Raw genomic sequence first — 56346 nt, 5'->3', positions numbered from 1 at the left:
CAAACCAGAACTGAATCGCACTACAAAACCACTGTGGGAGCGAGCCTGCTCGCGAAGATGGTCTGTCAGTCGACATCTTTACCGACTGACCCGGCCCCTTCGCGAGCAGGCTCGCTCCCACAGGTTTATCGGCGCGCCTGATTTACTCGGCGCGCAGGGTCTTCACGCCTTCGCTTGTACCCAGCAGCAACAGATCCGCCGGGCGCGCCGCGAACAAACCATTGGTGACCACGCCGACGATCGCGTTGATCTGCGTCTCCAGCTCCACCGGGTTGGTGATCTGCATGTTGAACACATCGAGGATGATGTTGCCGTTGTCGGTGATCACGCCTTCACGGTAGACCGGGTCGCCACCGAGCTTTACCAGCTCACGGGCCACATGGCTGCGGGCCATCGGGATCACTTCCACCGGCAGCGGGAAGTTGCCGAGCACCGGCACCAGTTTGCTGGCATCGGCGATGCAGATGAACGTCTTGGCCACGGCCGCGACAATCTTCTCGCGGGTCAGGGCAGCGCCGCCGCCCTTGATCAGGTTCAGGTGCTCGTCGCTTTCATCGGCACCGTCGACATAGAACTCCAGGTCGCTGACGGTGTTCAGTTCGTACACCGGAATCCCGTGGCCCTTGAGGCGCGCGGCGGTGGCTTCGGAACTGGCGACGGCGCCATCGAATGCACCCTTGTGTCGGGCCAGGGCATCGATGAAGCAGTTGGCGGTGGAGCCGGTGCCGACCCCGAGGATGCTCTTGTCGTCGAGTTTCGGAAGGATGAAGTCGACGGCGGCCTGAGCCACTGCCTGTTTGAGTTGATCCTGGTTCATGCGGGCTCCGAAGTGCCGAAGAGAGAACGAAAGGCCGGCATTATAGGCTTCGGGGCGGGGAAGGTCATTGCCCGATTGGCGGTTCGTGACGGTTCCCTGTAGGAGCGAGCTCGCTCGCGATGGACGTGAACGATAACGCGTAAAACCAGGCACCCCGCAGCGCCTTTGGATTTCTCGCGAGCAAGCTCGCTCCTACAACAGGTGGTTCTGCGGACAAAAGCCGGGTTAGACTCCGTGGTCCTGCCCAACCCGCTCAGTGATGCTTTCCGATGCTTGAACAGTACGTCAAAAAGATCCTCACCTCGCGCGTTTATGACGTTGCCGTGGAAACCCCTTTGCAGACTGCCCGCCAGCTCTCCGAGCGGCTGGGCAACAGCATTTGGCTCAAGCGCGAAGACTTGCAGCCGGTGTTCTCGTTCAAGATTCGCGGCGCCTACAACAAGCTGACCCAGTTGAGCGACGAAGAGCGCGCCCGCGGCGTGGTCACCGCGTCGGCGGGCAACCATGCGCAGGGCCTGGCCCTGGCGGCGAAGGTGCTGGGTGTGAAAGCGACCATCGTCATGCCCAAGACCACCCCGGAGATCAAGGTCGAAGGCGTGCGTTCGCGCGGCGGCAAAGTGGTGCTGCACGGTGATTCTTTCCCGGAAGCCCTGGCTTACTCGCTGAAACTGGTCGATGAAAAAGGCTACGTCTACATTCACCCCTACGACGATCCCCACACCATTGCCGGGCAGGGCACCGTGGCGATGGAAATTCTGCGCCAGCACCCGCAACCATTGGATGCGATTTTCGTCCCGGTGGGCGGCGGCGGCCTGATCGCCGGCATCGCCGCGTACGTGAAGTACCTGCGTCCGGACATCAAGATCATCGGCGTCGAGCCGGATGACTCCAATTGCCTGCAAGCTGCCATGGCGGCGGGCGAGCGTGTGGTGTTGCCGACTGTGGGCATCTTTGCCGACGGTGTTGCAGTGGCCCAGATCGGTCAGCACACCTTTGACATCTGTAAAGATCATGTCGATGAGGTTATCACCGTCAGCACTGACGAAATCTGTGCCGCCATCAAGGATATCTACGACGATACCCGTTCGATCACCGAGCCTGCCGGCGCCTTGGGCGTGGCCGGGATCAAGAAGTATGTCGAGCAGCATGGTGTCAGCGGCCAGACCTTCGTGGCCATCGACTCCGGTGCCAACGTCAACTTCGATCGCCTGCGCCATGTCGCCGAGCGTGCGGAGCTGGGCGAGGGCCGCGAAGCCATCATCGCCGTGACCATTCCCGAGAAACCGGGCAGCTTCAAGGCGTTCTGCGAGGCGATCGGCAAGCGCCAGATCACCGAATTCAACTACCGCTACAACACCGGCAGCGAAGCGCACATCTTTGTCGGCGTACAGACCCACCCGGAAAACGACCCGCGCAGCGCACTGATCGCCAGCCTGAGCGAGCAAGGTTTCCCGGTACTGGATCTGACCGACAACGAACTGGCAAAGCTGCACATCCGCCACATGGTGGGCGGACGGGCGGCGCATGTGGTCGATGAAGTGATCCTGCGTTTCGAATTCCCGGAACGTCCGGGCGCGCTGTTCAACTTCCTCAACAAGCTCGGCGGGCGCTGGAACATCTCGATGTTCCACTACCGCAACCATGGCGCGGCGGATGGTCGGGTCGTCGCGGGCCTGCAAGTGCCCCACGACGAGCGCCACCTGGTGCCGGCGGCGCTGGAAGAAATCGGCTACCCGTACTGGGACGAAAGCGACAACCCGGCCTATCAGCTGTTTCTTGGCTGAAGGGCTACGCTGATGGGCAGGTCATAAGGAAATCGGACAATGGAAACGTTAACTGCCCTGAAAACGGCACACATGGTGGCGACTGTTGTACTGCTGGCTTGTGCGCTGGGCCTGGGAGTCTGGGTCTTGCTTGCGCGGCGCAAGGGTGATGCGACGGCGGGAAGCCGCACCCTGCAACGGCCACGTGTATTTGTCTGGCTGTTGATGGGCCTGGCGCTGCTGAGCATGCCGTTTACCGGCTGGTGGATGGTGCATCTGGTGGGCTGGCCGCTGGGGCAGACCTGGTTACTGGCCTCCAGCGTGCTTTACACGGTGGCGGCACTGGCGTGGTTCTGGTTGCTGGTGCGCCTGAACAAGCTGCGCAAGGCGCCGGGGGGGGTGGGTAAATTCACCTTTGCCCTGGCGTTGCTCAGCTTTGTCTGCATTGTCGCCATTGCGGGGTTGATGGGCGCGAAGCCTGTGTAGGAGCGAGCTTGCTCGCGAAAAACTCAAGATCGCTGCGGGGCATCAGGTGCCCCGCGTTATCGTTAACGTCCATCGCGAGCAAGCTCGCTCCTACAGTAAGGCGATATCAGCCGCGCAGGCTGATCACCGGCCAGCCACGTTTCTCGGCCTCGGCCCGCAGGTTCGGATCCGGATCAACCGCCACCGGATGGGTCACCTGCTCCAGCAACGGAAAATCATTCATCGAGTCGCTATAGAAGTAGCTGTCTTCCAGCGTAAACCCGGTTTCCTCCAGCCAACGATTCAGCCTTGTCACCTTGCCTTCACGGAAACACGGCACATCGGTGCTGCGTCCGGTGTAGCGGCCGTCGACCATTTCGCACTCGGTGGCGATCAGGGTGTCGACGCCCAGACGCTCGGCAATGGGACCTGTGACGAAGCGGTTGGTCGCCGTGATGATCACCAGTTTGTCGCCGGCATCGCGGTGCTTCTTCAGCAGTTCAAGGCCCTTGGGCAGCACGATCGGCTCGATGCAGTCGCGCATGTAATCGCGGTGCCACTGATCCAGCGTGGCCATTTCGGTGCGGCCGAGGACTTCAAGGCAGAAGTTCAGGTACGCGTCGTTATCCAGCTTGCCGGCCAGGTAATCCTGATAGAACTCGTCGTTGCGAGTCTTGTAGGCAACGGCGTCGAGAAAACCGCGCTCGCACAGGTAATCGCCCCAGGCGTGATCGCTGTCACCGCCCAGAAGGGTGTTGTCCAAATCGAATAAAGCCAGGCGCATTGCAGTTACCCGCTGAAAAGTCAGTAAAAAGGCGACAAGAATACGGTCTTTTCACAAGAGTGCACATAAGGTAGGAACCTTCGTTGCCGCCTTCACGACCTTTGTGGAACAATGCGGCGACATGCGTTTGCGAGGTTGTTGCCGTGATCGACCCCGATGGTTTTCGCCCCAATGTCGGGATCATTCTGACGAATGACGCCGGCCAGGTGCTATGGGCTCGCCGAATCAATCAAGATGCCTGGCAGTTTCCGCAGGGGGGAATCAACCCCGAAGAGACGCCGGAAGACGCCTTGTACCGCGAGCTGAACGAAGAAGTGGGCCTGGAGCGCGAAGATGTTGAAATTCTCGCCTGCACCCGGGGCTGGTTGCGCTATCGTTTGCCGCAACGTCTGGTACGTACCCACAGCCAACCGCTGTGCATCGGCCAGAAACAGAAATGGTTTCTCCTGCGCCTGATCTCCAACGAGCAGCGGGTGCGGATGGATTTGACCGGTAAACCGGAGTTCGATGGCTGGCGCTGGGTCAGCTATTGGTATCCGTTGGGCCAGGTGGTGACATTCAAGCGCGAGGTGTATCGACGCGCTCTCAAAGAGCTTGCCCCGCGCCTTTTAGCGCGCGACTGACGACGGAGTTCGACCCCGAGCCATGCTCAATACGCTGCGCAAGATCGTCCAGGAAGTTAACTCCGCCAAGGATCTCAAGGCGGCGTTGGGGATTATTGTGTTGCGCGTCAAAGAGGCCATGGGCAGCCAGGTCTGCTCGGTCTACCTGCTTGACCCCGAGACCAACCGTTTCGTGCTGATGGCCACCGAGGGCTTGAACAAGCGCTCGATCGGCAAGGTCAGCATGGCCCCCAATGAAGGTCTGGTCGGCCTGGTCGGCACGCGTGAAGAACCCCTGAACCTCGAAAACGCCGCGGATCACCCGCGCTACCGCTACTTTGCCGAGACCGGCGAGGAGCGCTACGCCTCGTTCCTCGGTGCGCCGATCATTCACCACCGCCGCGTCGTCGGCGTGTTGGTCATTCAGCAAAAAGAACGTCGCCAGTTCGATGAAGGTGAAGAAGCCTTCCTCGTGACCATGAGCGCACAGCTCGCCGGCGTTATCGCCCACGCCGAAGCCACCGGTTCGATCCGTGGCCTCGGTCGTCAGGGCAAAGGCATACAGGAAGCCAAGTTCATCGGCGTGCCGGGTTCGCCGGGTGCGGCGGTCGGTACGGCGGTGGTCATGCTGCCCCCGGCCGATCTGGACGTGGTGCCCGACAAGAGCATCACCGACATCGAAGCCGAACTGGGGCTGTTCAAGACCGCTATCGAAGGCGTGCGCGCCGACATGCGCGCGCTGTCCGCCAAGCTTGCCACGCAGTTGCGCCCGGAAGAGCGGGCCTTGTTCGACGTCTACCTGATGATGCTCGACGATGCCGCGTTGGGCAGCGAAGTCACCACCGTGATCAAGACCGGCCAGTGGGCCCAGGGCGCGTTGCGCCAGGTGGTCACCGATCACGTCAACCGTTTCGAATTGATGGACGACGCCTACCTGCGCGAGCGTGCCTCGGACGTCAAGGATCTTGGTCGGCGCCTGCTGGCTTATTTGCAGGAAGAGCGCCAGCAGACCCTGGTCTACCCCGACAACACCATTCTGGTCAGCGAGGAACTGACGCCGGCAATGCTCGGCGAGGTTCCGGAAAGCAAGCTGGTGGGCCTGGTTTCGGTACTCGGTTCCGGCAACTCCCACGTGGCGATCCTGGCACGCGCCATGGGTATTCCGACGGTCATGGGCCTGGTCGATCTGCCGTATTCCAAAGTCGATGGCATCGACATGATCGTCGATGGGCACCGTGGCGAGGTCTATACAAACCCCAGCGACGTGCTGCGCAAGCAGTTCGCCGAAGTGGTCGAGGAAGAGAAGCAACTGGCCCTGGGGCTGGATGCGTTGCGCGACCTGCCGTGTATCACGGTCGATGGCTACCGCATGCCGCTGTGGGTCAACACCGGCTTGCTGGCCGACGTGGCGCGAGCGCAGAAGCGTGGTGCCGAGGGTGTCGGGCTGTACCGCACCGAAGTGCCGTTCATGATCAACCAGCGCTTCCCGAGCGAAAAGGAGCAACTGGCGATCTACCGCGAGCAACTCGCCGCGTTCCACCCGCAACCGGTGACCATGCGCACCCTGGATATCGGCGGTGACAAGTCGCTGTCGTACTTCCCGATCAAGGAAGACAACCCGTTCCTCGGCTGGCGCGGTATTCGCGTCACCCTCGACCACCCGGAAATTTTCCTGGTGCAGACCCGGGCCATGCTCAAGGCCAGTGAAGGCCTGAACAACCTGCGTATTCTGCTGCCGATGATCTCCGGCACCCATGAGCTGGAAGAAGCCCTGCACCTGATCCACCGGGCCTGGGGCGAAGTGCGCGACGAAGGCTGCGACGTACCGATGCCGCCGGTTGGCGTGATGATCGAGATTCCGGCGGCGGTGTATCAGACCAAGGAACTGGCGCGACAAGTGGACTTCCTTTCGGTCGGTTCCAACGACCTGACCCAGTACCTGTTGGCCGTGGACCGCAACAACCCGCGGGTGGCCGATCTTTACGACTACCTGCACCCGGCGGTGCTGCAAGCCTTGCAAACCGTAGTGCGCGACGCCCATGCCGAAGGCAAGCCGGTGAGCATCTGCGGTGAAATGGCCGGTGACCCGGCGGCGGCCGTGCTGTTGATGGCAATGGGTTTCGACAGCCTGTCGATGAACGCCACCAACTTGCCGAAAGTGAAGTGGATGCTGCGTCAGATCAACCTGAGCAAGGCCAAGGAATTGCTGGCGCAACTGATGACCATCGACAACCCGCAAGTGATTCACAGCTCGTTGCAGCTGGCGCTGAAGAACCTCGGGCTGGCGCGGATGATCAACCCGGCTTCGGTCAAGCCCCTCTAAATTTGCGGCGCGCACTTCGCGAGCAGGCTCGCTCCCACAGTGGATTGTGCAGGCTCCCACCACCTGTGGGAGCGAGCCTGCTCGCGAAGGCGTCAGTGCCGGCCACACAAAACTAAAGCCTGATCTCCACTTCCCCCAGATGCCCGCCATACGGTCCGAAACTGCGCTCGACCATATGCCGCGCCCCATCCGCCTGCACAATCAACGCCGTACTCGCCCGCGTTCCATAACTCTGGCTGGCAATGAACACGCTCGACAGCAAGGTCTCGGTAGCCAGGCCCACTCCGGTATCCGGCAGCTCGGCAAACGGCGCGGTCTGCGCATCGCTCAATAACGCCAACAGCGCCTGAGGCTGCGGATCATCCAGCACTTCGCGCAATGCGGCCTTGGCCTTGAGCAACTTCGGCCAGGGCGTATCCAGCCCGGCATTGGATAAGCCGTAGACCCCGGGCGCCAGATTCACCGCGTTCGACTCCCGGGCGTTGAAGTGCCAGAGCTCATGGGGGTTGCCGATCAGCAGGTTAAAACCACCGTATTCCGGCGAATGGTCGACAACCTCGGCTAAATAGTCGTCAACTGGTATTTCCCCAGTGAGAAATCGCGCGACCAGCTCCCCACGAGACTTGCGCCCTGGCGGTCGATGGGGATCGCGGATGTTGGTCAGCGCCGCAAAACGCCCGTTGGCACCGACACCGAGCCAGGTGCCACCGGCCTCGAGGTCGCGCCCCGCATGTACGTGCGGCGCTTCAGGCCATGGCGCCAGAGGCAGGCTGGGGCGGGCGTAGAACTCATCGCGATTGGCCGCCACGACCAGCGGCTGGGCATGGCCCGGACGCCAGGCAAAAACAATCAGGCACATAAGGGAGTCCGTGTGTGTTTTTGCCCACTCTACGCAGACATCGCTCATCGATCCATCGCCTTGCACAGTGGAGCTCGGTGCCATGCATCCGTTACCATGCCGCTCCGGTTTTGGGGATACGGGCGGGACGACCATGGAATTTCTGCTCTATCTGGCGCTCGGCGCCTGTGCAGGTGTACTCGCCGGGCTGTTTGGCGTGGGCGGCGGGATCATCATCGTCCCGGTGCTGGTGTTCAGCTTCAAGGCCCAAGGGTTCGATCCGTCGATCCTCACGCACCTGGCAGTGGGTACTTCCCTGGCGACGATCATCTTTACCTCGGTCAACGCGGTACGTGAGCATCACCGCCGTCGCGCGGTGCTTTGGCCGATCTTCATGTGGATGACCGTCGGCATTCTGATCGGTGCCGGGTTCGGCGCCCTGACAGCGCAAGCGATTTCCGGCCCCAACCTGCAGAAGCTCATTGGTGTATTCGCCCTGGTGATCGCCGCTCAGCTGGCGCTGGACGTCAAGCCCAAGGCCAGCCGAACCGTGCCGGGAAAACTCGGTCTGACCCTGGCCGGCAGCGTGATTGGCTGGGCCTCGGCGATTTTCGGCATTGGCGGCGGTTCGTTGACCGTGCCATTCCTGACCTGGCGCAGTGTGCCGATGCAGCAAGCCGTGGCCACTTCATCGGCCTGCGGTCTGCCGATTGCCCTGGCCAGTGCATTAAGCTTCATGATTCTGGGCTGGCACGATCCGTTGCTCCCGGCCCATAGTCTGGGTTTCATTTATTTGCCGGCATTGCTGGGCATTGCCCTGACCAGCATGGTGTTCGCCCGATTGGGTGCGCGACTGGCCCACAGGTTGTCGCCGAAGTTGCTGAAAAGACTGTTTGCCGCTTTGCTGTTCTGCGTTGGCCTGAACTTTCTAGTCTGAAGCATCTGCTCTGACGGGCGGCGCAATCCTGGCTTAATCCCGAGGTGGCAGCGTCGCCCGGGAATTTTTAAGATTTGAACTCTAACGAGGAGTCGCAATGCTGCCTTACCCGCAGATTGACCCGGTGGCCCTGGCCATCGGTCCGCTGAAAATCCACTGGTACGGTCTGATGTACCTGATCGGCATCGGCGGCGCCTGGCTGCTGGCGTCCCGCCGCTTGAACCGCTTCGACCCGACCTGGACCAAGGAGAAGCTCTCCGACATGGTGTTCTGGATGTCGATGGGGGTGATCGTCGGCGGGCGATTGGGTTATGTGCTGTTCTACGATCTGCATGCCTACCTCGCCAACCCGACACTGATTTTCGAAGTGTGGAAGGGCGGCATGTCGTTCCACGGTGGTTTCATCGGCGTGATGCTGGCGGCGTTGTGGTTCGGCAGGAAGAACAACAAGTCGTTCTTCCAGCTGATGGATTTCGTCGCGCCGATGGTGCCGATTGGCCTGGGTGCCGGGCGTATCGGCAACTTCATCAATGCCGAGCTGTGGGGCAAGCCGACCGACGTGCCGTGGGCGATGATCTTCCCGCCGTTCAGCGACCCGGCGCAGCTGCCGCGTCACCCCTCGCAGCTGTACCAGTTCGCCCTCGAAGGCGTGGCGCTGTTCCTGATCCTCTGGCTGTTCTCACGCAAACCGCGGCCGACCATGGCAGTCTCAGGGATGTTCGCGCTGTTCTATGGCATCTTCCGTTTCATCGTCGAGTTCGTCCGCGTACCGGACGCGCAACTGGGCTATCTGGCCTGGAACTGGCTGACCATGGGCCAGGTGCTGTGCGTGCCGATGATCGTCGGTGGTCTGTTGCTGATCTGGCTGGCGTATCACCGCGCCCCGGCATCTCCAGCGGCCGCCGTATAAATTCGAATCCCGCAGCGATGGCTGCGGGTTCAAGGACACAGGTAACTCATGAAGCAATATCTCGAACTGGTCGCCCACGTCATCAAGAACGGCACCAAACAGGCCAACCGTACCGGCGTGAACACCATCAGTTTCCCCGGCGCGATGCTGCGTTATGACCTGCAGGAAGGCTTTCCGGCGATCACCACACGCAAAATGGCGTTCAAATCGGCCATCGGCGAAATGTGCGGGTTCCTGCGTGGCGTGAACAACGCTGCCGAATTCCGGGCCCTGGGCTGCAAGGTCTGGGACCAGAACGCCAACGAAAACGCCCAGTGGCTGGCCAACCCGTTCCGTCAGGGCGAAGACGACCTCGGCGAAATCTACGGCGTGCAATGGCGCAAATGGCCGGCGTACAAGCAGATCCCGGTGAGCAACCCGGCCGCCATCGAGCAGACCCTGAAGCAAGGCTACCGCCAGATCGCCGAAGGCGAGGAAGACGGCCAGGCCTACGTGGTGCTGTACAAGGCCATCGACCAGGTCCGCCAGTGCGTCGATACCATCATCAAGGACCCGGGCAGCCGTCGCATCCTGTTCCACGGCTGGAACTGCGCCCAGCTTGATGAAATGGCCCTGCCGCCGTGCCACCTGCTGTACCAGTTCCACCCGAATGTCGAGACCAAAGAGATCTCTTTGACCCTCTACATCCGTTCCAACGACCTGGGCCTTGGCACGCCGTTCAACCTCACCGAAGGCGCTGCGCTGCTGAGCCTGATCGGTCGCCTGACGGGCTACACGCCGCGCTGGTTCACCTATTTCATCGGTGATGCCCACGTCTACGAAAACCACCTGGACATGCTCAACGAACAGCTCAAGCGCGAGCCGTTCCCGATGCCGAAACTGGTGATTTCCGAGCGTGTGCCGGAGTTTGCCAAGACGGGTGTGTATCAGCCGGAGTGGCTGGAGTTGGTGGAGCCGAGCGATTTTTCGCTGGAAGGCTACGAACACCACGCGCCGATGACCGCGCCGATGGCGGTCTGAGATACAGCACCGAGCCAATGTGGGAGCGAGCCTGCTCGCGAATACGGTCTGTCAGTGACATTTCTATCAACTGACACGACCCCTTCGCGAGCAGGCTCGCTCCCACAGTTGCTTTTCGGTGTTCTTAGTGGCCGTGACTGCGGCCTACATGGGAATGCTCCACCTCCGTCGCCACAACCCCGCCGCTTACTTCCAGCCGCTGCAAAATCCCGCATTGATCGACCCCCGGCCGCTCGCCGCAGCGTTGGCGCAGGTCGAGCAGTTGTGTCTGCAAGGCCAGCAAGCCGTCGATCCGCGCCTTGACGTGGTGGATGTGCTCGTCGATCAGTGCGTTGACGCTTTCGCACTGGTCCTGCGGACTGTCGCGAAACGCCAGCAGGCTGCGGATTTCCTCGAGCGTCATGTCGAGGGTGCGACAGTTGCGGATGAACGTCAGGCGTTCGGCGTGGGCCTGGGTGTAGACGCGATAATTGCCGTCACTGCGGGCCGGTTCCGGCAGCAGGTTCTCGCGCTCGTAATAGCGGATCGTTTCCACGGCGCAGTCCGTGAGTTTCGCCAACTCTCCAATTTTCATGACGCCAATCTCCAAAACTCCAGAAAGGGTGCTTGACCCTATAGTGGCTACAGGGTCTTTACTTGGCAACAGGCACTCTTATGGACGCAACCAATGAGCGATTCCCTGCATTCCCACAAACCCGGGGCTGAGCACGAGCACAGCCATAAGCTCAAACCTGTGCAAAAGCATGGCCACGGCGGTCACGGCGACTCCTGCTGCTCATCTAAAGCGGCAGCGCCTGCTCTGGTAAAACTGAGCGAAACGCCGACGCCCGGGGCCCGATTGAGCAGTTTTCGCATCGAGGCCATGGACTGCCCAACCGAACAGACGCTGATTCAGAACAAGCTAAGCAAACTGACCGGGGTGCAGCAGCTGGAGTTCAATCTGATTAATCGGGTGCTCGGCGTGACCCACGATTTGCCCGGTGTCGAGCCGATCGTCGAGGCCATCAAGTCCTTGGGCATGCATGCCGAGCCGATGGATCAGGGGGCTGAAACCCCGGCGCCTGCGCCGCGGAAAAAGCCGTGGTGGCCTCTGGCGCTGTCCGGTGCTGGTGCATTGCTGGCGGAAGTTATCCACTTCACCGGTTTCGCGCCGAACTGGGTGGTGGCGGTTATCGCTCTGGTCTCGATCCTCAGTGGTGGCCTGGGTACCTACAAAAAAGGCTGGATCGCCCTCAAGAACCGCAACCTGAACATCAACGCGCTGATGAGCATTGCCGTGACCGGCGCAGTGATGATCGGCCAGTGGCCGGAAGCGGCCATGGTGATGTTCCTGTTCACCGTGGCCGAGTTGATCGAAGCCAGATCCCTGGACCGCGCGCGCAATGCCATCGGCGGCCTGATGCAGATGACCCCGGACACGGCAACGGTGTTGCAGGCTGACGGGATCTGGCTTGAGCAGGATGTCAAAACCATCGGGCTCGGCGCGCGGGTACGGGTGCGTCCCGGTGAGCGTATCGGTCTGGATGGCGAAGTGCTGTCCGGTCGCTCGACCGTCGATCAGGCGCCCATCACCGGTGAAAGCCTGCCGGTGGAGAAAACCGTCGGCGACAAAGTATTCGCCGGCACCATCAATCAGGCCGGCTCCCTGGAGTACGCGGTAACTGCGGCGGCGGATAACTCGACCCTGGCCCGCATCATCCATGCCGTCGAACAGGCTCAGGGCGCGCGGGCTCCGACCCAGCGTTTCGTCGACAGCTTCTCGAAAATCTACACCCCGGCGGTGTTCGTCCTGGCCCTGGCCGTGGCGGTGATCCCGCCCATGTTCATGGGCGCGTTGTGGTTCGACTGGATCTATCGGGCGCTGGTGCTGCTGGTGGTGGCCTGCCCTTGTGCGCTGGTGATTTCCACGCCGGTGACCATCGTCAGTGGTCTTGCGGCAGCGGCGCGCAAAGGCATTCTGGTCAAGGGCGGCGTCTATCTGGAGGGCGGTTACAAGCTCGATTACCTGGCCCTCGACAAGACCGGCACCATCACCCACGGCAAACCGGTGCAGACCGATTACCTGTCGCTGGACCCGACCGTCGATGAATCGGCACCGGCCATTGCCGCCGCGCTGGCCGGGCGCTCGGACCACCCGGTTTCCCTGGCCATTGCCAAAGCGGCTGTGGATAAACCAATCGCGCCGCTGATTGTGGATAACTTCGAAGCCTTGGGCGGGCGCGGCGTGCGCGGCGAGATCAACGGCCAGCTCTACCATTTGGGCAACCATCGTCTGGTCGAGGATCTGGGCCTGTGTTCGCCAGCACTGGAAGAAAAGCTGTTTGCCCTTGAAAAGCAGGGCAAGTCGGTGGTGCTGCTGCTTGATTCATCCGGTCCGTTGGCGTTGTTCGCCGTCGCCGATACGGTAAAGGCGAGCAGCCGCGAAGCTATCCGGCAACTGCATGACCTGGGCATCAAGACCCTGATGCTCACCGGCGATAACGTCCACACCGCGCAAGCTATCGCTGCACAAGTCGGTATCGACGAGGCCAAGGGCGACCTGCTGCCGGGTGACAAGTTACAGGCCATTGAGGCCCTTTATGCCCAAGGGCATCGGGTCGGCATGGTGGGGGACGGCATCAACGACGCCCCGGCACTGGCGCGTTCGGAGATCGGTTTCGCCATGGCCGCCGCCGGCACCGATACTGCGATCGAAACCGCCGATGTTGCTCTGATGGACGACGATCTGCGCAAGATTCCGGCATTCATCCGCCTGTCACGCCAGACATCGAGCATTCTCAAGCAGAACATTGCCCTGGCTTTGGTCATCAAGGCGATCTTTCTTGGGGTAACCTTCGCCGGGGTCGCTACCATGTGGATGGCCGTGTTCGCCGACATGGGCGTGAGTTTGCTGGTGGTGTTCAACGGATTGCGCCTGCTGCGCAAGTAAAGGATGAGGGACGGTTGTGCTGAGTGCCGAGCTGAAGGCGTTTTATATGGTGGCCCGCCTGGGCAGCATTACCCAGGCTGCAAAAAAGCTTGGCCTGAGCCAGCCGACGGTGACGACGCAGATCCGCAACCTCGAAAGTCAGTATTCGGTCGAGTTGTTCTACCGTGGTGGCCGGCGTCTAAGCGTCAGCGAGGAGGGCGCGCGGCTGCTGCCGATGGTCAAGGTACTGATGCAACAGGAAGCCGACATCGAGTTTTTCCTGCGTAATTGCGGCCAGGTCCAGGGCACATTGCGTATTGCCGCCACGGCGCCGTATTACATTCTCGACCTGGTGAAGACCTTTCGTGAGCGACTGCCGCAGGTTGAGGTTTCGGTGGAAATCGGCAACTCCCAGCAGGTGCTCGAAGCGCTGGAGGAATACCGGGTCGATGTCGCCGCGTCGTCGCAGTTGCTCGATGACGCGCGGCTGATTCGCCGGGTGCTCGGTAGCGATCCGCTGGTGCTGGCGGTGCATCGCAATCATCCGCTGGCGGTTCACGATCACGTACCGCTCGGCGCCTTGGCCGGGCATACCCTGCTGATGCGCGAACCGGGCTCGACCACCCGTCGCCTGACCGAAGAATTGCTGGCCAGTGCCGGGGTGTGTTTCGGCCCGCTGCTGGAGATCGGCAGCCGCGAGTCGATCCGCGAAGCGGTGCTGCGCAACATCGGCATCAGCCTCATTGCCCGCCAGGAAGTGCCGCACGATCCGCAGTTGCGGGTGCTGACCATCGAGAATGCGCCGCAAATCCCGGAATACCTGTATTGCCTCAAGGAGCGTAAAAACGCGCGGCTGCCGGCGGCGTTTCTGGGGTTGGCGCAGGAAATGGCTCCGGCTTGAGGTCTGCGGTGATTCTACCGGCCCCTTCGCGAGCAGGCTCGCTTGTATGTTTAGACTTGAAGGGGTGGGCGGGACTAAAAGCTCGATTCCGACTCTAGCCAGTACGGACCGTGGGAGACTTCTCGTTCCGCCCTTTCTACCTAAAGCGCCGATAAGGAATTCATCGGTTAATACCGACGATAGAGGCAAGCCAGCGCTACGGTAGACCCCGACAAGCACTTAAACCCTAGCTCCGAGGATTCGTCATGACAATCCTTACCTCGCCAACGGTGGTTGGTGTCGATGTGGCCAAGGCAGAAATCGTCGTTTACCGCGAAGATCTGAAAATCACTCAGTTCATCAACAACGATCGCACAGCTATTGGGCGCTGGCTCAAATCCCTGCCGGCGCAAAGCTCGATTGCCTTGGAAGCCACCAGTCTCTACCACCTGGATACCGCTGAACTGGCCCATGGCATGGGGCACCGAGTTTACGTTGTGGACCCTTATCGGGTGAGCCACTACCGCGAAAGCATTGGCCAGCGAGCAAAAACCGACCCCTGTGATGCGCGTTTGCTGGCACGTTACCTGACCAGTGAGCAGGATCGGCTTCGCATCTGGAATCCACCTCCGAAGCTCTACACCGTGTTGAAAAGCCTCCTCAACAAACGTGCAGAACTGATGAAAGCCCGGGTTAGCATCATGCTGAGTTGGTCGAGTGAGCCCCTTCTCAAAGACCTTCTGGCCCAAGAGCTGGAGCACTTCAAACAGACTGATCAGGCTATTCAGAAATTGCTGCGCAAAGCCAGCCAAGAGGCCGGGATCACCGAAAACATCAGACGTTGCCAAGCGATTGAAGGGATTGGCGAGCTCACGGCCACGGGTCTGGCAGCCACTTTTATGCGTGGTCAATTCGCCAGTGCCGATGCGTTTATTGCCTTTTTGGGAATGGACCTGAGGCCGAAGGACTCAGGAAAGAAGCACAGCCCGCGCCACTTGAGCAAAAAAGGCGATGGGGAGCTGCGGCGTCTTGCGCACAATGCAGCAATGGCGGCTTGCCGGTCTCCCGTCTGGAAACCGCTCTATGAGTCTTACTTGGCAAGAGGCCTGGCCAGAACTCAGGCTCTGGTCATCCTCGCCCGCAAGCTCTGTCGGGTGGCATTCGCCCTCATGAAAAATCAGAGCGAATACCAGCCAAATTTAAAGCAACAGGGTTCCCCTGCAACATAGAATCTCCCACAGTTGACCGTATTCCAATGTGGGAGCGAGCCTGCTCGCGAAGGGGCCAGATCTAACAACACAGAGCTTGAAGGTTGAACCAAAAATCCTGAATACCACTATCGGCAGTTTTTGCCTTACTGCCACATGACGGACTCATTACAACTCTAGGATGGCCCCATCTGCTTGATGAGGTCCGTCCATGAACAACCCGATCGCAACTGCCCTGACCAACCCCGGCGCACCGATGAAAGTGCGCGGCGTACAGAAACGGTTTGGCGTCTTCACGGCGCTGGATAACGTTTCCCTCGACGTGGCGGCCGGTGAGCTGGTGTGCCTGCTGGGCCCGTCGGGCTGTGGCAAAACCACCTTGCTGCGCTGCATCGCCGGTCTGGAAAAGCAGGACAGTGGCGAGTTGTACCTGGGCGATCGTGACGTTTCCCACCTGCCACCCCAGGCACGGGACTACGGCATTCTCTTTCAGTCCTATGCGTTGTTCCCCAACCTGACAGTCGAAGCGAACATTGCCTACGGCCTCGCCGGCAATGGCCGCGACCAGATTCGCCAACGTGTCGGTCAGATGCTGGAGCTCGTCGGCCTGGGCGGCAGCGAGAAAAAGTATCCCGGTCAATTGTCCGGCGGCCAGCAGCAGCGGGTTGCACTGGCTCGCGCTCTGGCCCCGGCGCCTTCGCTGTTGCTGCTCGACGAGCCGATGTCGGCCCTCGATGCCCGGGTACGCGAGCACCTGTGTACCGAATTGCGCCAACTGCAACGCAACCTCGGCATCACCACGCTGATGGTGACCCACAATCAGGACGAGGCCATGCTGATGGCCGACCGTATTGCCGTGATGAACAACGGCAAGGTCGAGCAGTACGCCACGCCGCAGGAAATCTACAACCGCCCGGCCACGCCATTCGTGGCGGAGTTCGTCGGCCAGGGCAACTGGCTGCCGTTCCAGCGCAGCAGCGACAGCCACGCCCAGGTCGGCGGAATGAGCATGCGCCTGGCCGATGGCGGCGCCAGGACTGCGTCGGGCCGTTTGTTCTGCCGCCCGGAAGCGATCAGCATCAACCCGCTGGTGCACGAGGAAAACCTGTTCCCGGCCAAGGTTCGCGAAATCACCTTCCTCGGCAACCGCTGTCGCATGAGCTTCGAACTCGACCAACTGCCGGGCCATGCACTGTTGGCGGAACTGGCGCCGGAAGCCATGCCGCGCCTTGGCGCCCAGCAGATCATGGTCGCCTTGCCGCCGCGCAGCCTGCAGGTGTTTGCCTGATGAGCGCGAACATCGCGCTGCCGCTGCCGCAAAGGCAGGCTCGGCAGACCTCCCGCGCGGAAATCGGTGACCGGCTGTTTGTGCTCGGTGGCAAAGTCCTTCTGCTGGTGTTGCTCGGCGTTGCCGTGTTGATGCCGTTGCTGGCGATCTTCTGGCGTGGTTTCAGCGCCGAAGCCGGGCAGGGCGGTGGCTGGGTCGCAGCGAAAGAACTGGTGACCAGCGAGAACTTCCACTGGTTGCTCGGTAACAGTCTGAAGGTTTCCCTCAGCGTTGCGGCCATTGTCGTACCGTTGGCCTACCTGTTTGCCTACGCCCTGCAACGCACGTTGATTCCAGCCAAAGGCATCTGGCGCGGCATCTCGCTGCTGCCATTGATGGCGCCGTCGATGCTGCCCGGCATTGCGCTGGTTTACCTGTTCGGCAACCAGGGCATGTTGCGAGGTTTGCTTGCGGACAACATCTACGGTTTCTGGGGCATTGTGCTCGGCGAGGTGATCTACACCTTCCCGCACGCCTTGATGATTCTGCTGTCGGCGTTGTCCCTGGCGGATGCGCGCCTGTTCGATGCCGCTTCCAGCATGGGCGCGAGTCCCGCCAAAGCCTTCCGCAGCATCACCTGGCCGGCGACCCGTCAGGCCGTGTTCGCTGCGTTCTGCCTGGTGTTCACCCTGACCATCACCGATTTCGGTGTGCCCGTGGTGGTCGGTGGCGACTATCAGGTGCTGGCGTTGGAGGCTTACAAGGCGGTAGTGGGTCAGCAGCAGTTCGGCCGCGGTGCCTTGATCGGCATGGTATTGCTACTGCCGGCGCTGTTCAGCTTCGGGGTCGATGCCTGGCTGCGTCGGCGCCACGGCGACTCCATGAGCGGTCGTGCCCAGGTGTTCAAGCCGGTGCCATCGAAGCGGCGCGACGGATGCTACCTGGCCATCGTGTTGTTGATCAGCGCCGCCTTGCTGCTGGTGTTCGGCATGGCGGTGTTCTCGTCGCTGGTGAAGTTCTGGCCGTACAACCTGTCGCTGTCGCTCAACCACTACCAGTTCAATGAGACCGCCGGCGGTGGCTGGCTGGCCTACGGCAACAGCCTGAAGATGGCTTTGGGCACTGCGCTGATCGGCTCCATGCTGATCTTCACCGGCGCCTACCTCATGGAAAAAACCAAAGGTCAGCGCGGCCTGAACCTGACCTTGCGCATGCTCAGTTTCGTACCGATGGCGGTACCGGGCCTGGTGCTGGGGTTGGGTTACGTCTTCTTCTTCAACCTCACCGGCAACCCGTTGCACGTGCTCTACGGCACCATGACGCTGCTGATCGTGTGCACCATTGCGCACTATCTGACCACCGCGCAAATGACCGCCACCACCGCGCTGCGTCAACTCGATGCCGAGTTCGAAGCCGCCGCGCTGTCGCTCAAGGCGCCGCTGTACCGCCATTACCTGCGCGTCACCGTGCCGATCTGCCTGCCGGCGTTGCTGGACATCGTGCGCTATCTGTTCGTCTCGGCCATGACTACCGTCTCGGCGGCGATCTTCCTCTACAGCCCCGACACCATCCTCGCGGCGGTGGCGGTGCTGAACATGGACGACGCCGGCAACGTCGGCGGCGCGGCAGCGATGTCGACCCTGATTCTGTTCACCTCGGCGGGTGTGTCACTGCTGCTGGCCTGGGCTTCGCGCGGCTTGCTGCGCCGCTCCCAGGCCTGGCGGCAGACCGCGCCCGGTCATTGATTTGCTTCTGCTCAAACCGAAAACCCTCAACTCAAAACAGGAAAAGATCATGTTCAAGCCCCTGGCCCTGGCCGCTGCTGTCCTCACTGCTTTCAGCCTGAACGCCTTCGCGGCGAAAACCGAGTTGACGGTGTACACCGCCCTCGAAGCCGAGCAACTGAAGACCTACAAGGAAGCCTTCGAAAAGGCCAACCCGGACGTCGAGATCAAATGGGTGCGTGATTCCACCGGCATCATCACCGCCAAACTGCTGGCTGAAAAAGCCCGTCCGCAGGCCGACGCCGTGTGGGGCCTGGCGGCTTCCAGCCTGGCGATCCTCGATCAGCAGGGCATGCTGCAAAGCTACGCACCCAAGGATCTGGGCAAGATCGGCGCCAACTACCGCGACGCCGCCAACCCGCCAGCCTGGGTCGGCATGGACGTCTGGGCCGCGACCATTTGCTTCAATACCGTTGAAGCCGAGAAGCAGGGCCTGACCAAGCCAGTGAGCTGGCAAGACCTGACCAAGCCTGAGTACAAAGGCAAGATCGTCATGCCGAACCCGGCATCGTCCGGCACCGGTTTCCTCGACGTCAGCGCCTGGCTGCAAACCTTCGGCGAGAAGCAGGGCTGGGCGTACATGGACGGCCTGCACCAGAACATCGGCCAGTACGTTCACTCCGGTTCCAAGCCTTGCAAACTGGCCGCCGCCGGTGAGTTCCCGATCGGTATTTCCTTCGAGTACCCAGCCGTTCAGCTGAAACGTCAGGGCGCACCGCTGGACATCATCCTGCCGAAGGAAGGCCTGGGCTGGGAGATCGAAGCGACTGCCGTGATCAAGGGCACCGCCCACGAGGAAGCCGCGAAGAAACTGGCTGACTTCTCCGCCAGCCCTGAGGCAATGGAACTCTACAAGGAAAACTTCGCCGTGCTCGCCCAGCCTGGCATCGCCAAGCCGCAAACCGAACTGCCTGCCGACTACGAACAGCGCCTGATCAAGAACGACTTCGCCTGGGCCTCGAAGAACCGCGACGAGATCCTCACCGAATGGCGCAAGCGTTATGACGGCAAGTCCGAGAAAGTGGCGGCCAAGTAAGATCTTTATCGGCTGACAGGGCCTCTTCGCGAGCAAGCCCGCTCCCACAGGGAACTATGGTGGATGCAGATTTTGTGGACACCTCGAAACCTGTGGGAGCGGGCTTGCCCGCGATAGCGGTCTCTCATTCAGAGCACCTCCAGATGACACAACACAACGACATGCTGATCGTCGGCGCCGGCATCCTGGGTTTGTCCCACGCCTATGCCGCCGCCAAACGCGGTCTGAAGGTCACGGTTTTCGAGCGCAGCGAAACGCCGGTCGGCGCTTCGGTGCGTAACTTCGGCCAGGCACTGGTCACCGGCCAACCGCCGGGCCCGATGCTGGAGCTGGCCCGCGCCAGCCGCGGGATCTGGGGCGATTGGGCGCAGCTTGCCGGCCTGCAACTCAAGCGCAATGGCTCGTACCTGTTCGCCCGCACCGAAGCGGAAGAACAGTTGCTGGAAGCCTTCTGCGACGGCCGCGCGGTGGAGCACGGTTACCGTGTCGAGCTGTTGCGCGGTGCCGCATTGCGCGACTTGTACGGCGGCCAGTTCCGCCATCATCGCGCGGCGTTGCATGGCATGGACGACCAGCAACTGTATTCGCGCGAAGCGATTCCGGCGCTGATCGACTTCCTGCGCCGCGACCTGGGGGTCAAGTTTCAATTCTCCACCCTGGTCCGCGATATCGAACCGGGTCGCCTGTACAGCACCGCCGGCAGCTTCAGTGCCGAGCAGATCATCGTCTGCTCCGGCCACGATTATCAGACCTTGCTGGCCGAGCAGATCGCCGAACTCGACCCGCAAATCTGCCGCCTGCAAATGCTCCGCGCTCGTCCGCAGATCAACCTCAACCTGCAACACGCGTTGCTCACCGGTTTGAGTTGCGTGCACTACGGCGCCTTTGCCGACTTGCCGGAGGCAGCAGCGGTGCAGGCGGAAATCCTGCGGCACGCGCCGCACCTGCACGAAAACGGCATCCACCTGCTGATCAGCCCGACACCCTATGGCGAGTTGATCATTGGCGATTCGCACCATTACGGCCGCGATCCGTCGCCCTTCAATGCCGAGCAGGTCGATGACTGGATGATCGAGCTGGCCGAGCAAACCCTGGGTTGCAAGGTGCAAGTGGTCGAACGCTGGCAGGGCGTCTATGGTTCACGGGGGCCGGGACCGTTCTCGTTCCTGCGCCCGGAAAAAGGCCTGGGCGTGGCGTTGATGCACACCGGTGTCGGCATGAGCGTCGGGCCGGCAATGGCTGAACGCAACGTTGCCACTGTATTGGAGGAGATCTGATGGAGCGCAATGAACCAGTGATTGCCGAAGTGTTCGGTTTGTACGAGCGCTTTGGCGACAGCGACTACATCGGCGAGCCGGTGTCGCAGATCGAGCACATGTCCCAGGCGGCGGAGCTGGCCATGGCCGAAGGTTACGACGATGAGGTGGTGCTGGCGGCGTTCTTCCACGACATCGGGCATATCTGCGCTGAAAGCGCGGAGAACATGGGTGGCTTCGGCGTGGTCAGCCATGAACGGCTCGGCGCAGACTACCTGCGTCGCGCAGGCTTCAGCGAACGTATGGCACGGTTGGTGGAGTACCACGTTCAAGCCAAGCGCTATCTGACGCTCAAGGAACCGGGGTATTACGAACGCTTGAGCGAAGCCAGCCGGCGGACCCTGGGATATCAGGGCGGAGTGATGACGGCTGAAGAGGCTGAGGCGTTCGAGCAGGACCCGCTGTGTGCCGTGAGTTTGCGCATGCGCCAGTGGGATGAAATGGCGAAAGAGATGCATGTGCCGGTCATCGATCTGGCAATCCTGAAGCGCAAGGCCGAGCCATTGCTGCAACGGAGTCAGGAAATCCATGTTCAGTGAACAAGACAGACAAACAATAGCGAAACAGCTTACGCAGTGTGTTGGCTTGCGGTGACAGAACCGGGATCTGCGGTGGGGGTAGGTTTGACGTTCTTTTAACAGGCAAGGAATGCTCATGCGCTATTTGAAAGTCACCGCCCAGGACCGCGTCGGCAACGGTCGCGCCGATTCCGTGTTGCTGCAATTTTACGAACAGGTCGGAAAACCGTGGGAAGACCAGGAAATGAACAAGGCTTTCGCCGTGGACTTCAACGCCGACGGCAAAGTGGACTACAAGATGGGAGATGTCACCAACAATGGCAGGGAAAACACCGTTGACCAACGTTTGCTGGAGACCTTCGCCAACACCTATCTGAAGTTTCACTGGTTCAATCGTGGCGCCACCTGGAGCCGCTATCTCAAGATGTTTGCCGAAGATTTTCACCGCGACGGGACGCCAAATGTGGTTCGTCTGCAATTGCATGAAGGCACTGGCCTGGCGTCGGATCGCACACTGGTGTCCTGGAGTGCAGTGTTCGACACGGACAATGACGGCACGCTCGATTGCAGCGTCCAGGGCGATGTCAATCGCGATGGTCTGTTCGACCAGGTTGACCAGGCTCTGGTGAAACAGTTGGCAGGCACATTTCTCAAGTTCAACTGGCGCTGATCATGAGAGTGGCAGGGGGTTGGATTTTGCAAGGCTAAAGCTGCTGCGCCAACGCCTCAACCTGTTCCTGCCGCTCCGCCTGATTCAACTTTGGATGTGGATTCAACGACGACCACTGCGGATGTGCTCGTGCCTTGTTCAACGCTTCGGGCAGTTTGCCTTCGCGCCAGCTCTTGTCCTGGGGCGTGGCCACCTGAATGCTGTCCATCGCCGCATGCCCGCGGGTGTTCAGCGCTTGCAGCAATTGCCGCTGGCGTAGCGCCAACAGGCGCAGAACGTTGTCATCCACCGTCAGTTCGCGCTGGCCCTTGATCTTGCCGAGCAAGCGGCTGCCATAACTGCGTGCGGTTTGCAGGGCACCGCCAGCGATGGCCCCCGCCAGTGCCGCCGCACCCAGGGTAATCCCGCCCACCAGCAGATCGACCCCGGCTCCCGCAGCAGCACCCGCGGCGATACCGCCACCCACGCGCACGCCCAGTTGCTTGAGGGTTTCCGGGTTGAACAGGTCATCGCCCCAACGACCGTCGAGCAGCGGCAAATCACTGGCCGCGGCATCCTGTGGACGGAAGGCATAGAGCTTGAGCAGGGCCTCGACGCAACGCTGCTCACGCTGGCGTACAGCTTTGCGCAGTTCGCTGATCGCCTGTTGTTCCTGCTCGGCTTCACTGACCACGCTGCGTCGGCAAGCTGCGCAATCGATCAGTAATTCGGCTATCAATCGCTCGGCACTTTGATGGCGAGTCAGACGCTGGGCCTGCTGATCGGCGATCAGGCGTTCGAGTTGCGGCCGGGCCGTTTCCAGCAGCAGGGCGAGACTTTCATAGAGGCGCCGCTCGCCATCTTCCGGTGGCGCGACACTGTCGAAACGCACCAAGGCATGCAGGCCCAGCCGCGCCAGCGCTTCACGCCAGGCCGGTTCGCGGTGGTTGGCGCTGCTGACGAAATTCAGCACCGGCAGCAAGGGCTTGCCGCAACCGGCCAGCACTTCCAGCTCGTCGCGATACTTGGCCAGCACCGGTTCCCGGGCGTCGATCACGTAGAGCCCGACATCCGACGCCAGCAACTGGCGCAGCACCTTGGCTTCCTGTTCGAACCGTTGCCGGGCTTCGCTGCCCTCAAGGAAACGCGCCAGGCGAGCCGGGCCGTCGAGGCGTTCGCCCGGACGCTCCAGGCGTTCGAGGTAATCGAGCAGGGCGATGGCGTCTTCCAGACCCGGGGTGTCGTAGAGATCGAGCAGTGGTTCGCCGTCTACCGAAAGACGGGCGCCTTCGACGTGCCGTGTAGTGCTGGGGCGATGGGACACTTCACCGAAGCCGACGTCGCGGGTCAGGGTGCGCAGCAACGAGGTCTTGCCGACGTTGGTGTGGCCGACGACGGCGAGTTTCAGAGGCTGCTTGCGGGTGTCAGTCATGGCCCGTCTCCAGCCAGTTCATCGGTGCGCAATCGGCAAACGGCAGCTCAAGTTGTTGCAGCGCCACGTGCCAGTCGCCGAGGCGTTCGGCATCCAGTGCTTCACCGGGCGGTGCCTGCAACAACCACACGCGGGTGGCGCTGGCGCTGCGGGCCAGTTCGGCAATCAAGGCCAGGCTGCCGCGATCCGGCGAGCGTTGTGGATCGCAGGCGATGGCCAGGCGCGCCGGAGGAAAGCGACTCAGTTGTTCGAGGAGCTTGTGCCGCGATTCACGACTGTCGAGGATGCCGGCGTTACTGACGTTTTTCGGCAATTGCGGTGGCCATGGGCGTTGGTCGTCCAGTTCGATGGCGACCAACAGCGCGCCGTCGCTTTGCTGCCCGGTGACACCGTTTTCCACGCGATGCAGTTGCGCCGGTGCCGCATCGCTGACGCCAAGGCGCTCGCTGGTGGGCATCAGGCGTTCGCGCAGTTGCACGTATCCGGGCAGGTTCAAATCCAGACGCAGCGCCGTTTGCCCCGTCTTCCAGCGCCACAGGCAAAACAGCGCGAGCAGCAGGCGTGGCAAAACGCCGTAGACCAGCAGTACCCCCACCAGCCAGGCGGCCCAGGCCTGGCGGGCACTCTCTATGTTCAGTGCGGCATCGCCGCTGGCACGGATCATCTCCTCGGTCGGCACGCTGAAACCGAGCAGTGCCGGCAGCGCGCCCAGCGCCTGAGTGACGGCGATAAAGGTGTCGGCACTGAGGATAGTGGTCTCCCAGACGAAGCCGTAGCGTCGGGTCGCCATCAGCGTCAGCAAAATGACCAGGGCGCTGAGCATCGCCAGCAACCACAGGCTGTTGACCAGCACGCCGATGGCCCAGCGATTGAGTTTCTGGCGTTGCAGCAACAGGAGCAGGGCCGGTGCCAATTGTGCGGCCTTGGCGTCCCGGGCGAGCTTTTCACTCAGCCACAGCCACAGTCGCCCGAGACTGGCGCCGTGTTCGCCGGCAAACACCAGCCCCAAGGCCCAGCTCAGCAGCAGGATAAGATTCAGCCCGAGCAGGCTGCCCAAGGCCCAGAACACATTCACCGGGTGCAGGCCGTCACCCATTGCCGCGAAGGCCAGGCCGGCGCCACTGACCACGGCCAGCACCGCCAATACGATCAGCGCCAGTCGTGCACCTTGCAGCCAGTGTTGGAGGGCCGCGGCCAGGCCATCGCGTTCGGCCAGCCACAGGGCCCGGCGTTGAATGCGCGACGGCAAATCGCCGCCGGCGCTGCGGGCGATCCGGTTGGCTTCAAGGTCTTCCAGGGGACCTGCGTGTTCTTCGCGCAGGCGAATGGTTTCCGTCAGCCAGAGGGTATTGAGTTCAGTCACGCGGCATCCCGTCGCTTCATTGAGCAGAGAGCATAACCGCTGTGGCGCTTATCGGCGAAAGCGAGGCTCTGGTATCCTCGCCGACATGACTAAATCACTCCCCCTCAGCCTGATCGCAGCCCTCGGTGAAAACCGTGTGATCGGCGTCGACAACAGCATGCCCTGGCACCTGCCGGGGGACTTCAAATACTTCAAGGCCACCACCCTCGGCAAGCCGATCATCATGGGTCGCAAGACCTGGGATTCCCTCGGTCGCCCGTTGCCGGGCCGCTTGAACATCGTGGTCAGCCGTCAGGCGGATCTGCTTCTGGAGGGCGCGGAGGTTTATCCGTCGCTGGAGGCCGCCGTCGTTCGTGCTGAAGCATGGGCGAAGGAGCAGGGCGTCGATGAGTTGATGCTGATTGGTGGTGCGCAGTTGTATGCGCAAGGCCTGGCGCAGGCTGATCGGTTGTACCTGACCCGCGTGGCGCTGAGCCCGGAAGGGGATGCGTGGTTTCCGGAGTTTGATTTGAAGCAGTGGAAGCTGGTTTCCAACATCGAAAATCCAGCTATGGATGACAAACCAGCGTACAACTTCGAAGTTTGGGAAAAGGCTTAAAAGCATCGCGGGCTTGCCCGCGATGAGGCCCGCCCAGTCGCTAAAGTACTTAAGCGTGAGCCAACGCCGAATGCTCATCCGCATCCAGCAGCGCCTTATCGGTCTGCTGCATCACCTGGCTGGTAATCGCACCCGCCGTCATCGAACCACTGACGTTCAACGCGGTACGCCCCATATCAATCAATGGCTCGACCGAAATCAGCAACGCCACCAGTGACACCGGCAAGCCCATCGCCGGCAGCACGATCAATGCAGCAAAGGTCGCGCCGCCACCCACTCCGGCCACGCCGGCCGAGCTCAGCGTGACAATCGCCACCAGCGTCGCGATCCACAATGGGTCCAGCGGGTTGACGCCCACCGTCGGCGCCACCATCACTGCCAACATCGCCGGATACAGACCGGCACAGCCGTTCTGGCCGATGGTCGCGCCGAACGACGCAGCAAAACTGGCGATGGACTGCGGGATACCCAGGCGACTGGTTTGCGCTTCGATGCTCAAAGGAATCGTCGCGGCGCTGGAGCGGCTGGTGAAGGCAAACGTCAGCACCGGCCAGACCTTGCGGAAGAAGCGCAGCGGATTGATCCCGGCAACCGACACCAGCACACCATGCACCACGAACATCAGGCCCAGGCCGATATAGGACACCACCACAAAACTGCCGAGCTTGATGATGTCTTGCAGGTTGGAACCAGCGACCACCTTGGTCATCAGTGCCAGCACGCCGTACGGGGTCAGCTTCATCACCAGGCGCACCAGGCGCATCACCCAGGCTTGCAGGGTGTCGATGGCGCTGATCACTTTCTGACCTTTCTCGGCATCATCCTTGAGCAGTTGCAGCGCGGCGACACCCAGGAAAGCAGCGAAAATCACCACGCTGATGATCGACGTCGGCTTGGCCCGCGCCAGATCGGCGAACGGGTTTTGCGGAATGAACGACAGCAGCAGCTGCGGCACATTCAGGTCGGCGACCTTGCCGGCGTAATCGCTCTGGATGGTTTGCAGGCGCGCCATTTCCTGGGTGCCGGCCACCAGGCCTTCGGCGGTCAGGCCGAACAGGTTGGTCAGGCCGATGCCGATCAGCGCCGCAATGGCCGTGGTGAACAGCAGCGTGCCGATGGTCAGGAAGCTGATCTTGCCCAGCGACGAAGCGTTGTGCAGACGGGCAACGGCACTGAGGATCGAGGCGAACACCAGCGGGATCACGATCATTTGCAGCAATTGCACATAACCGTTGCCCACCAGATCGAACCAGCCGATCGAGGCTTTCAGCACCGGGTTGCCGGCACCGTAGACCGTGTGCAGTGCCACACCGAATGCCACGCCCAGTACCAGCGCGAGCAGGACTTTTTTCGCCAGGCTCCAGGTGGTGTGGCGGGTTTGCGCCAGGCCGAAGAGCAAAACGAGGAACACCAGCAGATTGAGGATCAGCGGCAGATTCATGAGAACTCCGAGTGAGACTTGTACCAGCCACCTTCCGGGGCAGCTGCGAACCGGCAAGCCTAACAGCTTGAAAACTAATGAATTAATATCAAAAACGTATGGTAGCCGTCGTTTTTGGAATAAGCGGATGTCGCTGTCAGAAATGCAACTGACGCGAAAGGGACGCGGACGGTCGCTGACAGACGAGGACTGTCACACTTATTTGTTAGCGTCGATCTCTTTCACATTCAGGGAGAAACGCCAATGAAGTTCGCACCGAAATTACTGGCTGCAGCACTTTGCCTGGGCCTTGCCGGCCAGGTTTTCGCAACGGATCTGAAACACTGGCCAGCCGATCAGGCCAAGGCACTGGACGCGATGATCGCGGCCAACGCCAACAAGGGTAACTACGCGGTGTTCGACATGGACAACACCAGTTACCGCTATGACCTGGAAGAGTCGTTGCTGCCGTTCATGGAGAACAAAGGCCTGATCACCCGCGACAAGCTCGACCCCTCCCTGAAGCTGATGCCGTTCAAGGACACCGCCGACCACAAGGAAAGCCTGTTCAGCTACTACTACCGCCTCTGTGAAGTCGACGACATGGTTTGCTATCCATGGGTCGCCCAAGTCTTCTCCGGCTTTACGCTCAAGGAACTCAAGGGCTACGTCGACGAGATGATGGCGTCCGGCAAACCGGTGCCGGCCACTTATTACGAAGGCGATGTGGTCAAGAAGCTCGACGTCAACCCGCCGAAAATCTTCACCGGCCAGCAAGAGCTGTACAACAAACTGATGGAGAACGGCATCGAGGTCTATGTGATGACCGCCGCCTCCGAAGAACTGGTGCGCATGGTCGCGGCCGATCCGAAGTACGGCTACAACGTAAAACCGCAGAACGTGATCGGCGTGTCGTTGCTGCTCAAGGACCCGAAGACGGGCGAACTGACTACTGCGCGCAAGCAGGTCACTGCCGGCAAATATGACGAGAAGGCCAACCTCGGCCTTGAACTGACCCCGTACCTGTGGACCCCGGCGACCTGGATGGCCGGCAAGCAGGCGGCAATCCTGACTTACATCGACGAGTGGAAAAAACCGGTGCTGGTCGGTGGCGACACCCCGAGCAGCGATGGCTACATGCTGTTCCACAGTGTTGACGTGGCCAAGGGCGGCATCCACCTGTGGGTCAATCGCAAAGACAAATACATGACCCAGATCAACGGCATGATGGCCAAGCACGCTGCGGCCCAGGCCAAGGAAGGGCTCACCGTGACTGCCGACAAGAACTGGGTGGTCGTGAAGCCTGAAGAAATCCAGTAAGGGTTTTGATTCCCTGTAGGAGCGAGCCTGCTCGCGATGGTCGTTAACGATGACGCGTGCTGTCTGATTTGACGCGGTGTCCTTGCGTCCATCGCGAGCAAGCTCGCTCCTACAGTTTGATCGGTGTTGTTCCCCAATCCAGTGTTCAAAGCAGATCCATTGTGGGAGCGAGCCTGCTCGCGAAGAGGCCAGCCAGTACAATGAAAGCCTCTGCTTGATCGCCATCCTCTGACAGTCGCAACCTACGCTTTCTTGCGTAAGGGACTACGACTACGCCAGAATCCGCCGGCTTGTGCGCCTTACTCCCGGACTCTACCGTCTACCTGTCACTGAACATCAGTGATCGGGTTTGGTAGCCCGGCGGTGTAGGGTGCAAAGCATCATGATTTGCAGACGCTCTTACGTCCCTGCTTTTTATGGTGGTCATGCACAGGGCGCTTTCGGGCGCGCCGGTTTCCTTACACCCCGGTCTACCAACCTGCGCATGGCCGCCACCCTTCGTTTGGTAGCGAGGGTGATGGCTCCTTGTCTTATGGTGTAAGGAGTTTTATCAATGCTAAAAATCACCCCCGATCCTCCGCGCAAACCCAGCCGAACATTCCTGATCGCACCCGGCCTCGACACCGAAACCCTGTTGGCCCACGCCTGCGAATCCCTCGCCTCGGCTAATGTCATGGCCAGCGATTTCGCCGGCCTGCTGGAAGGCTCCCAACGCAGCACGATGCTGGGGATTGCGCAGGTCATCATGTTGGGTGAGCTGGCGGTGAATCAGGCCCTCGATAATCTCGATCCACAAAATTAACTTGTAGGAGCGAGCCTGCTCGCGATGGTCGTCAACGATGACGCTGGAAGCCTGACACCCAGCGGCGTTCTCCAGTCCATCGCGAGCAGGCTCGCTCCTACAGGTGAAAGGTGACCGGCAGAAACAAAAATGCCCCGCACTTGGCGGGGCATTTTTTGTTCAACGGTTAAGCCTTACAGCCCGTCGAGCATTGCCTTGTTACGCACCGCACCCTTGTCGGCGCTGGTCGCCAGCAGGGCGTAGGCTTTCAGCGCGGTGGTCACTTTACGTGGACGCACTTCCACCGGTTTCCAGCCTTTCTTGTCCTGCTCGACACGGCGTGCCGCCAGTTCTTCGTCGCTGACCAACAGGTTGATCGAGCGGTTCGGAATGTCGATCAGAACTTTGTCGCCGTCCTGCACCAGGCCGATCGCACCGCCGGCAGCGGCTTCAGGCGAAGCGTGGCCGATGGACAGACCCGAGGTGCCGCCGGAGAAGCGGCCGTCGGTGAGCAGGGCACAGGCTTTGCCCAGGCCTTTGGACTTCAGGTACGACGTCGGGTAGAGCATTTCCTGCATGCCCGGGCCGCCTTTCGGGCCTTCGTAGCGAATGATGACGATGTCGCCTTCTTTCACTTCGTCGGCGAGGATGCCGCGTACGGCGCTGTCCTGGCTTTCGAAGATCTTCGCGTTGCCTTCGAACACGTGGATCGACTCGTCGACGCCCGCGGTTTTCACCACGCAACCGTCCAGGGCGATGTTGCCGTACAGCACGGCCAGGCCGCCTTCTTGCGAGTAGGCGTGCTCGACACTGCGGATGCAGCCGTTTTCACGGTCGTCGTCCAGGGTTTCCCAACGGGTCGACTGGCTGAACGCGGTTTGCGTCGGGATGCCCGCAGGGCCGGCCTTGAAGAAGTGATGCACGGCTTCGTCGTCGGTTTGGGTGATGTCCCACTTGGCGATGGCTTCTTCCATGCTGCGGCTGTGCACGGTCGGCAACTGTGTGTGCAGCAGACCGCCACGGGCCAGCGAGCCGAGGATGCTGAAGATGCCGCCAGCGCGGTGCACGTCTTCCATGTGGTACTTCTGGATGTTCGGTGCGACCTTGCACAGTTGCGGTACGTTGCGCGAAAGACGGTCGATGTCGCGCAGGTCGAAATCGATCTCGGCTTCCTGGGCGGCGGCCAGCAAGTGCAGGATGGTGTTGGTGGAACCGCCCATGGCGATGTCCAGGGTCATGGCGTTCTCGAACGCCTGGAAGTTGGCAATGTTGCGCGGCAGCACCGACTGATCGTTCTCGCCGTAGTAACGCTTGCACAGCTCGACGATGGTGCGGCCGGCCTGCAGGAACAGCTGCTCGCGGTCACTGTGGGTGGCCAGGGTCGAACCGTTGCCCGGCAAGGCCAGGCCCAGGGCTTCAACCAGGCAGTTCATCGAGTTGGCGGTGAACATGCCGGAGCACGAGCCACAAGTCGGGCAAGCGCTGCGCTCGTACTCAGCGACTTTCTCGTCAGAAGCGCTGGAGTCGGCGGCGATCACCATGGCGTCGACCAGGTCGAGACCGTGGCTGGCCAGTTTGGTCTTGCCGGCTTCCATCGGGCCGCCGGACACGAAGATCACCGGGATGTTCAGGCGCAGGGACGCCATCAGCATGCCGGGGGTGATCTTGTCGCAGTTGGAGATGCACACGATGGCGTCGGCGCAGTGGGCGTTGACCATGTACTCGACGGAGTCGGCGATGATCTCGCGGCTCGGCAGCGAATAGAGCATGCCGTCGTGGCCCATGGCGATGCCGTCATCGACAGCGATGGTGTTGAATTCTTTTGCCACACCGCCAGCGCGTTCGATCTCGCGGGCGACCAGTTGGCCCAGGTCCTTGAGGTGCACGTGGCCCGGTACGAACTGGGTGAACGAGTTGGCAATGGCGATGATCGGCTTCTTGAAGTCGTCATCTTTCATCCCCGTGGCGCGCCACAGTGCGCGGGCGCCGGCCATGTTGCGGCCGTGGGTGGATGTTTTCGAGCGGTAATCAGGCATGAAGCACTCCGGGCGGCTAATCAGGTATCAAAAGGGAAGTGAGCTTCTATTGACGTCTGGAACACCCGGAAATGGCCGTGTGTCCGGAAGTTGCCGATAACTTTGCGGGATCGCCGCGCGCTTCAGCTTGAGCTCATAAACCCGCCGGGGGATGACTGGCGATGAATGTTCGCGATTCTACACGGCTGGCGGCTGGAGGGAATGGCTGCAAGCGTTGATCCGGTGGTGATGGAGGTTGTGGGATGACGACTGGCAGGTATTACTCGCTACTCATTGCCTGATGCCGCCGCATGATCAGTGCATTGAGAACAAGGCCCACCGTGCTTAGCGCTAGAAAGCTCAGTGCCAGGGTCATTTGCAGTTGGCTTTGACTCAGATTGATCAGGGCGCTAATCAGACCTCCGAAGATAAAAATCAGCGTATTCCCAGCCGATGCAGAAGTGCCCGCGCTGTCCGGGAATATCTCCATGGCATTGGACGTCGCGACCGGTCGGGCGATGGTCGTGCCCGCTGTACATATGATCATCGGAATCAACACACTTAGGGTCGAAAGCTCAAACAGACTTGAGAACAAAAGCATCACCAGCCCCGAGAAAAAAATCAGCCCCAGGCCCACGATAATCTGAGTGTTGGATGCGAGCCGGCGGGCGAGAATGCGGGCGACGATACCGCCAACGATATAAGCCACACCATAGAGCAGCAGGGTTAGTGAAAACTCGTACGGCGAAAGCCGTAGTTGCTCCATGAAGATCAGCGGAGAAACAACAATGAAGGAAAAGTGGCAAGTGAATGCAATCGCTGCGATCAGCCAATAGCCGATGAAACCGGCGTCGCGACAGACCATTCGGTAGGAATGGAGAATGCCTTGACGTGGAGTTACAACGGGTTGCTGATTTTCAAGAAAGAAACAAGCCTTGAGAAACACAGCGACAGCCAGAGCAATAAAAGCAATGAAGCTCCCGGGCCAGTCCAGTGCTTGTTGCAGCAAGGAGCCCAACAGTGGCGAAACGGAAATGCAAATCCCGCTGACGGTGACCATCAAGATCCGCAGATGATCGCGTTCCTTTCCGTGGAATAAATCCTGAACCAGGGCTTGTGAGAGCACGAAACAGCCGCAGCCAATTGCCTGGATCAAACGGAACATCAGAAACCAGGCGTATTCGGTCGAGAAGACGCAACCTACGGCACCTATTATCGAGACTGCCATTCCAGCCAGCAGCAGGCCCTTGCGTCCGATGATATCCGAGAGTGGCCCGATCAATAGTTGCGACAGGGAAATGCCGACTGCAAACAGGCTGATGGAGAATGCGATGTCGGCTGGTGTGGTCCGGAAATGTCCCGCCAGCGCCGGGAAGGACGGTAGCAAGACATCAAGGGGGAAGACCCCGAGCAGCACCATGGTCATCAGCATGGTGACCGCCGCCCGACGGTTTTTGACACTGACTGCAACTGTTGCTTCAGTCATCGACTAGTCCCGCCATGGAGAAAAGTTGCCGGTTGGCTGGCAGATCGAAGAACCTGGCCTTTTTCAGTGCTTTCAGTGTGGCATCGGCACCGGATCGGGCGCGTAGAAGGCATGCATGAGGTCCCACCAGATCGAAGAGAATTTGCTCGATAGTCGTTTCGTCCAGTCCAACACTACTTAGGCTTTCTCTCAGCCATTGTTCGTCGACTTCAAAAAAAATCAGGAGCGTTTCCAAAACTACTCTGGCTACGAATGCCCGTTGATCGCTGTTCAGGTGCAGCCACAGATAATGGAACACCTCGGAAAAATAGCGACTGTGCCGCGCCTCGTCAGCGAGGTGGTCTCGGAGCATGGCCTGAACGCTGCTCACCAAAACGTCGCGGCAAACTTCGAGCAATTCCTTGGCGATAATTGTCTCTGAAACGAAGCCGATCATGAACCACGCCAGCGCCTTGTGCTTGTCCGGCGTGCGGCCGAGCAGGGCGTTCAATTGGACTATCCGCTGAGGCATGACTGGTCGATCGGTCATGCCGTAGAACTCGGCAATTTGCTCGGCGAGGCTATTGGAGAACGGCGCATGATAACCCTCATCGGTGTAGAGCTGCAGCGCTGACGTTTTCATCGTAGGTGGAATGGAAATACCGAGTTCGTTATGGACGATGATTTCGACGGACCGGTTGACAATACGGTGTTCTAGCAAGGTGGTGTAGTCGAGGAAATACACCAAGTGGTTTGCGGATAGGCGATGAGAGAGTGCTCTATCTGCTGATTTGATCACCGGGTGATTCAGGTAGGGGAGAAAAGCAGGCGGGAACCAGTGCCGGGTTTCCAGTTGTTCTTCTATGTCCGAAGGCAATGAATAGCATTGCTCGCTGGCTCGGACTGAAGCTCTGGTGTTCCAGTTGCCGAGGGTGAAGCGCTGGGGCCCCGAGACTAGGTCAATGAGGGGCTTTTTCATTGTTCTTGTCCTCGGCCGCTCAGTAGTGATTTCATTTCCTCGCACATCACTTGCCCGTCACTTTTTCCGCAGCCGACAAAAAACAACGCTTGCTCTGGACTATCTTCAAGACCCAACACCGCTTCGACCTGATCGTCCGCCAATGCGCCGGTCAACCAAGTGTTCAATCCCAACGAAGTGGCCACCAATTGGAAGGTCTGGGAAATATGACCTGCTTCAACGTAAGCCATTCGGTAGGCCCGCGAATGCTCATATTTCCACCAAAGTTTGTCGAATCGGCAGGTGATGAAAAGTCCGACTGGCAGGTTGTTGATGAAATGTTGGCCGCACAAAAGGTGCCCCATAGGCTGACAAGGCAACGAGCCAATGAAACCCAGCGCGTGCTCCCTGGGGTGATATGCGTAGAGACCAGGGCTCAAACCGTTAACGTGTTGAACTTGAAGAAAGCCCTCGCAGGCATTCAGTCCGCCGCCGGATGGGCTGCTTCGTCGAGCGCCGAGGGCTTCAACAACAACTTCGTCGATGTCGTTTTCTCGTTCCTGCAAATAGCCGAGTGATAGGTAAAGGAGCGTACTTACCTCTTCAAGGGAAACGGCCTCACCTGTGAAGGAACGACAAGTTTTTCGGTCAATCAGGACGTTTGAAAGAGAAACTTCCGGGAAGCGAGAGGGGGGTGGAAGGACAATCAGTTCGCGTGCCACGCATTCCGAGAATCTGGCTCTAGGGGCTGGAGTGGTGAGTACACTTGTGCAATGGTCGAGGTATAGTCTTGACCAATCATGAACATTTTGGGGGACGTTGTCGCAAGGGATGTTCTTAGTGCCAATATGAAATATTTTTGATAGTTCATCCCAGCCCCATTCAATATCATCGAATGTGGAGGTTGTAAGAATTCCTGCATTGAGTAATTGAAGGTCAATTGTATTTAGTTGGTTGAAGTTTTTTGGGTTTTCGATTAATTCGGATAGTCGAATTGAATACGCAGGATTGAGTTCAAATTGCTTGTGATTTTTGTAATCCCAAACTATCTGGCCGGGTGTGCGCGGAAGTATGAACAAATAAGGATTTATCTGCATTTTGTTGGTTCTCTGGATAAGGCCATAGAAAACGCTGGGTAGCCGGCACTCCCCAGCGCTTCATCTACTTAGCGGGCTTTTGGGGCAACCAGAAAAGCCAGGTTGGCGATGTTGGAAGCTTCCAGAGTAATTGCTTTCATTTTTTGGAACTCCTTATTCTATTTAAAGTGTGTCACTTCGTAGTGACAAATCAATCATAGATATGAGCTGGGATTTTTCAATAGAATATTAAGTAAGGGGTTTCTGGTATTAGTGTCGGAGTCGTCCTACGCTTGGGCAGGTTTTGTAAGCTCTGTCCGACAAAGAATTCAAAGCAGTATAGAGAGGTGTCTCAGAAGGACTGCTGGAGTAGGAGAATGGTAGTAGGTGGAAAAAAGGAGAGCCAATTGGCCCCCCTTCAAAATAAAGCTATCAGCTATTCGGCAACAACCGGCAAGTAATGCTCTTGATATAACGTGTTTCCGGGATGGCCGGATGCACCGGATGATCCGGACCCTGACCGCCGCGTTCGAGCATCTGGATGTTGCGGTCCAGGTGACGGGCGCTGGTCAGCAGGATGTTCTGCAGGTCGTCTTCCGGCAGGTGCATCGAGCAGGATGCGCTGAACAGGATGCCGTCCTTGGTCAGCAGGCGCATGGCTTGCTCGTTCAGGCGGCGGTAGGCGCCTTCGCCGTTCTTCATGTCTTTCTTGCGTTTGATGAACGCCGGCGGGTCGGCCACGATTACGTCGAAGCGTTCTTCGCTGGCCTTCAGTTCTTTGAGGGCTTCGAACACGTCGCCTTCGATGCAGGTCATCTTTTCGGCGAAGCCGTTCAGCGCGGCGTTGCGCTCGACGCCGTCGAGGGCGAAAGCCGAGGCATCGACGCAGAACACTTCACTGGCGCCGAACGCGGCAGCTTGAACGCCCCAGCCGCCAATGTAGCTGTAGAGGTCAAGTACGCGCTTGCCCTTGGCATAAGGCGCCAGGCGTGCGCGGTTCATGCGGTGGTCGTAGAACCAACCGGTTTTCTGACCCTGGATGACGGGGGCTTCGAACTTCACGCCGTTCTCTTCGAGGGCAACCCACTCCGGCACCAGGCCGAATACGGTTTCGACGTAGCGGTTGAGGCCTTCGGCATCACGGGCAGCGGAGTCGTTCTTGAACAGGATGCCGCTTGGCTTGAGCACTTGGGTCAGCGCCGCGATCACGTCGTCTTTATGGGCTTCCATGGTCGCCGAAGCGATCTGCACCACCAGGATGTCGCCGAAACGGTCAACCACCAGGCCTGGCAACAGGTCGGAATCGCCGTAGACCAGGCGATAGAACGGTTTGTCGAACAGACGATCGCGCAGGGACAGGGCCACGTTCAGGCGGTGCACCAGCAGCGATTTGTCCAGCGGCAGCTTGATGTCGCGCGACAGTACGCGGGCGCAGATCAGGTTGTTCGGGCTCATGGCAACGATGCCCAGCGGCTTGCCGCCGGCGGCTTCGAGGATCGCCTGGTCGCCGGCCTTGAAACCGTGCAAAGGCGTAGCGGCTACATCGATTTCGTTGCTGTAGACCCACAAGTGGCCGTTGCGCAGACGGCGGTCGGCGTTGGCTTTGAGGCGCAGGCTAGGCAGGGACATGACGTCGCTCCGGAAAAAAGAGCGGGAGTATAGCCTGTTGCGCAAGGCCTCGGCAGGGTGGATGGACATGCGGTGGGCAGGGCCCGGCCGGATGAAACTTCAGGCGATGAAACGTACAAGGTTTCGGATCCAACTGTTAGAAGCTAGAATCTGCGCCTGACCCAGAGTGTGTACTTATGTCCCAAGAGCTGACTTCCGAACAGATCCAACAAGCCCTGCAGGGCATCAGCGTACCGGCCCAGCCGCAAATCATGGTGGATTTGCAGATGGAGCAGTACATGCCCGACCCGGATCTGGAAGTCATCGCCAAGCTGATCTCCCAGGACCCGGGCCTTTCCGGTTCCTTGTTGAAAATCGTCAATTCGCCGTATTACGGGCTGAGCAACAAGATTGCTTCGATCCAGCGTGCGGTGAATCTGCTGGGCAGCCGCTCGATCATCAACCTGATCAACGCGCAGTCGATCAAGGGCGAGATGAATGACGACACCATTGTCACCCTCAATCGTTTCTGGGACACCGCCCAGGACGTGGCAATGACCTGCCTGACCCTGGCCAAGCGTATCGGCATTGAAAACGGCGATGAAGCGTACGCGCTGGGTTTGTTCCACGACTGCGGAGTGCCCCTGATGCTCCAGCGTTTTCCCGACTACATGGGTGTTCTGGAGCAGGCCTATGCCAACGCCAGTGCCGAATGCCGGGTGGTGGACACGGAGAATCGGGTGTTCAATACCAATCATTCGGTGGTCGGGTATTTCACCGCCAAGTCCTGGCGCCTGCCGGAGCACGTGAGCGCTGCGATTGCCAATCACCACAATGCCCTGGCGATCTTCGGCGATGAATCTTCGCGCAACAGTTCGTTGAAGAACCTGTTGGCGATCCTGAAGATGGCCGAGCACATTTGCGCGTCGTACCGGGTGCTGGGCAATCAGACCGAAGATCACGAGTGGAACAGCATCGCGCCGCTGGTGCTCGATTATGTCGGCCTCTCGGACTACGACTTCGAGACCCTCAAGCAGACGATCCGCGACCTCGGCACTCATCGCTGAGTGTCGGAACTTTCCAGGCCATGAGCCTGATCCGAGAGCACCATGCCTGAATTGCCAGAAGTCGAAACCACCCGTCGCGGCATCGCGCCGTACCTGGAAGGCCAGCGTGTCAGCCGGGTGATCGTGCGTGATCGCCGCTTGCGCTGGCCAATCCCCGAAGACCTCGATGTGCGGTTGTCCGGGCAGCGCATCGTACTGGTGGAGCGGCGCGCCAAATACCTGCTGATCAATGCCGAAGTCGGCACCTTGATCAGCCATTTGGGCATGTCAGGCAATTTGCGTCTGGTGGAGGCCGGATTGCCGGCGGCCAAGCATGAGCATGTGGACATCGAGCTGGAGTCGGGCCTGGCCCTGCGTTACACCGACCCGAGGCGCTTCGGTGCAATGCTCTGGAGCCTCGATCCGCTCAATCATGAATTGCTGATCCGCCTGGGGCCGGAACCTCTGACCGACCTGTTCGACGGCGAGCGCCTGTTCCAGCTGTCCCGTGGGCGTTCGATGGCGGTCAAGCCGTTCATCATGGATAACGCGGTGGTGGTGGGCGTCGGCAATATTTATGCGACCGAAGCGCTGTTCGCCGCTGGAATCGACCCGCGCCGTGAAGCCGGGAGCATTTCCCGTGCGCGTTACTTGAAGCTGGCAATCGAGATCAAGCGCATCCTGGCGGCCGCCATCGAGTGCGGCGGCACCACGTTGCGGGACTTTATTGGTGGTGACGGTCAGCCGGGTTATTTTCAGCAGGAACTGTTCGTGTACGGTCGCGGCGGTGAGCACTGCAAAGTCTGTGGCACGGGCCTGCGGGAAGTGAAGCTGGGGCAGCGCGCCAGCGTTTTTTGCCCGCGCTGTCAGAGCTGACCGTCAGTTAGCGCATCGCTGAGGCTGATGACGTCATCGCGGGCAAGCCCGCTCCCACAAGGACCGCATAAATCCTGTGGGAGCGGGCTTGCCCGCGATGGGGTCGGAACAGGCGCTGGAAGACTTAAGCCTTACCGGTAATCTTGCGGTACTTCTCCATCAACTGTTCTTCAGTCTCCGGATGGGCTTCGTCCAGTGGAATGCAATCCACCGGGCAGACCTGCTGGCACTGCGGTTCGTCGTAGTGGCCGACACACTGGGTGCACAGGTTCGGGTCGATCACGTAGATCTCTTCGCCTTGGGAAATGGCGGCGTTCGGGCACTCGGGTTCGCAGACGTCGCAGTTGATGCAATCGTCGGTGATGATCAGGGACATGCTAACTCCAGCCGGGGCGGCAGGCCCGGGCGTAATAAACCAATGCGCTTAATTGTGCCGCATTGGCGCTGTAGGAGCGAGCCTGCTCGCGAAAAACCTGAGAACACCGCGGGGTGTCAGGTTTCCAGCGTTATCGTTGACGTCCATCGCGAGCGGGCTCGCTCCTACAGTTGTGCAGATTTACTTCTTGAAGCGTTCGGTCAGGGCGTCCGCCACCACAGGGTGCACGAACTTGGTGATATCGCCGCCCAGGGCAGCAATTTCACGGACCAGCGTCGAGGAGATGAACGAGTAACGTTCGGACGGGGTCAGGAACAGGCTTTCCACATCCGGTGCCAGCTGGCGGTTCATGTTGGCCAGCTGGAATTCGTATTCGAAGTCCGACACCGCGCGCAATCCACGCAGGAACACGTTGGCATTCTGCTCTTTGGCGAAGTGCGCCAGCAGCGTCGAGAAGCCGACGACTTCAACGTTCGGCAGATGTTTAGTCACCTCGCGCGCCAGTTCTACCCGTTGTTCCAGAGGAAACAGCGGGTTTTTCTTCGGGCTCGCGGCAACGGCGATGATCACGTGATCGAACAGGCGCGAGGCGCGTTCGACCAGATCGCCATGGCCCTTGGTAATAGGGTCGAAGGTACCTGGGTACAACACTCGGTTCATCGCGTCGTCCTGGCGGGAATCCGTTGGGGAGTCGGATGGTATCGCAGCCTTCCCGGTCGGCCAAGTCGCCTGTTGGGTAAGAAAGCACTATAGACGATGGGAATTATCGTCATTTTCATGGTTTTTTTAAACGCATCGCCAGGGATGTCGCCAGTTGCGCCGTCAGTCCGTAGACCGATAGCTGCGGGTTGGCGCCAATGCTGGTGGGGAACAGCGAGCCGTCGTGGATCGACAGATTGCCCAGTTGATGATGCCGGCCGAGGCTGTCGGTCACCGCAGTTTCCGGGCTTTCGCCCATGGCGCAACCGCCCATCACATGGGCGCTGCCAAGGCGTGTGCGGTACAACTCCAGGCTCAGGCTGTCGATCAGCGTGCGGGCTTCGGCGAGGGTCTTCACGTAACGGGCATCGGCGTGCATCGGCATGACGGCCTTGGCGCCACCGGCAAACTGAATCTCGGCCATGGTATGGAACGCCCGGCGTAATCCATCCCAGGCATAAGGCGAGAGCTGATAATCCAGCACCGGCGTGTCGTCGCTGCGCAATTCGACGCTGCCTCCGGGGCTGTCCGGGTGAAATCCGTCCCGCAGCAGCGCCAGCATGGCGTGGGTATGGGGCAGGTCGGCCATGTGCTGCGAGTTTTCCTGGCCAAAACCACCGAGCAGCGTCGTGGCCAGCGCCGGGTGCAGGGGCGGGACTTCCAGTTTGTAGGACATCTTGCCGGTGGTGCCGTCCTGCCATTGGAAATGGTCGGAATAGATCGACTGCGGCGCGCCGTAGAACGGGTTGACCACTTCGTCGAACACCGCGGCGGACATGTTCACCGGGTGCAGGAACGTACGTTTTCCAAGGCGCTTGTGCGGGTCGGGTGCCCCGGAGCGCATCAGCAAGGCCGGGCTGTTGATGCCGCCACCGGCCAGCACGAAATGCCGCGCCCTGACCGTGATGGTGCGCCCGGTCGGTGCGACGCAGCGTTCGTCCATCGCCGAGCATTGCAGGCCGGTAACCTTGTCGCCGCTGATCATGAGTTTTTCGGCTCGGGCCAGGTAAAGCAGTTCGCCGCCTTTTTCCAGGGTGGCTGGAATGGTGGTGATCATCATCGATTGCTTGGCGTTGGTCGGGCAGCCCATGCCGCAGTATCCGAGGTTCCAGCAACCGCGAACATTGCGCGGGATGACGTGCCAGCTGTAGCCCAGCGCCTGGCAGCCCTTGCGGATCACGTCATTGTTGGCGTTGGGTGGCACCATCCACGGCGCGACGCCCAGGCGTTGCTCCATCTTCTCGAACCACGGCGCCATTTCCGCCGGGCTGTGGCCCTTGACGTTGTGCTCTTTGGCCCAGTGTTCCAGGGTTGGCTCCGGGGTGCGGAAGCTGGAGGTCCAGTTGATCAACGTGGTGCCACCCACCGCCCGGCCCTGGAGGATGGTGATCGCCCCGTCCTTGCTCATGCGGCCGATGCCTTCCTGATAAAGGCTGGCGTAGGCCTGGTCTTCGAGCATCTTGAAGTCGCTGCTGGTCTTGAGCGGGCCTTCCTCGATCAACAACACCTTGTAGCCGGCCGCGCTGAGGATTTCAGCCGTGGTGCCGCCGCCGGCACCGCTGCCGATGATCGCCACATCCGCTTCGAGTGTCAGGTCCTGGGTCAGTTGCGAGCCGTCGTAGGTTTTCCAGCCTCGGGCCATGCCTTCGCGGAACGGGTCGGGTACGGGCATCTTAGGGTTCTCTTGTTGTTATGGTCTGGACGCAGTGGCGTTAATGAGATTGCCTTCGCGAGCAGGCTCGCTCCCACAGGGGAACGCGCAACTCGTTGTGGGAGCGAGCCTGCTCGCGAAAGCAGCGATGCGGTCTTAAACAGTCGGCGGCCCGGGATAGCCGCAATGCGCCCACGATTCCTTGCGCCCGTACCAGGCCATCATCACCAGTTGCAGCAAGGAGCTGTGGCCCATGCGCAACAGGCTCAACGAGCTGTTTTCCCAGCGATCGAGAAAATGCCGGATATCGTCGGCGCTGGCGTTTTCCCAGCTGCCCCATATTCCGGTCAGCGGTCCGCGAGTCACGGCCATGCCCAGCACATCGAACAGTTGTCGGGTCAGCTTGAGCATTTCCGGCGACAGGTGGGCGAGGCTGTAATCCAGGCTTTTCAGTGTGCTTTCAACAGCCTCGGGCATCCGCTCGGAGGTCACCGCACCCTCGAGCATGACCGGAATCAATGCCCGCAAAAACAGCAGGTCGCCGCTGCGTAACGTGGTGAAACCACTGGCCGGGACGCTCGACGAGCAGCCGCTGAGGCTGGCTCCGAGCCCGGCGGTGGCGAGGAACGCTGTGGCGCCGAGGCTGAATTTAAGCAACCCGCGCCGTGACAGCGCGGGTGATTCGGACAGGCTTTGGTTCATTATTGTTATTACCTGACGGTGGCGATTGTTAGCGGATGAACAGCTTCTGGATCAGCTTCTGGATGGATTTGCCGTACGGCGGGTAGATCAGCTTCGCCGCGTTGAACCGCTGTTTGATCAATACGCCCTTGGCCTTGCTGAACGTCAGGAAGCCTTCATGGCCGTGGTAATGGCCCATGCCCGAGGCGCCGATGCCGCCGAACGGCATATCGTCCTGGGCGACGTGTAGCAGCGTGTCGTTCAGGCACACGCCGCCGGAATGGGTTTCGTGCAGCACGCGTTGCTGTTCGCGCTTGTCGTAGCCGAAGTAATACAGCGCCAGTGGGCGAGGGCGCTGGTTGATGTAGGCAAAGGCCTGGTCCAGATCCTTGTACGGCACGATCGGCAACAGTGGCCCGAAGATTTCGTCCTGCATCACCGTCATGTCGTCAGTGACATTGAGCAGCAGGCTATGGCTCATGCGGCGGCCCTGGCCCTGGTCGAACAGCGGCATCAGCAGCGCACCCTTGCTGGTGGCGTCGCTGACGTAACCGTTGAGGCGCGCCAGTTGTCGTTCATTGATGATCGCGGTGTAGTCCGGGTTGTCGGCCAGCGTCGGATAAAACCCGCGGACAGCGCTGCGATAGGCTTCGACAAAGCTTCCGATGCGATCCTCCGGCACCAGCACATAGTCCGGGGCTACGCAGGTCTGGCCGGCGTTCAGGGTCTTGCCGAAGGCGATACGCTCGGCGGCATCCTTGAGCGGTACGTCGCGAGAAACGATGGCCGGGGATTTACCGCCCAGCTCCAGGGTCACCGGGGTCAGGTTTTCCGCGGCGGCGCGCATCACGTGCTTGCCAATGCTGGTGGCGCCGGTGAACAGCAGGTGATCGAACGGCAGGCGTGAAAACGCCACGCCCATGTCAGCCTCGCCCAGGACCACGCAAACCAGGTCTTCGGGGAAGACTCGCGCCAGCAGTTGCTTCAGCAGCAGGCCGGTCGCGGGCGTTGACTCACTGAGCTTGAGCATCACCCGGTTGCCCGCCGACAGCGCGCCGACCAACGGGCCGATGGCCAGGTACAGCGGGTAGTTCCACGGCACGATGATCCCGACCACGCCCAGCGGCTGGTAAACCACTTTCGCCGAAGCCGGCTGGAAGGCAACACCGACCTTGCGCCGTGAAGCGCGCATCCAGCCCTTGAGGTGGCGGCTGGCGTAATGGATGCCGTGCAGGCTGGGCATCAGTTCGGCGAGCAGGGTTTCATCGGCGCTGCGATGGCTGAAGTCCTGGCTGATCGCATCGATCAGGGCCTGGCGTTCATTGCTCAATAAATCCTTGAGCGCCTTGAGCCATTGCTGACGCTGCGCAGCGGGTGGCATCGGGTTGGCGGCGTATGCGGCACGCTGGGCGACAAACAGGGCCTGAAGCTCTTCCAGCGGCTGCTGAAGGTTCTGCATGTAGGAAATGTCAGCAGTCATGGTCGGCTCCGGATTTATTGTAATGAAGCACTTTTTAGAGTCTATGCTCTAAAAAGTCAAATGACATCCTGGAACAGCTTTGTTTTATCCGCCGGCGGATAGATCTAAGATGCCCGTCAACGCACTCTGAATTAAAGCTCAAGCCATGGCCCCACGGATCAAAACCAGCGAGCGCATCGTGCAGAACAGCCTGGAGCTGTTCAATCAACAGGGCGAGCGCAGCATCAGCACCAACCACATTGCTGCCCACATGGAAATTTCCCCGGGCAACCTGTACTACCACTTCCCGAACAAGCAGGCGATCATCGCCGTGCTGTTCAGCGAGTACGAAAGCCTGGTGGACAGCTTCCTGCGCCCGCCCCAGGGCCGTGCCGCCACGGTGGAAGACAAGCGCTTCTACCTCAAGGAGCTGCTGTCGGCGATGTGGCGCTACCGGTTTCTGCATCGAGATCTCGAACATTTGCTCGACAGTGATGCGGACCTGGCCGACCGCTATCGACGCTTCTCCCAGCGCTGCCTGATCCAGGGTGCGGCGATCTACGAAGGTTTTGTCGCCGCCGGCATCCTGAAGATGGACAAGGTGCAGATCGAGTCCCTGACGCTCAATGCCTGGATCATCCTCACGTCCTGGGTGCGTTTCCTGTGCACCACGCGGGAGAACGCCAGCCACTTGAGCGAACAAGCAATTAAACGCGGGGTGTATCAGGTGCTGGTGCTGGAAGCCGGGTTTGTCACGGATCTGGCCCGCGATGCGGTCAACGCCTTGTTCGAAGAGTTTTACGTCCCCCTGGCCCAGGCGCTTGAGGAAGTGTCGTAGGATCGAAAGCCGATAAACATCACTGGAGCCCGCTATGCCCATTGCGCAACTGATCAGCCCGCAAGCACTGGACCTGAAAAAGGACCAGCCGGGGCTGGTGATTCTGGATTGTCGTTTCGCCCTCGAAGACCCGGATTATGGCCATCGCAGCTATGCCGAAGGGCACATCGCCGGTTCGAGCTATGCCGACCTTGAGCGGGATCTGAGTGGCGCCGTGGTCAAAGGTGTGTCCGGGCGTCATCCGTTACCCGAGCCGGCGCAGTTGATCGAGCGCCTGCAAGCCTGGGGCATCAATGCCGAAAGCGAAGTGGTTCTGTATGACGACGGTCCGGGTGCCTATGCGGCGCGGGCCTGGTGGTTGCTGGCATGGCTGGGCAAACGCGACGGTGTATTCATTCTCGATGGCGGTCTCAAGGCCTGGCATGCGGCCGGTTTGCCACTGAGCCTTGATGCGCCGGCAATCGTCCGTGGCTCCTTCACCGGCAGTCCTGACAAGGCGTTGCTGATCAGTGCCGAGCAGCTGCAAAAACGCCTCGCCCGACCGGAACTGACCCTGCTCGATGCTCGTGCATTGCCGCGTTTCAAGGGCGAAGTGGAGCCGATCGATCCGGTAGCCGGGCACATTCCCGGTGCCCAGTGCGCGGCGTTTACCGACAATCTGGGCAGTGACGGGCGCTTCCTGCCGGCCGATCAGCTCAAACAGCGCTTCGCCGCCAAACTGGGTGATCGCTCACCAAATGATCTGGTGGCGTACTGTGGTTCCGGCGTGACGGCGTGCCACAACCTGTTTGCGTTGTGCCTGGCCGGTTATCCGTTGGCTTCGTTGTATGCCGGGTCGTGGAGCGAATGGATCAACGAGCCTGCGCGGGGCATCGCCACCGGCGAATAAACACACCACATAACCCTGTGGGATTTTTGTTGCCATCAAGATCCGGGTAGCTTCCGCGCGCTGCGATACGCTCCCGGGCCAACCCCATATACCTGCTTGAACTGCCGACTCAGATGGCTCTGGTCGGCAAACCCCAGTTGCGTTGCGACTTCCAGCGGCAAACAACCACTTTGCAATAACCCTCGCGCCCGGGCGATGCGCTGCTGCATCAGCCAGGTGTGTGGCGGCATGCCGGTGGCCCGGCGGAACACCCGGGCGAAATGGAAAGGCGAAAGGTTGACCGCCGCCGCCAGCGTCTCCAGTGAGGGCGGTGCTGCCAGTTGCGCGTGCAGCAATTCCTTGGCCAGGCTCACGGCCCGATGTTCCTTGCCGGGTTTGCCGACATCGGGGACTGCCGCGTGACGTTGTAACAGCGACAGCATCAGCTCGCGCCAGGCGGTTTGCTGTTGCAGTGCGGTGGCTGGGCTTTCCAGCAAGCGGTGCAATTGACAGAAGCCGCTCACCAGATCCTGGTCGCGATACAGCGTGGCGCCAAAGGCTGGCGGGTTGTGGGTCGGCAGTTCGAGTTCGGCCAACAGCGAGAGTATCTGTTCGCTGTCCGGATAAAACGCCCGGTACAGCCAGCCGTCCTCGGTACCTTTGTGACCGGTGTGCAGTTCATCGGGGTTGATCAGCACCAGCGTGCCGCTGCCCGCCAGGTGTTCGGCGCCGCGATAGCGATAACGCTGGGCGCCGGCCATGATCATGCCGATCACATAGCCGTCATGCACATGGGGGGCGAAGCGATGATCGATGTAGCGGGCGGACAGCAACTCGACCCCGGCCAGTGGCGGGGTTTGCCAGAAGTGGATCGACTCGCCCTGGTCCGCGTCCATGATTCAAGGGCGCCCGATGGCGGCCAGCCACTCGGGGATGCGCCGTTCCAGGTAGTAACCCGGTTGCTTGAGCGTGCCGTCGACGAAGCCGACATGCCCGCCCTTGGCTTGCAGTTCGAATTGCGTGCAAGCGGACAACTCATCGACGTGCGGCAGGCTGTGGGGAAACACGAAGGGGTCGTCGGCGGCCTGAATCATCAAGGTCGGCGTACGAATTTCGCCGAGGAAATAGCGGCTGGAAGCTCGGCGATAGTAATCCTCGGCATCGGTGAAACCGTTCAGCGGCGCGGTTACCCGGCCATCGAAATCCCAGAACGTGCGCATGTTCTCCAGTGATCCGAGGGCTGCCAGGGCTGCCAGGCCATCCTCGCGTCCGTCGTGCTGGAACTGTCGCTGCTTGTTCTTGATATAGGCGACCATCTCGCGCATGAAGTGCGCTTGGTAAACCCTGGAGAAGCCTTGGCCGATACGGTCGGCGCACTGGTCCAGACGGAACGGTACCGACACCGCCACGGCGCCCGTTACGCCACTGTCGCTGCCGGTTTCGCCCAAGTGCTTGAGCAAAACATTGCCACCCAGTGAGTAACCCACCGCATACAGTGGTGCGAGAGGCCGTTTGGCCCGCAAGTGTCTGATGGTTTCGGCCAGGTCTTCACTGGCGCCGGAATGGTAGCTGCGCGGCAGCAGGTTGGGTTCGCCGGAGCAACCGCGCCAGTTCAACGCGACGCTGGCCCAGCCCCGATCGCCCAGGGCTTTTTGCATACCGGCCACGTAGGGCGAGTTCGACGAGCCGGTGAGCCCGTGCAACACCAGCACCAAAGGCGCGTCGGCGCTGTGCGGGCCGTGCCAGTCCAGATCGAGAAAATCGCCATCTTCAAGCCACAGGCGTTCGCGTTCACGGCCGATGTGCACGGTTTTACGCCACAGCGGCCCCCACAAGGTTTGCAAGTGCGGGTTGCCGAGGCCGAAGGCGGGGGTGAACGTTTCCATGGGGGTGGGAAGTCGAGAGAGGTGATGGTTGAAGCACCGATCGTAGCATTGCTGAATACCTGGTGCCCCCAAGCAAGCGTGGCTCGCTTGCTTGGGGGCACAAACAGTTTGGGGCTGTGAGCGGTGCAGACTCGGCAACCCCTTGGTTCACTGCTTGCCATTCAGCGGCAGTCTTGAAAATTGAACAGCAGCGTTATTCCAGCGAACCTTCCATTGGGAAAATATGTGCTGTTGTCATTCGCTGCTCTGTGAAGTAAGTGTTGGCGAAGTCTTGAATGTCCTTGGCTGTGACGCTCAGCAAGGCTTGGTATTCCTGCGTCCTGTTACTCAGAGGCAGTTTTGAAAGATGATGAGTGGTGACGATGGCGGGCAAAATCAAAGGATTTTGCTCCCTTTCGGCCCATCGGGTGAGACGCTTTTCACGAGCCTGCTCCAAGGTTTGGGTGTCGATTGGATTTCCTTTTAGCTCATTTATGCAAGTGTACAGTCCACTTTCTAACTGACTTGGAGATTGATCCGCCGATTGCGCCGCGACGCTCAGGAAAAAAAGTCCCGCATTTTCGTAGCATCGTCCCGCTGCGACGCCCCAGCCATCTGGCATTAGCAGGAAGTAATCGGTCAGAAGTTCCGCGATGATGTTCAGGGCGCCGAAAGCCTTGGGGTTGTCATAGAAGAAGTTGTTGTCAGGCAAATTGAAGGCCATGACCGCAAAAGGCACTTTAGTGTTTTTGCGTAGTTCAATATGCCTCTTGCCCGGTTCCGAAGCCTCTTTGACGTAGTTGAAGGCCTCAAGAGGTCTATGCGGGATCGCAGAGAAATGCTGTTCTGCCAATTTCAAAACGTTCACGGCATTCACATTGCCGACAACGACCAGCGTTGCATTACAGGGCATGTACCAACGCTGATGCCATTGGCGCAATTGATTGAGATCAAGGCTTGAAAGGCTGGTTGGAGTGCCGTCGGTTTTGTTGGAATAACCACTGAGAGGATAAAATAGTTCTTTGATTTCCTGTGGTGTGCTGTAGTTGGATATAAAAACATCGGCTTCGGCTCGATAGCTGTTTCTTTGTTGTATTGCCGCCTGCAAAGCTGCATCAGTCATTTTTGGTGCTGCCATCAAGGCGGCGTGTTGGCTGAGTGCCTCATCTAAGCTGGAAGGTAGTACACGTTGTATATATGGCGTAAAGTCATTCCGATGAAGCGAGTTAAGTTGGTACTCACCGGGTGTTTCTGTGTTTTGATTGTCTCGGAGTAACACGCCGGCCAGCATGAGATTGATACCTGCATTTTCTGGTAGTTCGTTACAGCGACTAACTTTGTAGCTAAGTTCGATGTGAACGTCAGTGGCTTGACTGAGTTCGGCAGCAATGATTTTCAGGCCGTTGTCGAGAGTGAGCTCTTTTGTAGGCGTGGTGGGATATTTTATCTGCATGGTTTGCGAGTCCATTTGCGGTTATGCGAGTCATTTCGCTCGCCTACAATGCTCACAAGTATTGAATCTATCTAGGGTGAATATATTTCCCATTACGACTGTTGTGGAGATATCGGGTGGGGAATGCCCACCCGAACTTGTTTATGCGGAAGGGGTAGAGCTGCGCTGCCACAACGAGTAGTAGACGCGCCCGGATTTCTGCTCCCGGTGCAGGCGCCAGTTCTGCGGCAGGCCCAGGGTTGATGGCGCGGACTCGCTTTCGGTGTACACCCAGGCATCTTCGGCCAGCCATTGACGCTCTTCGAGCAGCTTGCAAACGGCGGGCAACAGGTTCTGGTTGAACGGCGGGTCGAGGAACACCAGGTCGTAGGCCGTTGCGGTCTGGGTTTCCAGATAGCGCAGGGCATCGGCGGTCTGGACCTGGCCGTTGGTGCAGCGCAGCGTGCCCAGGTGTTCCTTCAGGCTCGATACCGCAAGGCTACTGGCGTCCAGCGCCTGACCCATGGCCGCACCACGAGACAAGGCTTCGAGGAACAGCGCGCCGCTACCGGTGAACGGGTCGAGCACCTTGGCGCCCGGCACGTACGGCGCGAGCCAGTTGAACAGGGTTTCACGCACGCGGTCCGGCGTCGGGCGCAGGCCCGGGGCGTCGGGAAAGCTCAGCTTCCGGCTACGCCATTCGCCGCCGATGATGCGCAGCTGGTTCACGCCGTTATGGACGTTTTTTGCGGGTTTCTTTGGGCTGGCCATTAATGCTCCGGAACCCCGAGCGGTTGCTCGGAAGGTTTATCAGTAGGGGCCGGTAACGGCTGTTGCGGCACGGTCGGGCCAGCGCTGACGATGACCATTTTGTCCGTGCTCAGGTGTTTGTTCATGGCGGCTTTGACCTGCTCGACGGTCAAGCCCTGGGACTGTTGCATGAAGTCTTCCAGGTGGCTCAACGGCAGGTTGTAGAAACCGATGGCGCCCAGTTGGCCGACGATATCGGCGTTGCTGGCGGTGGACAGCGGGAAGCTGCCGGCCAGTTCGCGCTTGGCGTCGTCGAGCTCTTTTTCGGTCGGGCCGGTTTTAAGGTAGTCGGCCAGCACATCCTGCACCAGTTTGAGGGTGCCTTCGCTCATCTCGGCGCGGGTTTGCAGGTTGATCATGAACGGGCCACGTGCCTGCATCGGCGTGAAGCCCGAATACACGCCGTAAGTCAGGCCACGCTTCTCGCGTACTTCGCTCATCAGCCGGGTGCCGAAGCCGCCGCCACCGAGAATCTGGTTACCCATGGACAATGCCGCGTAGTCCGGGTCGTCGCGGTCGATGCCCAGTTGCGCGAGCATCAGGTTGGTCTGCTTGGATGGGAACTCGATATGGTTGACGCCAGCCTTGGGTTCGACAGGCTGCGCGATTTTCGGCAAGGCCGGGCCTTTGGGCAGGGCGCTGGAAACCTGTGCGGCAATCGCCTCGGCTTCTGTGCGGGACAGGTCACCGACCAGCGCGATCACCACGTTACCCGCTGCATAGGCTTTTTCGTGGAAGGCACGCAGTTGGGCCAGGGTAATCGTCGGTACGGATTTCGCCGTGCCGTCGCTGGAATGCGCGTACGGGTGATTACCGTACAAGCGGTTCATCAGTTCCAGGCTGGCCAGTTTGCCGGGGTTCTGTTTCTGGTATTCGAAACCGGCGAGCATCTGGTTCTTGATGCGGGTCAGCGAATCGGCAGGGAAAGTCGGCTTGCCGATGACTTCGGCGAACAGCTTCAGGGCCGGCTCGCGCTTGTCCCTGGCGCTCAGGCTGCGCAGTGAAGCGATGGCCATGTCCTTATAGGCACCGTTGCCGAAATCGGCGCCAAGGCCTTCGAAACCCTGGGCAATGGCACCGACGTCTTTGCCGGCCACGCCTTCGTTGAGCATGGCGTTGGTCAACAGCGCCAGGCCCGCCGTATCGCCGTCCTGGCTACTGCCGGCGGCGAAGATCAGGCGCATGTCGAACATCGGCAGCTCGTGGGCTTCGACAAACAGCACCCTGGTGCCTTCAGCGGTGTTCCAGGTCTGCACGTCGAGCTTGCGGTGGTCCGGTGCCTTGCCGTTGAGTTCGGTCAGCGATTGCAGTTTCTGGCTGGCCTTGGCCTTGTCCAGGGCTTCGCTGGCACTGGTTTGGCCAGGGCGTGACAAATAGAACGCAACGGAACCGATAACGATAACGGCGACCAGGCCGATCAGGGCCAGGCGGGAGGATTTACGCTCACTCATGAGTCGTCTCCAGAGGCAGTACATGGGCGACGCTGAGACGTTCGCGGGTGAAATACAGCTTGGCGGCTTTCTGGATGTCTTGCGGTGTCACGCTTTCCAGGTCGGCCAGCTCAGTGTCCATCAGCTTCCATGACAGGCCGACGGCTTCCAGTTGGCCGATGGCGGTGGCCTGGCTGGTGATCGAGTCGCGTTCGTAGACCAGGCCGGCAATGACCTGTGCGCGTACGCGTTCCAGCTCTTCGGCGGTAGGCGCCGTGGTTTTCAGTTGCTCGAGCAGCTTCCACAAGCCGGCTTGCGCCTGGGCGATGGTTTTGTGCTTCTGTGAGTTTGGTGATGCCGACAGGGTGAAGAGGCTGTCGCCACGGGTATAGGCGTCGTAACTCGACGAGCCGCCGGACACCAGTTCTTCTCCGCGCTCCAGCTGCGCCGGGATGCGCCCGCTGTAGCCGCCATCGAGCAGCGCCGAGATCAGGCGCAGGGCATTGACCAGGCGTCTGTCATCGGTGGTGGCAATGCTCGGCACGTTGAAGGCCAGCATCAGGCTTGGCAGTTGGGTCTGCACGTGCAGGGTGATCTGGCGCTCGCCGGGTTCGGCCAGTTCCAGCGGCTTTTTCGCGGCCGGCACATCACGCTTGGCAATCGGGCCGAAATAGCGCTGGGCCAAGGCCTTGACTTCGTCGGGCGTCACGTCGCCGACCACCACCAGCGTGGCGTTGTTCGGCACGTACCAGGTCTGGTACCAGTGGCGCAGTTCCTCGACGTTCATGCGCTCAAGGTCGGCCATCCAGCCGATGGTCGGTGTGTGATAGCCGCTGGCCGGGTAGGCCATGGCCTTGAAACGTTCGTAGGCCTTGGACATCGGCTTGTCGTCTGTGCGCAGGCGGCGCTCTTCCTTGATGACCTCGATTTCCTTGGCGAACTCGTCGGCCGGCAGGCGCAGGCTGGCCATGCGGTCGGCTTCCAGCTCGAAGGCTACGCCCAGGCGATCCCGGGCCAGCACCTGGTAGTACGCGGTGTAGTCGTCGCTGGTGAATGCATTTTCTTCGGCGCCGAGGTCGCGCAGGATCAGCGAGGCTTCGCCGGGGCCGACTTTCTCGCTGCCCTTGAACATCATGTGTTCCAGAGCGTGGGACAGGCCGGTATTGCCCGGTGTCTCGTAGCTGGAGCCGACCTTGTACCAGACTTGGGAAACCACCACGGGTGCACGGTGGTCTTCACGCACGACCACCTTCAGGCCATTGTCGAGGGTGAATTCGTGGGTGGGTTGCGGGTCGGCAGCCAAGGCCGAAAGGGGCAGGCAAACTGTGCTGAGCAGCAGGCCAGCGGCGCGGCGGGCAAGAGCATTCATTCGTTTTCAAACCTTTGGGGCTGCCCGCTTGTTCTTAGCGTCAGCGGGCGAGAGGGTGCTAGGATACTGATCCGTTTTAGCGGCGGCCACGCCTATCAGGCCTTTATGCTTGATCAGGTTGTATGGGTTTGCGACGGAAGGTGGATATTTATCAACTAAACTCTGCTTTTTCGCCGATTTTGCTGCTTTAGTCCTATGAGAAATCGATTTCTTGAGGCGCCGATGAGCACCTCGACAAAATGTTGCGCGTGAACAAGCTGGGTCAATCGCAGTCTGTTCTGCATCGAATATTTAATTGCCGGGGCGCCATTGGCGCGTCGCTACCGTGAGATAGCCGTCCTCCATGTTTGGTTCCAACGACGACAAGAAGACCCCAGCTGCGGCTGGCGAGAAGAAAAGCCTGTTCGGATGGCTGCGCAAAAAGCCGCAGGAACCCGCCGTCGAACAGCCACAACCCGTTCCTGAGCCAGCGCCTGTCGCGGCTCCGGTAATAGAACAAGCGCCCGCGCCTGTGGTCCTGCCGACTGCAGAGCCAGTACTGCAACCGCAGGCTGAGCCTGTCCGCGAAATCATCGGGCAGCCGCTGACCACCGCTACCGAACCATGGCTGACCTTGCCCGTGGCGGAAGAGGCGGTGGCGCTGGTCGAGAATGACCTGGCGCCCCATGTGACCCCGCCGATTCCTGCCCCGCCAGCGTTCACGCCGGCACCGGTCCATGCGCCTGTGGTCGAGCCGGTGGTGGCACCTGTCGTTGTGGCTGAGCCTGCACCTGCACCGGTTGTAACCGAGCCGGTTGCCCCGCCCGTCGTAGCCCCGGTAGTCCCGGTTGTTGCAGCAGTTTCTTCCGTCCCCGCTCCGGTTGAAACCCCGGCCGCGCCGGCACGCACCGAAGAAACCAAGGCCGGTTTCTTTGCCCGCCTCAAGCAGGGCCTGTCCAAGACCAGCGCCAGTATTGGCGAAGGCATGGCCAGCCTGTTTCTGGGCAAGAAGGTCATCGATGACGAGCTCCTTGAAGATCTCGAGACGCGCTTGCTGACCGCCGATGTCGGCGTAGAGGCCACGTCGGTGATCATTCAGCGCTTGACGCAGAAGGTCGCGCGCAAAGAGCTGGCCGACGCCGATGCCCTGTACAAATCCTTGCAAGCCGAGCTGGCCGCCATGCTCAAGCCTGTCGAGCAGCCGCTGAAAATCACCTCGCAGAACAAGCCGTTCGTGATTCTGGTCGTCGGTGTCAACGGTGCCGGCAAGACCACCACAATCGGCAAACTGGCGAAGAAACTGCAGCTGGAAGGCAAGAAAGTCATGCTGGCGGCGGGCGATACCTTCCGCGCGGCGGCGGTTGAGCAGTTGCAGGTCTGGGGTGAGCGCAACAAGATCCCGGTGATCGCGCAGCACACCGGCGCTGACTCGGCTTCGGTGATCTTCGACGCCGTGCAGGCCGCCAAGGCTCGTGGTATCGATGTGCTGATCGCCGACACCGCCGGCCGCCTGCACACCAAAGACAATCTGATGGAAGAGTTGAAAAAAGTTCGCCGAGTGATCGGCAAGCTCGATGCCGATGCACCGCACGAAGTGCTGCTGGTGCTCGACGCCGGCACCGGCCAGAACGCCATCAACCAGGCCAAGCAATTCAACCAGACCGTCGAACTGACTGGCCTGGCGCTGACCAAGCTCGACGGCACCGCAAAAGGCGGGGTGATTTTCGCCCTGGCCAAGCAATTCGGCCTGCCGATCCGCTACATCGGCGTCGGCGAAGGCATCGACGATTTGCGTACCTTTGAAGCAGAACCCTTTGTCCAGGCACTCTTTGCCGAGCGGGAGCGTTCATGATTCGTTTCGAACAGGTCGGTAAACGCTACCCGAACGGTCACGTCGGCTTGCATGAGCTGAGCTTTCGAGTCCGTCGTGGCGAGTTTCTGTTTGTCACCGGCCATTCCGGTGCCGGTAAATCCACCCTGTTGCGCCTGTTGTTGGCGATGGAGCGTCCGACCAGCGGCAAGTTGCTGCTCGCCGGGCAAGACCTGAGCACCATCAGCAACGCGCAGATACCTTTCCTGCGTCGGCAGATTGGCGTGGTGTTCCAGAATCACCAGTTGCTGTTCGATCGCACGGTGTTCAATAACGTCGCGTTGCCTTTGCAGATCCTGGGCCTGTCCAAGGCAGAGATCGCCAAGCGCGTGGACTCGGCACTGGAACGCGTGGCGCTGTCGGATAAAACCGATCTGTACCCGGGCGACCTGTCCACCGGTCAGCAACAGCGCGTCGGCATCGCCCGCGCCATCGTCCACCGTCCGGCCTTGCTGCTGGCGGACGAACCGACCGGTAACCTCGACCCGCGTCTGGCCGCCGAAATCATGGGTGTGTTCGAAGACATCAACCGTCTGGGTACCAGCGTGCTGATCGCCAGTCACGACCTGGCCCTGATCGCCCGCATGCGTCACCGCATGCTGACCCTGCAACGCGGCCGACTGATCGGCGACGGGGAGGCTGCCGTATGAGTGCAACACGTAGCCCCAAGGTTTCCGAGCGCGTGGCCCCGAAAGCCGCCGACCCGCAGCCGCAAAAGAAAAAACACGACGATGACGACGGGCCGGACTTCGCCACGTTGTTCCGTGCCTGGATCGAAAGCCACCGCGCGAGCCTGGTGGATAGTCTGCGGCGCTTGGGCAAACAACCCATCGGCAGTTTTTTCACCTGCATGGTGATGGCGGTGGCCCTGAGTTTGCCCATGGGCCTGTCACTTTTGCTAAGTAACGTCGAGCGTCTGGGTGGTTCCTGGCAGCGCGCGGCGCAGATTTCCCTGTATCTGGAAATCGAGGCGAGCCCGGCGCAAGGCGAAGCGTTGCGCGAGCAGATCAAGGGCATGCCTGGTGTCGCCGAGGCCGAATATGTTGGTCGGGAGCAGGCGCTGGAAGAGTTCCAGCAGCAGTCCGGCCTGGGCGAGGCGCTCAAGGAACTGCCGGAGAACCCGTTGCCGGGCGTGGTGTTGGTAACGCCGACCGAAGTCGACAAGCCGGCCCTTGAAGCATTAAGACAAAAACTTTCCGAGTTGCCGAAGGTACAGCAGGCGCAACTTGATTTAGTCTGGGTCGAGCGTCTGGCCGCCATCCTCAAGCTGGGCGACCGTTTTGTCTTCGGTCTGACCGTGCTTCTGGTTTCTGCATTACTTTTGGTGATAGGCAATACCATTCGTCTTCATATTGAAAACCGCCGCACAGAGATAGAAGTGATTAAACTGGTCGGCGGCACTGACAGCTATGTACGCAGGCCCTTTCTATATATGGGTGCGCTGTACGGCTTCGGTGCGGGGATTCTGTCTTGGGGCGTGCTCGCGTTTGGCCTGGATTGGCTGAACGATGCGGTGGTAGGGCTGGCCGGTTTGTACGGCAGCGACTTTGCGCTGGCTGGAGTGCCAGTTGCCGACGGTCTGTCTCTCTTGCTTGGCGCAGTGCTGTTGGGGTATATCGGTGCATGGATTGCAGTCGCACGCCACCTGAGGGAGCTTGCGCCTAAGTAGTATCATTTTGCTCGTATTGACCTTTCAGCGTTTATGGGTTTTAGGGAACTTGTCTTTCAGTTTCCGGTCAATTTTCGCAGTGCTGAACTGCACGAGTTTGTAAGTCGGAGGTTTTTTCGTATGACCAATTCTTTGCAACCTGCATATGCTCTGGTCCCGGGTGCGAACCTGGAGGCCTATGTGCACACCGTCAACAGCATTCCATTGCTGTCGCCGGAGCAGGAGCGTGAACTGGCCGAGAGTCTCTATTATGAGCAGGATTTGGGGGCGGCTCGGCAGATGGTGCTCGCCCACCTGCGTTTTGTCGTACATATCGCCCGTAGCTATTCCGGCTACGGCCTGGCTCAGGCTGACCTGATCCAGGAAGGCAACGTCGGCCTGATGAAGGCCGTGAAGCGCTTCAACCCGGAAATGGGCGTGCGCCTGGTGTCTTTTGCCGTGCACTGGATCAAGGCGGAAATCCACGAGTTCATCCTGCGCAACTGGCGCATCGTGAAAGTCGCGACCACCAAGGCCCAGCGCAAGCTGTTCTTCAATCTGCGCAGCCAGAAGAAACGTCTGGCCTGGTTGAATAACGAGGAAGTTCATCGGGTAGCGGAAAGCCTGGGTGTAGAGCCTCGGGAAGTGCGCGAGATGGAAAGTCGCCTGACTGGCCATGACATGGCCTTCGACCCGGCTGCCGAAGCGGACGACGACAGTGCATTCCAGTCGCCGGCCAACTATCTGGAAGACCACCGGTACGACCCGGCGCGTCAACTGGAGGACGCCGACTGGAGTGACAACTCCAACCACAACCTGCACGAAGCGCTGGAAGTGCTGGACGACCGCAGCCGTGACATCCTCTACCAGCGCTGGCTGGCGGAAGAAAAAGCCACGCTGCACGACCTGGCGCAGAAGTACAACGTGTCGGCCGAGCGTATTCGCCAACTCGAGAAGAGCGCAATGAACAAGCTCAAGTTGTCGATTGCCGCGTAACCGGCGAGCAGGCAATAAAAAAACGCCCCGATCATTGATCGGGGCGTTTTTGTTTGTGCCAATGAGCCCGCCCACCCCTTCAAGTCTAAACATACAAGCGAGCCTGCTCGCGAAAGGGCCAGGCCAGCCAGTATAAATGTTGAATGATCAACCGCTTTCGCGAGCAGGCTCGCTCCCACAAGGGTATTCAGTGTCCGGAAAAATCGTGATCGTTTATTGAGACCACGGCGCCCGGCGCGAATCGTTGAGCCCTGCCAGATAGCTTTCACCACCGAGCTGACTCATCTGCCGTCGTATCCAGCCTGCACGCCGTGCGACGTAAGAGGTCGGATGGCTGGCGCTCCAGACACGCGGGTTGGGCAACACGGCAGCCAGCAGGCTCGACTGCTGGC

The 56346-nt window shown here is 60.2% G+C and carries 52 protein-coding genes (2 of these 52 only partly in view); 28 read left to right on the top strand and 24 right to left on the bottom strand.

Annotated features, from left to right (window positions below; genetic code table 11):
• On the top strand, positions 1–14 hold the 3' end of the coding sequence (locus tag ACEN8E_RS28160) for an SdiA-regulated domain-containing protein (RefSeq protein ID WP_495590665.1). It extends 904 nt beyond the left edge of the window; the window shows 14 of its 918 coding nt (coding positions 905–918); its start codon lies off the left edge, out of view; the stop codon is at positions 12–14.
• Positions 15–142: 128 nt separating this feature from the next.
• Here the strand turns inward: ACEN8E_RS28160 and rpiA are convergent, their stop codons facing one another.
• Complete coding sequence (gene rpiA / locus ACEN8E_RS28155; RefSeq protein WP_495590664.1) at positions 143–817, bottom strand: ribose-5-phosphate isomerase RpiA; 675 nt, start codon at positions 815–817, stop codon at positions 143–145.
• Positions 818–1086: 269 nt separating this feature from the next.
• On the opposite strand from rpiA, the gene ilvA reads away from it, so the two are divergent.
• Together ilvA and ACEN8E_RS28145 are read left to right on the top strand one after the other, a co-directional pair.
• Positions 1087–2601, top strand: coding sequence for a threonine ammonia-lyase, biosynthetic (gene ilvA / locus ACEN8E_RS28150; RefSeq protein WP_429366913.1), 1515 nt, complete (start codon positions 1087–1089; stop codon positions 2599–2601).
• 39 nt (positions 2602–2640) lie between these two features.
• Positions 2641–3066 (top strand): DUF2269 domain-containing protein, encoded by a 426-nt coding sequence (locus tag ACEN8E_RS28145; RefSeq protein ID WP_495590663.1) that lies wholly within the window; start codon positions 2641–2643, stop codon positions 3064–3066.
• A 106-nt stretch (positions 3067–3172) separates the two neighbouring features.
• On the opposite strand, the gene ACEN8E_RS28140 is transcribed toward ACEN8E_RS28145, so the two are convergent.
• On the bottom strand, positions 3173–3829 hold the full coding sequence (locus tag ACEN8E_RS28140) for a histidinol-phosphatase (protein WP_495590662.1): 657 nt from the start codon (positions 3827–3829) through the stop codon (positions 3173–3175).
• 143 nt (positions 3830–3972) lie between these two features.
• On the opposite strand from ACEN8E_RS28140, the gene ACEN8E_RS28135 reads away from it, so the two are divergent.
• Together ACEN8E_RS28135 and ptsP are read left to right on the top strand one after the other, a co-directional pair.
• Positions 3973–4452 (top strand): RNA pyrophosphohydrolase, encoded by a 480-nt coding sequence (locus ACEN8E_RS28135; RefSeq protein ID WP_003229203.1) that lies wholly within the window; start codon positions 3973–3975, stop codon positions 4450–4452.
• A gap of 22 nt (positions 4453–4474) precedes the next feature.
• Entirely contained in the window at positions 4475–6754 is a 2280-nt protein-coding gene (gene ptsP, locus ACEN8E_RS28130) for a phosphoenolpyruvate--protein phosphotransferase (protein WP_495590661.1), read from the top strand.
• A gap of 112 nt (positions 6755–6866) precedes the next feature.
• Here ptsP and ACEN8E_RS28125 read toward each other — a convergent pair whose 3' ends face one another.
• On the bottom strand, positions 6867–7613 hold the full coding sequence (locus tag ACEN8E_RS28125; protein WP_495590660.1) for an NRDE family protein: 747 nt from the start codon (positions 7611–7613) through the stop codon (positions 6867–6869).
• Between the two features lie 133 nt (positions 7614–7746).
• Here ACEN8E_RS28125 and ACEN8E_RS28120 point away from each other — a divergent pair, with 133 nt between their 5' ends.
• The 3 genes from ACEN8E_RS28120 (at position 7747) to ACEN8E_RS28110 (ending at position 10459) form a co-directional block, all read left to right on the top strand.
• Positions 7747–8529 (top strand): sulfite exporter TauE/SafE family protein, encoded by a 783-nt coding sequence (locus tag ACEN8E_RS28120; RefSeq protein ID WP_495590659.1) that lies wholly within the window; start codon positions 7747–7749, stop codon positions 8527–8529.
• Between the two features lie 97 nt (positions 8530–8626).
• Entirely contained in the window at positions 8627–9439 is an 813-nt protein-coding gene (gene lgt / locus ACEN8E_RS28115) for a prolipoprotein diacylglyceryl transferase (protein WP_008020018.1), read from the top strand.
• A 48-nt stretch (positions 9440–9487) separates the two neighbouring features.
• Complete coding sequence (locus ACEN8E_RS28110) at positions 9488–10459, top strand: thymidylate synthase (RefSeq protein ID WP_495590658.1); 972 nt, start codon at positions 9488–9490, stop codon at positions 10457–10459.
• Positions 10460–10583: 124 nt separating this feature from the next.
• On the opposite strand, the gene cadR is transcribed toward ACEN8E_RS28110, so the two are convergent.
• Entirely contained in the window at positions 10584–11033 is a 450-nt protein-coding gene (cadR, locus tag ACEN8E_RS28105) for a Cd(II)/Pb(II)-responsive transcriptional regulator (protein WP_111285329.1), read from the bottom strand.
• A gap of 93 nt (positions 11034–11126) precedes the next feature.
• On the opposite strand from cadR, the gene ACEN8E_RS28100 reads away from it, so the two are divergent.
• The 9 genes from ACEN8E_RS28100 to ACEN8E_RS28060 all read left to right on the top strand — a co-directional run bounded on the left by ACEN8E_RS28100 (position 11127) and on the right by ACEN8E_RS28060 (position 22046).
• A complete protein-coding gene (locus ACEN8E_RS28100; RefSeq protein ID WP_495590657.1) occupies positions 11127–13388 on the top strand; it encodes a heavy metal translocating P-type ATPase in 2262 nt (753 codons plus the stop codon).
• A gap of 16 nt (positions 13389–13404) precedes the next feature.
• Positions 13405–14268 (top strand): LysR family transcriptional regulator, encoded by an 864-nt coding sequence (locus ACEN8E_RS28095; protein WP_495590656.1) that lies wholly within the window; start codon positions 13405–13407, stop codon positions 14266–14268.
• 245 nt (positions 14269–14513) lie between these two features.
• Positions 14514–15476: an IS110 family transposase gene (locus tag ACEN8E_RS28090; RefSeq protein WP_495589339.1), complete on the top strand. Its 963-nt coding sequence runs from the start codon at positions 14514–14516 to the stop codon at positions 15474–15476.
• Between the two features lie 190 nt (positions 15477–15666).
• Complete coding sequence (locus tag ACEN8E_RS28085; protein WP_495590655.1) at positions 15667–16743, top strand: putative 2-aminoethylphosphonate ABC transporter ATP-binding protein; 1077 nt, start codon at positions 15667–15669, stop codon at positions 16741–16743.
• Positions 16743–18467 carry a putative 2-aminoethylphosphonate ABC transporter permease subunit gene (locus ACEN8E_RS28080; RefSeq protein ID WP_495590654.1) on the top strand — a complete coding sequence of 575 codons (1725 nt, stop codon included), beginning with the start codon at positions 16743–16745 and terminating at the stop codon, positions 18465–18467. The genes ACEN8E_RS28085 and ACEN8E_RS28080 overlap by 1 nt, the downstream gene beginning before the upstream one ends.
• A gap of 49 nt (positions 18468–18516) precedes the next feature.
• The gene (locus tag ACEN8E_RS28075; RefSeq protein WP_008020008.1) at positions 18517–19542 is read left to right on the top strand and encodes a putative 2-aminoethylphosphonate ABC transporter substrate-binding protein; all 1026 of its coding nucleotides are present in this window, start codon (positions 18517–18519) and stop codon (positions 19540–19542) included.
• A 143-nt stretch (positions 19543–19685) separates the two neighbouring features.
• Positions 19686–20819 (top strand): TIGR03364 family FAD-dependent oxidoreductase, encoded by a 1134-nt coding sequence (locus ACEN8E_RS28070; RefSeq protein ID WP_495590653.1) that lies wholly within the window; start codon positions 19686–19688, stop codon positions 20817–20819.
• Positions 20819–21397: a phosphonate degradation HD-domain oxygenase gene (locus ACEN8E_RS28065; protein ID WP_495590652.1), complete on the top strand. Its 579-nt coding sequence runs from the start codon at positions 20819–20821 to the stop codon at positions 21395–21397. Before ACEN8E_RS28070 ends, ACEN8E_RS28065 begins: the two co-directional genes overlap by 1 nt.
• A gap of 115 nt (positions 21398–21512) precedes the next feature.
• Positions 21513–22046 carry a hypothetical protein gene (locus tag ACEN8E_RS28060; RefSeq protein ID WP_495590651.1) on the top strand — a complete coding sequence of 178 codons (534 nt, stop codon included), beginning with the start codon at positions 21513–21515 and terminating at the stop codon, positions 22044–22046.
• A 34-nt stretch (positions 22047–22080) separates the two neighbouring features.
• Here ACEN8E_RS28060 and ACEN8E_RS28055 read toward each other — a convergent pair whose 3' ends face one another.
• The gene (locus ACEN8E_RS28055) at positions 22081–23457 is read right to left on the bottom strand and encodes a GTPase/DUF3482 domain-containing protein (RefSeq protein ID WP_495590650.1); all 1377 of its coding nucleotides are present in this window, start codon (positions 23455–23457) and stop codon (positions 22081–22083) included.
• A complete protein-coding gene (locus ACEN8E_RS28050; protein WP_495590649.1) occupies positions 23450–24820 on the bottom strand; it encodes a DUF2868 domain-containing protein in 1371 nt (456 codons plus the stop codon). Before ACEN8E_RS28050 ends, ACEN8E_RS28055 begins: the two co-directional genes overlap by 8 nt.
• An 85-nt stretch (positions 24821–24905) precedes the next feature.
• Between ACEN8E_RS28050 and ACEN8E_RS28045 the strand changes: the two genes are divergently transcribed.
• Entirely contained in the window at positions 24906–25418 is a 513-nt protein-coding gene (locus ACEN8E_RS28045) for a dihydrofolate reductase (protein WP_495590648.1), read from the top strand.
• Between the two features lie 49 nt (positions 25419–25467).
• On the opposite strand, the gene ACEN8E_RS28040 is transcribed toward ACEN8E_RS28045, so the two are convergent.
• A complete protein-coding gene (locus tag ACEN8E_RS28040; RefSeq protein WP_495590647.1) occupies positions 25468–26859 on the bottom strand; it encodes an L-cystine transporter in 1392 nt (463 codons plus the stop codon).
• A 243-nt stretch (positions 26860–27102) separates the two neighbouring features.
• Between ACEN8E_RS28040 and ACEN8E_RS28035 the strand changes: the two genes are divergently transcribed.
• The gene (locus ACEN8E_RS28035) at positions 27103–28158 is read left to right on the top strand and encodes an HAD family hydrolase (RefSeq protein ID WP_495590646.1); all 1056 of its coding nucleotides are present in this window, start codon (positions 27103–27105) and stop codon (positions 28156–28158) included.
• A gap of 553 nt (positions 28159–28711) precedes the next feature.
• Positions 28712–28960, top strand: a complete 249-nt coding sequence (locus tag ACEN8E_RS28030; RefSeq protein WP_495590645.1) for a DUF6124 family protein — start codon at positions 28712–28714, stop codon at positions 28958–28960.
• A 173-nt stretch (positions 28961–29133) separates the two neighbouring features.
• On the opposite strand, the gene ilvD is transcribed toward ACEN8E_RS28030, so the two are convergent.
• The 5 genes from ilvD to ACEN8E_RS28005 all read right to left on the bottom strand — a co-directional run bounded on the left by ilvD (position 29134) and on the right by ACEN8E_RS28005 (position 36082).
• Positions 29134–30975: a dihydroxy-acid dehydratase gene (gene ilvD / locus ACEN8E_RS28025; RefSeq protein WP_495590644.1), complete on the bottom strand. Its 1842-nt coding sequence runs from the start codon at positions 30973–30975 to the stop codon at positions 29134–29136.
• A 259-nt stretch (positions 30976–31234) separates the two neighbouring features.
• Positions 31235–32440: a multidrug effflux MFS transporter gene (locus tag ACEN8E_RS28020; RefSeq protein WP_495590643.1), complete on the bottom strand. Its 1206-nt coding sequence runs from the start codon at positions 32438–32440 to the stop codon at positions 31235–31237.
• The gene (locus ACEN8E_RS28015; protein WP_495590642.1) at positions 32433–33398 is read right to left on the bottom strand and encodes a diiron oxygenase; all 966 of its coding nucleotides are present in this window, start codon (positions 33396–33398) and stop codon (positions 32433–32435) included. The genes ACEN8E_RS28020 and ACEN8E_RS28015 overlap by 8 nt, the downstream gene beginning before the upstream one ends.
• Complete coding sequence (locus ACEN8E_RS28010; RefSeq protein ID WP_495590641.1) at positions 33395–34474, bottom strand: SagB family peptide dehydrogenase; 1080 nt, start codon at positions 34472–34474, stop codon at positions 33395–33397. Before ACEN8E_RS28010 ends, ACEN8E_RS28015 begins: the two co-directional genes overlap by 4 nt.
• 411 nt (positions 34475–34885) lie before the next feature.
• Positions 34886–36082, bottom strand: a complete 1197-nt coding sequence (locus tag ACEN8E_RS28005; RefSeq protein ID WP_096514378.1) for a class I SAM-dependent rRNA methyltransferase — start codon at positions 36080–36082, stop codon at positions 34886–34888.
• A gap of 176 nt (positions 36083–36258) precedes the next feature.
• On the opposite strand from ACEN8E_RS28005, the gene ACEN8E_RS28000 reads away from it, so the two are divergent.
• Together ACEN8E_RS28000 and mutM are read left to right on the top strand one after the other, a co-directional pair.
• A complete protein-coding gene (locus tag ACEN8E_RS28000) occupies positions 36259–37128 on the top strand; it encodes an HDOD domain-containing protein (protein WP_495590640.1) in 870 nt (289 codons plus the stop codon).
• A 42-nt stretch (positions 37129–37170) separates the two neighbouring features.
• On the top strand, positions 37171–37983 hold the full coding sequence (mutM, locus tag ACEN8E_RS27995; protein WP_495590639.1) for a bifunctional DNA-formamidopyrimidine glycosylase/DNA-(apurinic or apyrimidinic site) lyase: 813 nt from the start codon (positions 37171–37173) through the stop codon (positions 37981–37983).
• 124 nt (positions 37984–38107) lie between these two features.
• Here mutM and ACEN8E_RS27990 read toward each other — a convergent pair whose 3' ends face one another.
• The 5 genes from ACEN8E_RS27990 to ACEN8E_RS27970 all read right to left on the bottom strand — a co-directional run bounded on the left by ACEN8E_RS27990 (position 38108) and on the right by ACEN8E_RS27970 (position 42870).
• Positions 38108–38359, bottom strand: coding sequence for a YfhL family 4Fe-4S dicluster ferredoxin (locus ACEN8E_RS27990; RefSeq protein WP_003195146.1), 252 nt, complete (start codon positions 38357–38359; stop codon positions 38108–38110).
• Positions 38360–38539: 180 nt separating this feature from the next.
• Positions 38540–39019: a pantetheine-phosphate adenylyltransferase gene (gene coaD, locus ACEN8E_RS27985; protein WP_007939322.1), complete on the bottom strand. Its 480-nt coding sequence runs from the start codon at positions 39017–39019 to the stop codon at positions 38540–38542.
• A 115-nt stretch (positions 39020–39134) separates the two neighbouring features.
• Entirely contained in the window at positions 39135–40730 is a 1596-nt protein-coding gene (locus tag ACEN8E_RS27980; protein WP_495590638.1) for a GMC family oxidoreductase, read from the bottom strand.
• A gap of 135 nt (positions 40731–40865) precedes the next feature.
• Positions 40866–41411, bottom strand: a complete 546-nt coding sequence (locus ACEN8E_RS27975) for a twin-arginine translocation pathway signal protein (RefSeq protein WP_495590637.1) — start codon at positions 41409–41411, stop codon at positions 40866–40868.
• 28 nt (positions 41412–41439) lie between these two features.
• Complete coding sequence (locus ACEN8E_RS27970) at positions 41440–42870, bottom strand: coniferyl aldehyde dehydrogenase (RefSeq protein WP_495590636.1); 1431 nt, start codon at positions 42868–42870, stop codon at positions 41440–41442.
• Between the two features lie 145 nt (positions 42871–43015).
• Between ACEN8E_RS27970 and ACEN8E_RS27965 the strand changes: the two genes are divergently transcribed.
• Both ACEN8E_RS27965 and ACEN8E_RS27960 read left to right on the top strand, forming a co-directional pair.
• Positions 43016–43687, top strand: a complete 672-nt coding sequence (locus tag ACEN8E_RS27965) for a TetR/AcrR family transcriptional regulator (RefSeq protein WP_495590635.1) — start codon at positions 43016–43018, stop codon at positions 43685–43687.
• A 34-nt stretch (positions 43688–43721) separates the two neighbouring features.
• Positions 43722–44576: a sulfurtransferase gene (locus ACEN8E_RS27960; RefSeq protein ID WP_495590634.1), complete on the top strand. Its 855-nt coding sequence runs from the start codon at positions 43722–43724 to the stop codon at positions 44574–44576.
• 35 nt (positions 44577–44611) lie between these two features.
• On the opposite strand, the gene ACEN8E_RS27955 is transcribed toward ACEN8E_RS27960, so the two are convergent.
• The 6 genes from ACEN8E_RS27955 to ACEN8E_RS27930 all read right to left on the bottom strand — a co-directional run bounded on the left by ACEN8E_RS27955 (position 44612) and on the right by ACEN8E_RS27930 (position 51461).
• Complete coding sequence (locus tag ACEN8E_RS27955) at positions 44612–45451, bottom strand: AraC family transcriptional regulator (RefSeq protein ID WP_495590633.1); 840 nt, start codon at positions 45449–45451, stop codon at positions 44612–44614.
• A 3-nt stretch (positions 45452–45454) separates the two neighbouring features.
• Complete coding sequence (locus tag ACEN8E_RS27950) at positions 45455–46441, bottom strand: hydrolase (RefSeq protein ID WP_495590632.1); 987 nt, start codon at positions 46439–46441, stop codon at positions 45455–45457.
• Between the two features lie 193 nt (positions 46442–46634).
• Entirely contained in the window at positions 46635–47873 is a 1239-nt protein-coding gene (locus tag ACEN8E_RS27945; protein ID WP_495590631.1) for a M16 family metallopeptidase, read from the bottom strand.
• A gap of 141 nt (positions 47874–48014) precedes the next feature.
• Positions 48015–48623 (bottom strand): 16S rRNA (guanine(966)-N(2))-methyltransferase RsmD, encoded by a 609-nt coding sequence (rsmD, locus tag ACEN8E_RS27940; RefSeq protein ID WP_495590630.1) that lies wholly within the window; start codon positions 48621–48623, stop codon positions 48015–48017.
• Positions 48623–50113: a M16 family metallopeptidase gene (locus ACEN8E_RS27935; protein WP_495590629.1), complete on the bottom strand. Its 1491-nt coding sequence runs from the start codon at positions 50111–50113 to the stop codon at positions 48623–48625. Before ACEN8E_RS27935 ends, rsmD begins: the two co-directional genes overlap by 1 nt.
• Positions 50106–51461, bottom strand: a complete 1356-nt coding sequence (locus tag ACEN8E_RS27930) for a M16 family metallopeptidase (RefSeq protein WP_495590628.1) — start codon at positions 51459–51461, stop codon at positions 50106–50108. The genes ACEN8E_RS27935 and ACEN8E_RS27930 overlap by 8 nt, the downstream gene beginning before the upstream one ends.
• 343 nt (positions 51462–51804) lie before the next feature.
• On the opposite strand from ACEN8E_RS27930, the gene ftsY reads away from it, so the two are divergent.
• From ftsY to rpoH, 4 genes are all read left to right on the top strand, one after another.
• A complete protein-coding gene (ftsY, locus tag ACEN8E_RS27925) occupies positions 51805–53292 on the top strand; it encodes a signal recognition particle-docking protein FtsY (protein WP_495590627.1) in 1488 nt (495 codons plus the stop codon).
• The gene (gene ftsE, locus ACEN8E_RS27920) at positions 53289–53960 is read left to right on the top strand and encodes a cell division ATP-binding protein FtsE (protein WP_007975383.1); all 672 of its coding nucleotides are present in this window, start codon (positions 53289–53291) and stop codon (positions 53958–53960) included. The genes ftsY and ftsE overlap by 4 nt, the downstream gene beginning before the upstream one ends.
• Positions 53957–54979 carry a permease-like cell division protein FtsX gene (ftsX, locus tag ACEN8E_RS27915; protein WP_429366882.1) on the top strand — a complete coding sequence of 341 codons (1023 nt, stop codon included), beginning with the start codon at positions 53957–53959 and terminating at the stop codon, positions 54977–54979. Before ftsE ends, ftsX begins: the two co-directional genes overlap by 4 nt.
• 120 nt (positions 54980–55099) lie before the next feature.
• A complete protein-coding gene (rpoH, locus tag ACEN8E_RS27910; RefSeq protein WP_007975386.1) occupies positions 55100–55954 on the top strand; it encodes an RNA polymerase sigma factor RpoH in 855 nt (284 codons plus the stop codon).
• A 213-nt stretch (positions 55955–56167) separates the two neighbouring features.
• On the opposite strand, the gene mtgA is transcribed toward rpoH, so the two are convergent.
• On the bottom strand, positions 56168–56346 hold the final stretch of the coding sequence (gene mtgA, locus ACEN8E_RS27905; protein ID WP_495590626.1) for a monofunctional biosynthetic peptidoglycan transglycosylase. The gene runs 544 nt beyond the window's last position; only the last 179 of its 723 coding nucleotides appear in the window; its start codon lies off the right edge, out of view; its stop codon occupies positions 56168–56170.

It is taken from the genome of Pseudomonas sp. Pseusp9, assembly GCF_059491265.1.
The sequence above is the reverse complement of the archived record's forward strand: the minus strand, read 5'-3'. Positions and strand labels throughout refer to the sequence as shown.

Excerpts from the sequence above, each read along its gene's own strand:
- rpiA (WP_495590664.1), bottom strand. The coding sequence starts at position 817 with ATGAACCAGGATCAACTCAAACAGGCAGTGGCTCAGGCCGCCGTCGAC.
- ilvA (WP_429366913.1), top strand. The coding sequence starts at position 1,087 with ATGCTTGAACAGTACGTCAAAAAGATCCTCACCTCGCGCGTTTATGAC.
- ACEN8E_RS28145 (WP_495590663.1), top strand. The coding sequence starts at position 2,641 with ATGGAAACGTTAACTGCCCTGAAAACGGCACACATGGTGGCGACTGTT.
- ACEN8E_RS28140 (WP_495590662.1), bottom strand. The coding sequence starts at position 3,829 with ATGCGCCTGGCTTTATTCGATTTGGACAACACCCTTCTGGGCGGTGAC.
- ptsP (WP_495590661.1), top strand. The coding sequence starts at position 4,475 with ATGCTCAATACGCTGCGCAAGATCGTCCAGGAAGTTAACTCCGCCAAG.
- ACEN8E_RS28125 (WP_495590660.1), bottom strand. The coding sequence starts at position 7,613 with ATGTGCCTGATTGTTTTTGCCTGGCGTCCGGGCCATGCCCAGCCGCTG.
- ACEN8E_RS28120 (WP_495590659.1), top strand. The coding sequence starts at position 7,747 with ATGGAATTTCTGCTCTATCTGGCGCTCGGCGCCTGTGCAGGTGTACTC.
- lgt (WP_008020018.1), top strand. The coding sequence starts at position 8,627 with ATGCTGCCTTACCCGCAGATTGACCCGGTGGCCCTGGCCATCGGTCCG.
- ACEN8E_RS28110 (WP_495590658.1), top strand. The coding sequence starts at position 9,488 with ATGAAGCAATATCTCGAACTGGTCGCCCACGTCATCAAGAACGGCACC.
- cadR (WP_111285329.1), bottom strand. The coding sequence starts at position 11,033 with ATGAAAATTGGAGAGTTGGCGAAACTCACGGACTGCGCCGTGGAAACG.
- ACEN8E_RS28100 (WP_495590657.1), top strand. The coding sequence starts at position 11,127 with ATGAGCGATTCCCTGCATTCCCACAAACCCGGGGCTGAGCACGAGCAC.
- ACEN8E_RS28090 (WP_495589339.1), top strand. The coding sequence starts at position 14,514 with ATGACAATCCTTACCTCGCCAACGGTGGTTGGTGTCGATGTGGCCAAG.
- ACEN8E_RS28085 (WP_495590655.1), top strand. The coding sequence starts at position 15,667 with ATGAACAACCCGATCGCAACTGCCCTGACCAACCCCGGCGCACCGATG.
- ACEN8E_RS28080 (WP_495590654.1), top strand. The coding sequence starts at position 16,743 with ATGAGCGCGAACATCGCGCTGCCGCTGCCGCAAAGGCAGGCTCGGCAG.
- ACEN8E_RS28075 (WP_008020008.1), top strand. The coding sequence starts at position 18,517 with ATGTTCAAGCCCCTGGCCCTGGCCGCTGCTGTCCTCACTGCTTTCAGC.
- ACEN8E_RS28070 (WP_495590653.1), top strand. The coding sequence starts at position 19,686 with ATGACACAACACAACGACATGCTGATCGTCGGCGCCGGCATCCTGGGT.
- ACEN8E_RS28065 (WP_495590652.1), top strand. The coding sequence starts at position 20,819 with ATGGAGCGCAATGAACCAGTGATTGCCGAAGTGTTCGGTTTGTACGAG.
- ACEN8E_RS28060 (WP_495590651.1), top strand. The coding sequence starts at position 21,513 with ATGCGCTATTTGAAAGTCACCGCCCAGGACCGCGTCGGCAACGGTCGC.
- ACEN8E_RS28055 (WP_495590650.1), bottom strand. The coding sequence starts at position 23,457 with ATGACTGACACCCGCAAGCAGCCTCTGAAACTCGCCGTCGTCGGCCAC.
- ACEN8E_RS28045 (WP_495590648.1), top strand. The coding sequence starts at position 24,906 with ATGACTAAATCACTCCCCCTCAGCCTGATCGCAGCCCTCGGTGAAAAC.
- ACEN8E_RS28040 (WP_495590647.1), bottom strand. The coding sequence starts at position 26,859 with ATGAATCTGCCGCTGATCCTCAATCTGCTGGTGTTCCTCGTTTTGCTC.
- ACEN8E_RS28035 (WP_495590646.1), top strand. The coding sequence starts at position 27,103 with ATGAAGTTCGCACCGAAATTACTGGCTGCAGCACTTTGCCTGGGCCTT.
- ACEN8E_RS28030 (WP_495590645.1), top strand. The coding sequence starts at position 28,712 with ATGCTAAAAATCACCCCCGATCCTCCGCGCAAACCCAGCCGAACATTC.
- ilvD (WP_495590644.1), bottom strand. The coding sequence starts at position 30,975 with ATGCCTGATTACCGCTCGAAAACATCCACCCACGGCCGCAACATGGCC.
- ACEN8E_RS28020 (WP_495590643.1), bottom strand. The coding sequence starts at position 32,440 with ATGACTGAAGCAACAGTTGCAGTCAGTGTCAAAAACCGTCGGGCGGCG.
- ACEN8E_RS28015 (WP_495590642.1), bottom strand. The coding sequence starts at position 33,398 with ATGAAAAAGCCCCTCATTGACCTAGTCTCGGGGCCCCAGCGCTTCACC.
- ACEN8E_RS28010 (WP_495590641.1), bottom strand. The coding sequence starts at position 34,474 with ATGCAGATAAATCCTTATTTGTTCATACTTCCGCGCACACCCGGCCAG.
- ACEN8E_RS28005 (WP_096514378.1), bottom strand. The coding sequence starts at position 36,082 with ATGTCCCTGCCTAGCCTGCGCCTCAAAGCCAACGCCGACCGCCGTCTG.
- ACEN8E_RS28000 (WP_495590640.1), top strand. The coding sequence starts at position 36,259 with ATGTCCCAAGAGCTGACTTCCGAACAGATCCAACAAGCCCTGCAGGGC.
- mutM (WP_495590639.1), top strand. The coding sequence starts at position 37,171 with ATGCCTGAATTGCCAGAAGTCGAAACCACCCGTCGCGGCATCGCGCCG.
- ACEN8E_RS27990 (WP_003195146.1), bottom strand. The coding sequence starts at position 38,359 with ATGTCCCTGATCATCACCGACGATTGCATCAACTGCGACGTCTGCGAA.
- coaD (WP_007939322.1), bottom strand. The coding sequence starts at position 39,019 with ATGAACCGAGTGTTGTACCCAGGTACCTTCGACCCTATTACCAAGGGC.
- ACEN8E_RS27980 (WP_495590638.1), bottom strand. The coding sequence starts at position 40,730 with ATGCCCGTACCCGACCCGTTCCGCGAAGGCATGGCCCGAGGCTGGAAA.
- ACEN8E_RS27975 (WP_495590637.1), bottom strand. The coding sequence starts at position 41,411 with ATGAACCAAAGCCTGTCCGAATCACCCGCGCTGTCACGGCGCGGGTTG.
- ACEN8E_RS27970 (WP_495590636.1), bottom strand. The coding sequence starts at position 42,870 with ATGACTGCTGACATTTCCTACATGCAGAACCTTCAGCAGCCGCTGGAA.
- ACEN8E_RS27965 (WP_495590635.1), top strand. The coding sequence starts at position 43,016 with ATGGCCCCACGGATCAAAACCAGCGAGCGCATCGTGCAGAACAGCCTG.
- ACEN8E_RS27960 (WP_495590634.1), top strand. The coding sequence starts at position 43,722 with ATGCCCATTGCGCAACTGATCAGCCCGCAAGCACTGGACCTGAAAAAG.
- ACEN8E_RS27955 (WP_495590633.1), bottom strand. The coding sequence starts at position 45,451 with ATGGACGCGGACCAGGGCGAGTCGATCCACTTCTGGCAAACCCCGCCA.
- ACEN8E_RS27950 (WP_495590632.1), bottom strand. The coding sequence starts at position 46,441 with ATGGAAACGTTCACCCCCGCCTTCGGCCTCGGCAACCCGCACTTGCAA.
- ACEN8E_RS27945 (WP_495590631.1), bottom strand. The coding sequence starts at position 47,873 with ATGCAGATAAAATATCCCACCACGCCTACAAAAGAGCTCACTCTCGAC.
- rsmD (WP_495590630.1), bottom strand. The coding sequence starts at position 48,623 with ATGGCCAGCCCAAAGAAACCCGCAAAAAACGTCCATAACGGCGTGAAC.
- ACEN8E_RS27935 (WP_495590629.1), bottom strand. The coding sequence starts at position 50,113 with ATGAGTGAGCGTAAATCCTCCCGCCTGGCCCTGATCGGCCTGGTCGCC.
- ACEN8E_RS27930 (WP_495590628.1), bottom strand. The coding sequence starts at position 51,461 with ATGAATGCTCTTGCCCGCCGCGCCGCTGGCCTGCTGCTCAGCACAGTT.
- ftsY (WP_495590627.1), top strand. The coding sequence starts at position 51,805 with ATGTTTGGTTCCAACGACGACAAGAAGACCCCAGCTGCGGCTGGCGAG.
- ftsE (WP_007975383.1), top strand. The coding sequence starts at position 53,289 with ATGATTCGTTTCGAACAGGTCGGTAAACGCTACCCGAACGGTCACGTC.
- ftsX (WP_429366882.1), top strand. The coding sequence starts at position 53,957 with ATGAGTGCAACACGTAGCCCCAAGGTTTCCGAGCGCGTGGCCCCGAAA.
- rpoH (WP_007975386.1), top strand. The coding sequence starts at position 55,100 with ATGACCAATTCTTTGCAACCTGCATATGCTCTGGTCCCGGGTGCGAAC.